The organism is Candidatus Pseudothioglobus sp. uisw_070, from assembly GCF_059512545.2.
This window is the reverse complement of record NZ_CM183456.2, coordinates 518,927-576,597: the sequence shown is the minus strand read 5'-3', so window position 1 is coordinate 576,597 and position 57,671 is coordinate 518,927. Positions and strand designations below refer to the sequence as shown.

The 57,671-nt window shown below is 36.0% G+C and carries 53 protein-coding genes and 4 tRNA genes (2 of these 57 running past the window's edge); 25 read left to right on the top strand and 32 right to left on the bottom strand.

What is annotated here, in order from left to right; all coding sequences use genetic code 11:
• The 3 genes in view from trkA to AC5YGD_RS02865 are tightly spaced (each overlapping or abutting the next) and all read right to left on the bottom strand, a layout consistent with a single transcriptional unit that may run on beyond the window.
• A protein-coding gene (gene trkA / locus AC5YGD_RS02875; RefSeq protein WP_416687919.1) for a Trk system potassium transporter TrkA crosses the window boundary here: on the bottom strand, positions 1–212 show its 5' end (the start). 1,159 nt of this gene lie to the left of the window's left edge; only the first 212 of its 1,371 coding nucleotides appear in the window; the start codon lies at positions 210–212; its stop codon lies beyond the left edge, outside the window.
• Positions 209–784, bottom strand: a complete 576-nt coding sequence (locus tag AC5YGD_RS02870; protein ID WP_496142050.1) for a response regulator — start codon at positions 782–784, stop codon at positions 209–211. The genes trkA and AC5YGD_RS02870 overlap by 4 nt, the downstream gene beginning before the upstream one ends.
• Positions 781–2,859 carry an ATP-binding protein gene (locus AC5YGD_RS02865; RefSeq protein ID WP_496142049.1) on the bottom strand — a complete coding sequence of 693 codons (2,079 nt, stop codon included), beginning with the start codon at positions 2,857–2,859 and terminating at the stop codon, positions 781–783. Before AC5YGD_RS02865 ends, AC5YGD_RS02870 begins: the two co-directional genes overlap by 4 nt.
• 104 nt (positions 2,860–2,963) lie before the next feature.
• Here AC5YGD_RS02865 and AC5YGD_RS02860 point away from each other — a divergent pair, with 104 nt between their 5' ends.
• From AC5YGD_RS02860 to AC5YGD_RS02825, 8 genes are all read left to right on the top strand, one after another.
• Positions 2,964–4,001, top strand: a complete 1,038-nt coding sequence (locus tag AC5YGD_RS02860; RefSeq protein ID WP_502319137.1) for a ribonuclease D — start codon at positions 2,964–2,966, stop codon at positions 3,999–4,001.
• A 25-nt stretch (positions 4,002–4,026) separates the two neighbouring features.
• On the top strand, positions 4,027–4,602 hold the full coding sequence (gene rsmD, locus AC5YGD_RS02855; RefSeq protein ID WP_496142342.1) for a 16S rRNA (guanine(966)-N(2))-methyltransferase RsmD: 576 nt from the start codon (positions 4,027–4,029) through the stop codon (positions 4,600–4,602).
• On the top strand, positions 4,599–5,081 hold the full coding sequence (coaD, locus tag AC5YGD_RS02850; RefSeq protein WP_496142047.1) for a pantetheine-phosphate adenylyltransferase: 483 nt from the start codon (positions 4,599–4,601) through the stop codon (positions 5,079–5,081). The genes rsmD and coaD overlap by 4 nt, the downstream gene beginning before the upstream one ends.
• Positions 5,082–5,154: 73 nt before the next feature.
• Positions 5,155–7,062, top strand: a complete 1,908-nt coding sequence (gene dnaK, locus AC5YGD_RS02845) for a molecular chaperone DnaK (RefSeq protein WP_271556589.1) — start codon at positions 5,155–5,157, stop codon at positions 7,060–7,062.
• A 75-nt stretch (positions 7,063–7,137) separates the two neighbouring features.
• Positions 7,138–8,244 (top strand): molecular chaperone DnaJ, encoded by a 1,107-nt coding sequence (gene dnaJ, locus AC5YGD_RS02840; protein ID WP_496142045.1) that lies wholly within the window; start codon positions 7,138–7,140, stop codon positions 8,242–8,244.
• 81 nt (positions 8,245–8,325) lie between these two features.
• On the top strand, positions 8,326–9,603 hold the full coding sequence (eno, locus tag AC5YGD_RS02835) for a phosphopyruvate hydratase (protein WP_496142044.1): 1,278 nt from the start codon (positions 8,326–8,328) through the stop codon (positions 9,601–9,603).
• Between the two features lie 80 nt (positions 9,604–9,683).
• Positions 9,684–10,931: a CNNM domain-containing protein gene (locus AC5YGD_RS02830; RefSeq protein ID WP_496142043.1), complete on the top strand. Its 1,248-nt coding sequence runs from the start codon at positions 9,684–9,686 to the stop codon at positions 10,929–10,931.
• Between the two features lie 50 nt (positions 10,932–10,981).
• A complete protein-coding gene (locus AC5YGD_RS02825; RefSeq protein ID WP_416696033.1) occupies positions 10,982–11,971 on the top strand; it encodes a putative transporter in 990 nt (329 codons plus the stop codon).
• On the opposite strand, the gene asd is transcribed toward AC5YGD_RS02825, so the two are convergent.
• On the bottom strand, positions 11,972–12,784 hold the full coding sequence (asd, locus tag AC5YGD_RS02820; protein ID WP_496142042.1) for an archaetidylserine decarboxylase: 813 nt from the start codon (positions 12,782–12,784) through the stop codon (positions 11,972–11,974).
• On the bottom strand, positions 12,784–14,487 hold the full coding sequence (locus tag AC5YGD_RS02815) for a proline--tRNA ligase (protein ID WP_496142041.1): 1,704 nt from the start codon (positions 14,485–14,487) through the stop codon (positions 12,784–12,786). The genes asd and AC5YGD_RS02815 overlap by 1 nt, the downstream gene beginning before the upstream one ends.
• Positions 14,488–14,529: 42 nt before the next feature.
• Here AC5YGD_RS02815 and AC5YGD_RS02810 point away from each other — a divergent pair, with 42 nt between their 5' ends.
• A complete protein-coding gene (locus tag AC5YGD_RS02810; protein WP_496142341.1) occupies positions 14,530–15,165 on the top strand; it encodes a site-2 protease family protein in 636 nt (211 codons plus the stop codon).
• Here AC5YGD_RS02810 and AC5YGD_RS02805 read toward each other — a convergent pair.
• The 13 genes from AC5YGD_RS02805 to AC5YGD_RS02745 form a co-directional block, all read right to left on the bottom strand.
• A complete protein-coding gene (locus AC5YGD_RS02805) occupies positions 15,157–16,542 on the bottom strand; it encodes a protein adenylyltransferase SelO family protein (RefSeq protein WP_496142040.1) in 1,386 nt (461 codons plus the stop codon). The genes AC5YGD_RS02810 and AC5YGD_RS02805 overlap by 9 nt on opposite strands.
• On the bottom strand, positions 16,526–17,953 hold the full coding sequence (gatB, locus tag AC5YGD_RS02800) for an Asp-tRNA(Asn)/Glu-tRNA(Gln) amidotransferase subunit GatB (RefSeq protein ID WP_496142039.1): 1,428 nt from the start codon (positions 17,951–17,953) through the stop codon (positions 16,526–16,528). The genes AC5YGD_RS02805 and gatB overlap by 17 nt, the downstream gene beginning before the upstream one ends.
• Positions 17,954–17,966: 13 nt before the next feature.
• On the bottom strand, positions 17,967–19,409 hold the full coding sequence (gene gatA, locus AC5YGD_RS02795; protein WP_496142340.1) for an Asp-tRNA(Asn)/Glu-tRNA(Gln) amidotransferase subunit GatA: 1,443 nt from the start codon (positions 19,407–19,409) through the stop codon (positions 17,967–17,969).
• A gap of 2 nt (positions 19,410–19,411) precedes the next feature.
• Positions 19,412–19,699 (bottom strand): Asp-tRNA(Asn)/Glu-tRNA(Gln) amidotransferase subunit GatC, encoded by a 288-nt coding sequence (gene gatC / locus AC5YGD_RS02790; protein ID WP_496142038.1) that lies wholly within the window; start codon positions 19,697–19,699, stop codon positions 19,412–19,414.
• A gap of 16 nt (positions 19,700–19,715) precedes the next feature.
• Positions 19,716–20,804 (bottom strand): 3-dehydroquinate synthase, encoded by a 1,089-nt coding sequence (gene aroB / locus AC5YGD_RS02785; RefSeq protein ID WP_496142036.1) that lies wholly within the window; start codon positions 20,802–20,804, stop codon positions 19,716–19,718.
• A complete protein-coding gene (gene ileS, locus AC5YGD_RS02780) occupies positions 20,804–23,572 on the bottom strand; it encodes an isoleucine--tRNA ligase (protein ID WP_496142035.1) in 2,769 nt (922 codons plus the stop codon). Before ileS ends, aroB begins: the two co-directional genes overlap by 1 nt.
• 111 nt (positions 23,573–23,683) lie before the next feature.
• Entirely contained in the window at positions 23,684–24,418 is a 735-nt protein-coding gene (locus AC5YGD_RS02775; RefSeq protein WP_271537910.1) for a pseudouridine synthase, read from the bottom strand.
• A gap of 16 nt (positions 24,419–24,434) precedes the next feature.
• Entirely contained in the window at positions 24,435–25,634 is a 1,200-nt protein-coding gene (locus tag AC5YGD_RS02770; RefSeq protein WP_496142034.1) for a tryptophan--tRNA ligase, read from the bottom strand.
• A gap of 36 nt (positions 25,635–25,670) precedes the next feature.
• Complete coding sequence (locus AC5YGD_RS02765; protein WP_496142033.1) at positions 25,671–26,363, bottom strand: type III pantothenate kinase; 693 nt, start codon at positions 26,361–26,363, stop codon at positions 25,671–25,673.
• Positions 26,350–27,729 (bottom strand): sodium:proton antiporter NhaD, encoded by a 1,380-nt coding sequence (gene nhaD, locus AC5YGD_RS02760; RefSeq protein ID WP_496142032.1) that lies wholly within the window; start codon positions 27,727–27,729, stop codon positions 26,350–26,352. Before nhaD ends, AC5YGD_RS02765 begins: the two co-directional genes overlap by 14 nt.
• Complete coding sequence (ygfZ, locus tag AC5YGD_RS02755) at positions 27,722–28,549, bottom strand: CAF17-like 4Fe-4S cluster assembly/insertion protein YgfZ (protein ID WP_496142031.1); 828 nt, start codon at positions 28,547–28,549, stop codon at positions 27,722–27,724. The genes nhaD and ygfZ overlap by 8 nt, the downstream gene beginning before the upstream one ends.
• A 141-nt stretch (positions 28,550–28,690) precedes the next feature.
• On the bottom strand, positions 28,691–29,542 hold the full coding sequence (locus tag AC5YGD_RS02750) for a hypothetical protein (RefSeq protein WP_496142029.1): 852 nt from the start codon (positions 29,540–29,542) through the stop codon (positions 28,691–28,693).
• 365 nt (positions 29,543–29,907) lie between these two features.
• The gene (locus AC5YGD_RS02745) at positions 29,908–30,498 is read right to left on the bottom strand and encodes a urate hydroxylase PuuD (RefSeq protein WP_416687877.1); all 591 of its coding nucleotides are present in this window, start codon (positions 30,496–30,498) and stop codon (positions 29,908–29,910) included.
• A gap of 123 nt (positions 30,499–30,621) precedes the next feature.
• Between AC5YGD_RS02745 and AC5YGD_RS02740 the strand changes: the two genes are divergently transcribed.
• Genes AC5YGD_RS02740 through AC5YGD_RS02725 form a run of 4 tightly spaced genes read left to right on the top strand, consistent with a single transcriptional unit; the run spans position 30,622 to position 32,589 of the window.
• The gene (locus AC5YGD_RS02740; RefSeq protein ID WP_496142028.1) at positions 30,622–31,182 is read left to right on the top strand and encodes a chalcone isomerase family protein; all 561 of its coding nucleotides are present in this window, start codon (positions 30,622–30,624) and stop codon (positions 31,180–31,182) included.
• Positions 31,183–31,187: 5 nt separating this feature from the next.
• Positions 31,188–31,376: a hypothetical protein gene (locus AC5YGD_RS02735; protein ID WP_496142027.1), complete on the top strand. Its 189-nt coding sequence runs from the start codon at positions 31,188–31,190 to the stop codon at positions 31,374–31,376.
• Between the two features lie 5 nt (positions 31,377–31,381).
• Complete coding sequence (gene mutM / locus AC5YGD_RS02730) at positions 31,382–32,194, top strand: bifunctional DNA-formamidopyrimidine glycosylase/DNA-(apurinic or apyrimidinic site) lyase (protein WP_496142025.1); 813 nt, start codon at positions 31,382–31,384, stop codon at positions 32,192–32,194.
• Entirely contained in the window at positions 32,182–32,589 is a 408-nt protein-coding gene (locus AC5YGD_RS02725; protein WP_496142024.1) for a S24 family peptidase, read from the top strand. The genes mutM and AC5YGD_RS02725 overlap by 13 nt, the downstream gene beginning before the upstream one ends.
• Here AC5YGD_RS02725 and pgeF read toward each other — a convergent pair.
• Entirely contained in the window at positions 32,586–33,308 is a 723-nt protein-coding gene (gene pgeF / locus AC5YGD_RS02720; RefSeq protein WP_496142023.1) for a peptidoglycan editing factor PgeF, read from the bottom strand. The two genes, AC5YGD_RS02725 and pgeF, sit on opposite strands and share 4 nt — an antisense overlap.
• 22 nt (positions 33,309–33,330) lie before the next feature.
• On the bottom strand, positions 33,331–34,272 hold the full coding sequence (gene rluD / locus AC5YGD_RS02715; protein ID WP_496142022.1) for a 23S rRNA pseudouridine(1911/1915/1917) synthase RluD: 942 nt from the start codon (positions 34,270–34,272) through the stop codon (positions 33,331–33,333).
• 200 nt (positions 34,273–34,472) lie between these two features.
• Between rluD and AC5YGD_RS02710 the strand changes: the two genes are divergently transcribed.
• The 5 genes from AC5YGD_RS02710 to AC5YGD_RS02690 all read left to right on the top strand — a co-directional run bounded on the left by AC5YGD_RS02710 (position 34,473) and on the right by AC5YGD_RS02690 (position 42,525).
• Positions 34,473–35,153 (top strand): tetratricopeptide repeat protein, encoded by a 681-nt coding sequence (locus tag AC5YGD_RS02710; protein ID WP_496142021.1) that lies wholly within the window; start codon positions 34,473–34,475, stop codon positions 35,151–35,153.
• Positions 35,154–35,165: 12 nt separating this feature from the next.
• A complete protein-coding gene (locus AC5YGD_RS02705; protein WP_496142020.1) occupies positions 35,166–37,229 on the top strand; it encodes a tetratricopeptide repeat protein in 2,064 nt (687 codons plus the stop codon).
• Positions 37,229–39,829, top strand: coding sequence for a tetratricopeptide repeat protein (locus AC5YGD_RS02700; RefSeq protein ID WP_496142019.1), 2,601 nt, complete (start codon positions 37,229–37,231; stop codon positions 39,827–39,829). Before AC5YGD_RS02705 ends, AC5YGD_RS02700 begins: the two co-directional genes overlap by 1 nt.
• The gene (locus AC5YGD_RS02695) at positions 39,826–40,554 is read left to right on the top strand and encodes a sugar phosphate nucleotidyltransferase (protein WP_496142018.1); all 729 of its coding nucleotides are present in this window, start codon (positions 39,826–39,828) and stop codon (positions 40,552–40,554) included. The genes AC5YGD_RS02700 and AC5YGD_RS02695 overlap by 4 nt, the downstream gene beginning before the upstream one ends.
• A 147-nt stretch (positions 40,555–40,701) precedes the next feature.
• Positions 40,702–42,525, top strand: a complete 1,824-nt coding sequence (locus tag AC5YGD_RS02690; protein ID WP_496142017.1) for a sulfotransferase — start codon at positions 40,702–40,704, stop codon at positions 42,523–42,525.
• A gap of 9 nt (positions 42,526–42,534) precedes the next feature.
• On the opposite strand, the gene cysC is transcribed toward AC5YGD_RS02690, so the two are convergent.
• From cysC to AC5YGD_RS02660, 6 genes are all read right to left on the bottom strand, one after another.
• Positions 42,535–43,134 (bottom strand): adenylyl-sulfate kinase, encoded by a 600-nt coding sequence (gene cysC / locus AC5YGD_RS02685; protein WP_496142016.1) that lies wholly within the window; start codon positions 43,132–43,134, stop codon positions 42,535–42,537.
• 74 nt (positions 43,135–43,208) lie between these two features.
• Entirely contained in the window at positions 43,209–44,096 is an 888-nt protein-coding gene (gene sucD, locus AC5YGD_RS02680; protein WP_496142015.1) for a succinate--CoA ligase subunit alpha, read from the bottom strand.
• A 2-nt stretch (positions 44,097–44,098) separates the two neighbouring features.
• A complete protein-coding gene (locus tag AC5YGD_RS02675; RefSeq protein ID WP_496142014.1) occupies positions 44,099–45,280 on the bottom strand; it encodes a malate--CoA ligase subunit beta in 1,182 nt (393 codons plus the stop codon).
• 2 nt (positions 45,281–45,282) lie between these two features.
• On the bottom strand, positions 45,283–46,236 hold the full coding sequence (locus AC5YGD_RS02670; RefSeq protein ID WP_496142013.1) for an aldolase/citrate lyase family protein: 954 nt from the start codon (positions 46,234–46,236) through the stop codon (positions 45,283–45,285).
• 217 nt (positions 46,237–46,453) lie between these two features.
• Positions 46,454–46,530, bottom strand: a tRNA-Glu gene (locus AC5YGD_RS02665).
• Positions 46,531–46,595: 65 nt separating this feature from the next.
• Positions 46,596–46,670: transfer RNA gene (locus tag AC5YGD_RS02660), tRNA-Glu, on the bottom strand.
• Positions 46,671–47,140: 470 nt separating this feature from the next.
• On the opposite strand from AC5YGD_RS02660, the gene AC5YGD_RS02655 reads away from it, so the two are divergent.
• The gene (locus AC5YGD_RS02655; protein ID WP_496142012.1) at positions 47,141–48,409 is read left to right on the top strand and encodes a Wzz/FepE/Etk N-terminal domain-containing protein; all 1,269 of its coding nucleotides are present in this window, start codon (positions 47,141–47,143) and stop codon (positions 48,407–48,409) included.
• 127 nt (positions 48,410–48,536) lie between these two features.
• On the opposite strand, the gene AC5YGD_RS02650 is transcribed toward AC5YGD_RS02655, so the two are convergent.
• The 4 genes from AC5YGD_RS02650 to AC5YGD_RS02635 all read right to left on the bottom strand — a co-directional run bounded on the left by AC5YGD_RS02650 (position 48,537) and on the right by AC5YGD_RS02635 (position 51,676).
• Positions 48,537–50,072 (bottom strand): hypothetical protein, encoded by a 1,536-nt coding sequence (locus tag AC5YGD_RS02650; RefSeq protein WP_496142010.1) that lies wholly within the window; start codon positions 50,070–50,072, stop codon positions 48,537–48,539.
• Positions 50,073–50,168: 96 nt separating this feature from the next.
• Positions 50,169–51,422: a DUF6538 domain-containing protein gene (locus AC5YGD_RS02645; RefSeq protein ID WP_496142009.1), complete on the bottom strand. Its 1,254-nt coding sequence runs from the start codon at positions 51,420–51,422 to the stop codon at positions 50,169–50,171.
• Positions 51,423–51,508: 86 nt separating this feature from the next.
• Positions 51,509–51,583, bottom strand: a tRNA-Glu gene (locus AC5YGD_RS02640).
• A gap of 17 nt (positions 51,584–51,600) precedes the next feature.
• Positions 51,601–51,676: transfer RNA gene (locus AC5YGD_RS02635), tRNA-Ala, on the bottom strand.
• 83 nt (positions 51,677–51,759) lie between these two features.
• On the opposite strand from AC5YGD_RS02635, the gene AC5YGD_RS02630 reads away from it, so the two are divergent.
• The 4 genes from AC5YGD_RS02630 to rlmH are packed head-to-tail and all read left to right on the top strand — an operon-like array spanning position 51,760 to position 53,869.
• Positions 51,760–52,482 carry an MBL fold metallo-hydrolase gene (locus AC5YGD_RS02630; protein ID WP_496142007.1) on the top strand — a complete coding sequence of 241 codons (723 nt, stop codon included), beginning with the start codon at positions 51,760–51,762 and terminating at the stop codon, positions 52,480–52,482.
• Positions 52,479–53,087 (top strand): nicotinate (nicotinamide) nucleotide adenylyltransferase, encoded by a 609-nt coding sequence (nadD, locus tag AC5YGD_RS02625; RefSeq protein WP_496142005.1) that lies wholly within the window; start codon positions 52,479–52,481, stop codon positions 53,085–53,087. Before AC5YGD_RS02630 ends, nadD begins: the two co-directional genes overlap by 4 nt.
• Positions 53,077–53,412: a ribosome silencing factor gene (gene rsfS / locus AC5YGD_RS02620; RefSeq protein ID WP_496142004.1), complete on the top strand. Its 336-nt coding sequence runs from the start codon at positions 53,077–53,079 to the stop codon at positions 53,410–53,412. Before nadD ends, rsfS begins: the two co-directional genes overlap by 11 nt.
• Positions 53,413–53,434: 22 nt before the next feature.
• Positions 53,435–53,869, top strand: coding sequence for a 23S rRNA (pseudouridine(1915)-N(3))-methyltransferase RlmH (gene rlmH, locus AC5YGD_RS02615; RefSeq protein ID WP_496142003.1), 435 nt, complete (start codon positions 53,435–53,437; stop codon positions 53,867–53,869).
• Positions 53,870–53,871: 2 nt separating this feature from the next.
• Here rlmH and arsC read toward each other — a convergent pair whose 3' ends face one another.
• Entirely contained in the window at positions 53,872–54,219 is a 348-nt protein-coding gene (arsC, locus tag AC5YGD_RS02610) for an arsenate reductase (glutaredoxin) (protein WP_416652885.1), read from the bottom strand.
• Between the two features lie 11 nt (positions 54,220–54,230).
• On the opposite strand from arsC, the gene AC5YGD_RS02605 reads away from it, so the two are divergent.
• Positions 54,231–54,758, top strand: a complete 528-nt coding sequence (locus tag AC5YGD_RS02605) for a redoxin domain-containing protein (protein WP_496142002.1) — start codon at positions 54,231–54,233, stop codon at positions 54,756–54,758.
• Here the strand turns inward: AC5YGD_RS02605 and AC5YGD_RS02600 are convergent.
• The gene (locus AC5YGD_RS02600; RefSeq protein ID WP_496142001.1) at positions 54,739–55,680 is read right to left on the bottom strand and encodes a KamA family radical SAM protein; all 942 of its coding nucleotides are present in this window, start codon (positions 55,678–55,680) and stop codon (positions 54,739–54,741) included. The two genes, AC5YGD_RS02605 and AC5YGD_RS02600, sit on opposite strands and share 20 nt — an antisense overlap.
• A 157-nt stretch (positions 55,681–55,837) precedes the next feature.
• Between AC5YGD_RS02600 and AC5YGD_RS02595 the strand changes: the two genes are divergently transcribed.
• Positions 55,838–57,671 carry the 5' portion of a UvrD-helicase domain-containing protein gene (locus AC5YGD_RS02595; RefSeq protein ID WP_496142000.1) on the top strand. It continues 335 nt past the right edge of the window, so 1,834 of the gene's 2,169 nt are visible here — the first part of the coding sequence; its start codon is at positions 55,838–55,840; its stop codon lies beyond the right edge, outside the window.

The following is a 57,671-nucleotide window of genomic DNA, read 5'->3' as shown; positions in this document are numbered from 1 at the left end:
ATAACTACGTCCATGGATTTAATGCCAGCTTTTTCTAACACACTTGGATATGCACCATAGCCAATAACAGTTTTTATATCTAAATGCCTCTGTAATGGGGTCAACATTTCTTCTTTTTGATCAACAATTGTAATATCGTTATCGTCATCTGAACAAAGGTACTTTGCAAGAGTTGACCCAACTTGACCAGCGCCTAGAATTAATATTTTCATTTCTTGTCAATCCCTAAATCTTTAAGTTTTCTATATAACGTTGTTCTTTCTAGGCCTGCAATCTCTGCAACAACTGCAATATTATTATCATTAACTGAAAGATGATGGAGTAAATATTGACTTTCAAAAATATTTCTAGCTTCTTTAAGCTTAAGAGAATAGTCAATACCACTAACTTGCTGACTTGATTTTTCTGGCTCTTTACGTGTCATAATATTTCGCAATATTGGTAAAAAATCATGAAGGGGTTTTTTTAAAAAATCTACAGCACCAAGCTTCATCGCTTTAACAATATCACTTGGCTCAGCATGCCCTGACATCATTACTACAGGAGTTGATAGGCCCTCAGAGTACCATTCTGATAAAAGTGAAATACCATCTTGACCAGGCATCCAAACGTCCATTAGTATTAAATCAAAAGAGTTGGCAGTTAGTATTGCTTTTGCCTCATTAGCACTTCTAGCAAGCATGGTCGTATAACTTACATCTTCAAGAATATCTTTAATAATTTCAGTATTATCTTTCTCATCATCGATAATCAATATTTTACCAAATATAGAATCTTGTGTCATTTCATCTCCTTTAGGGCATTAATTATACTGAATTCAATTGTTATTCTAGCCCCATGCGGTTTTACATTGCTTGCAAATATCTGACCATCATGCTGCTCTATAATATTTTGAACTATGGCAAGCCCAAGCCCTCCACTTTTTTCTTTTGTTGTAATATAAGGCTCAAATACTTTATCAATAATATCTTCAGGAAATCCATTACCATTGTCAATAATTGTTATTCGGACGATTCCCTCTTTTTTCATAACTCTTGACTTAATTTTAATGTTAAGCTGATCTTTTTCTTTCTTCGCTTCAGTTGCATTTTTAATTAAGTTAATTAATACTCTTGAAATAGCATCTTTATCAAGCTGAAGTTTAGGTAAATCTCCACTCAAATCTAAGTCAACCCTTATGCCACTGTGATTATCATATAGCGAGGCCGACTTATTTATTAGAGAATTTAGTGACGAAAGAGTCTTTTGAATTTCAGGAGTATTTGCATAATTTGCAAAAGCACTAACCATAGAATCCATAGATGCAACCTGATCCATGATGGTTTGAGTTGTTTTATTTATAATTGCTGAGTCCTTCTTATCTAGCTTTTCTAAAAATAAATTCCTAAGCCTTTGTGCAGAAAGTAATATAGGGGTAAGTGGATTCTTAATTTCATGCGCCATACGAACTGCAACCTCTCCCCATGCCGCCTTCTTTTGTGCTCTATTTAGCTTGGAGATATCATTGATTATAATTACGTAACCAAGTGTTTTGCCTTCCACCTCCAAGACTGCACCTTGACAATAAATAAGCCGACTCCTGTCATCAAGTGTTAATTCAATTTCATTACTCCACTCTAACGACTCGTTATCAATCTCCCCTTGAATAAATGAAAAAAGTGGGCTTAGATTCTCATAATTTTTAACAACATTATCATATGACTGCCCAATAAATTTCATCTCATCTTCAATTTGAAGTATCTTACCAATAACTGGATTAATAATTTGTATCTTCTTATCTTGGTTAAGAGCAATAACGCCAAAAGAGTACTTTAGAATTGTTTCTAAATAAAGATTATGTGTATCAAGACCCTCTCTAGATTGCTTGATTCTACTGCTCATTTCATTAAAATGTCCTATTAAATCTTGCATATCCTTATTTTTTGGATCTAGCTTAATTTCTACGTCATAGTTTCCAGAAGAAATTTCTCTTGTAGCAACTGACAAGTTTTGCATTGGCCTCATCAACTGATCAATCATACGAAAAACAATAAGCAAAGCGCTTAAGACTGATAATAAAATTGTTGAGGTAAAGTCGGTCAGAAAACGAGTTTTAATAATAGAAGAGTTAAGTGTCAACTCAGCATCTTTTGCAGCATTTCTAAAACGCATCATTTTTGAAGTTAAGTTACTAATACTCATGTCAGAAGCATAGTAGGCGGTAAGAGTGAAGTCATCTGTTGAAGCAGTATATCCATAGTCCGCTAAACACGCTTCTTCACTTTTACTTTGTGCCACAATATTACTTAAGGCATCAAAAAGCTGTAATTCACATGCCCAATCATCTTGGACTAGCAAGTTTAATACTACTTGCATTTTTTCATTTGTTGCTGTGGGTGCATCAAAATAATTGACAAGTTTTCCTATATTACGAGTTCTATCTTCATAATACTTAATCGCAACATTATTGGTATTTTGATAGAGTTCGTCAACCTCACCTCCCACCTTTAAGTTAAATTCATCAAATTGCATTTCAGCAATTTGAAGATTATCTCTGATTGATCCAAAAGAAAATAAATAAAATGATAAAACTGGAAGTAAAACCAAAACTGGAACAATTTTTATAAAAGACCACGTAAATTTTGATCCGATTACTCCTTGCTCGGTATTTAGCTTTAACTTTCTCATGGAAAGCACAATATAATATATTGCAATCAAGCTCATTAGAATATTAAATCCAACTAAAACTAGGTACCACTTTTCAATTAACTCAGGATTTAAACCAAGATAAAACATTCCAGAAAATGAAATTACAAAGACACCAATCCAAAACAAGGCACGAGGAGCTTCTTTTATAGAAAAAGCTTGATTTAGCAACATAAATTTTGTTGGTAAAATATTAAAGTGTTTTGATTATCTCATAAATGAATTATTACTAGCATGAGTTGTTGATAAAATACAACAATCTATCTGAGATAATTCCTTTGATTTCAAGCGAGCTACAACTTAACAAATATCTGCAAAGTATTCAAAATGACTTTCTTCTTGCAATTGATACTGAGTTTAGAAGAATTGATTCATATTTCCCAGAACTTTGCTTAATTCAAATTGCAGCTGGTAACTATTTAGAGTGCATAGATGTTCTTGCAATTAAAAATTTAGAACCTCTTTTTGAAAAACTATACGATAGTAAAACTATTTGGGTTATTCATTCTGCTAGACAAGATATTGAGGCTCTTTATTACTTATCTGAAAGAATACCTCATACAATTTTTGATACTCAAATTGCGGCCTCACTATTAAATTACCCTCTTCAAGTATCATATCAAGCATTAACTGAAACATTACAAAATATTTATTTAGAAAAAAAGCATACACGATTCGACTGGAAAACAAGACCCCTTCCAGAGGATGTATTGCAGTATGCACTTGATGATGTGAAATACTTACTTCCTCATTATAAAATGCTTAAAACTGAGTTAATTGAAAGTAAAAAACTTCAGTGGCTTAGTGAAGAAGTTGGCTTCCTGTTAGAGCAAAGTCTTTATGAGCCAAATTTTAATCAAATTATTAAAAAAACTAGTGGGATTTCAAAAATAGATTCTAAGTCACAAAAACAGGCAATAAATTTAGTAATATGGCGAGAAGATACTGCAAGGAAAGAAAATAAACCTCGTAAATGGATAATGTCTGATGAGCGCTTAATAGATTATGCTACAGGAAAAAATAAGTTATCTTCAAGCTCTCAAGAGCTTTTTGAAAAATTTCTAAACACTAACCAAACTGAAAAAAAACTTCAAGCCCCTCTTTTATCTCAAAAACCATTATCTGCAGATGAAAAGCTGAAAAAAAATCATGCACAGGATTATATTAAAAAAATATCGATTGAATATGATATTGCTCCTGAACTTATTTGCTCATCAAAAAATCTTGTTAAATTCATTAGAGGTGATAAAGAGGTTTCTATTAACAGGGGATGGAGATCAAAAATATTTAAACTAAAATCATATTTAGAAACTTAACTTATCATTTAATTACTTTAGCTCTATCAAAGATAATACTTTTAAAATAATTGCAGGAAATCTTAAAGGAAGGAAATTTAACTTTCCTGATGCTGAAGGGCTTCGTCCAACTCCTGCAAAAATAAGGGAAACCCTTTTTAATTGGCTCCAATTTAATATTGCTGATAAGACCATTATTGATCCTTTTGCTGGAAGTGGCGCTCTTAGCCTTGAGGCAATATCTAGAGGAGCCAAAAAAGTCTGTTTAATTGAAAAAAATAGAATAGTTTTTAAAAGTCTTGAATCTAATTTTAAGCTCCTTGATAACTTTCAATATCAACTGAATAATAGTGATTCAATTATCCTTCTTAATAAGCAAAACAATAATCCTTTCGATTTAGTTTTTTTAGACCCTCCATTTAACCAAAATTTAATACCAATCACTCTTGAGCTGTTATCTCAAAAAAATTACCTACATAATAAAAGCCAGGTTTATATTGAGTCTGAGTACGAAATAACACCTACACTCCTAGAAAATCACCTTGAGTATGATTGTAGAATCAGAAAACAGAAAAAAACAGGCAATGTTCACTATTGTCTGATAAGCTTAGAGGCAATATGAAAAAAATTGCAATATATCCCGGCTCTTTTGATCCGATTACTAACGGTCACGTCGATCTAATAAAGCGTGCATCAAAAATTTTTGATGAAGTAATTATTGCAATTACTCAAAATGCTAATAAATCTGGTTTTTTATCTATTAATCAGAGGGTTGGGGCAGTTGAAAGCTCAATAGAATCTCTAAGTAACACAAGAGTATTAAGTTTTAATTCTCTTCTAGTTGACTTTGCAAGAGATCATGATGCTCAAATAATTATTAGAGGCCTCAGAGCTGTATCAGATTTTGAATATGAGTTTCAACTTAGCGGAATGAATAAGCGCCTTAACTCTGAAATTGAAACTTTGTTTATGACCCCCTCTGAAGAATTTGCTAATATTTCATCGTCCTTGGTTCGCGAAATTCTATCTCTTGGTGGTGATATTAGCCCATTTGTTCCAGCCCAAGTCAAAACAATACTCCTTGACACACTTCAAAAATAATTTCATTAATACCTTGAAATAATATTTTAAACCCCTAAATAGGGTTTATATAAAAATACAAGGAGTATATGGAATGTCAAAAATAATTGGAATTGATTTAGGAACAACAAACTCATGTGTCTCTGTGATGGATGGTGGAGTTGCTAAGATAATTGAAAACTCAGAAGGAAACCGAACAACACCTTCTATTATTGCTTACCCTAAAGACTCAGATGAGATCTTAGTAGGCCAGCCTGCTAAAAGACAAGCTGTTACAAATCCAGAAAATACGCTATATGCTATCAAAAGGTTAATTGGGCGTCGCTTTGATGAAGAAGCGGTTCAAAAAGATATTGATCTTGTTCCTTATAAAATCATCAAAGCTAAAAATGGTGATGCCTGGGTTGAAGTCAAAGGTAAAAAAATGGCAGCTCCAGAAATATCTGCTCGTGTAATTCAAAAAATGAAACAAACGGCTGAAGATTATTTAGGATCAGAAGTTACCGAAGCAGTAATTACTGTCCCAGCCTACTTTAATGACTCTCAGCGTCAGGCAACAAAAGATGCTGGAAAAATCGCAGGACTAACTGTTAAAAGAATTATAAATGAGCCTACTGCTGCTGCATTGGCATATGGTGTTGATAAATCTACAGGTGACAAAAAAGTTGCAGTTTATGATTTAGGTGGTGGAACATTTGATGTCTCTATCATTGAGATGGAAGATATTGATGGTGAAAAACACTTTGAAGTTCTTTCAACTAATGGTGATACATTTTTAGGTGGTGAAGATTTTGATCATAGAATCATTAACTATTTAGTAGAAGAATTTAAAAAAGAGCAGGGTTTAGATCTTTCTAAAGACGCGATGGCCCTTCAAAGACTTAAAGAAGCTGCAGAGAAAGCAAAAATTGAACTATCTTCATCAGAGCAAACTGAAGTAAGCTTGCCATACATAACTGCGGACGCCTCTGGTCCAAAACATCTTAATATCAAAATGACAAGGTCAAAGCTAGAATCTCTAGTTGCTGATTTATTAAAGCGATCAATTGATCCCTGCAAAATAGCACTTAAAGATGCTGGACTATCAAGTGGTGACGTAGATGAAGTTATCCTTGTCGGTGGGCAAACTAGAATGCCTAAAGTTCAAGCAATGGTAAAAGATTTTTTTGGAAAAGAGCCTAAGAAAGATTTAAATCCTGATGAAGCTGTTGCAATGGGTGCAGCCATTCAAGCGGGTGTTTTAGGTGGAGATGTTAAAGATGTGCTACTTCTTGATGTAACCCCTCTATCGCTAGGTATTGAAACTATGGGCGGGGTAATGACTAAATTGATTGAGAAGAATACAACAATTCCAACCAACCAATCTCAAGTCTTTTCAACTGCTGCAGATAATCAATCAGCAGTAACAGTTCATGTTCTTCAGGGCGAAAGAGAGGTTGCTAGTGCAAACAAATCACTCGGTCAGTTTAATCTTGAAGGTATCCCAAATGCACCTAAAGGCCAGCCACAGATTGAAGTTTCACTTGATCTTGACTCTGATGGTATCTTGAATGTATCTGCCAAAGATAAAAATACTGGTAAAGAACAATCTATAACAATCAAATCTTCAAGTGGTCTTTCTGATGATGAGGTTGAGAAAATGATTAAGGATGCTGAAGCGCACGCTGAAGAAGATCAAAAATTCCATGAACTAGTAACATCAAGGAATATGGCTGATTCTTTGGTGCATTCTACAAAACAATCTTTAGAAGAGCTAAAAGATGAAATTTCTGACGATGAAAAAAGTGCAATCGAAACTGCGCTTAGTGAGCTTGAAGAAAGTATCAAAGGCGATGATAAAGAAGCAATCGATACTCAGGTTCAAAATCTAAGTGAAAAAGCGCAAGTTCTAGCCCAAAAAGCTCAAGAAAAAGCAACAGCAGAAGGTGGTGAAGATGACAAATCAGAAGGAAATGATGATGTTGTAGATGCTGACTTTGAAGAGGTTAATGAAGAAAAATAAGCAACATAAGAAATTAACACATAAATAAAACCTCCCTTGTCTGGTGCATGGGAGGTTTAATAATATAAGGGACCCATGGCAGAAAGAGATTATTACGAAATTTTAGGCGTTGATAAAGGTGCAGACGAGGCCAAAATTAAAAAAGCCTATAAGCGTCTTGCAATGAAATATCATCCTGATAGAAATGCTGATGATAAAGCTGGTTCCGAGAAAAAATTTAAAGAAGTCCGTAAAGCATATGATGTAATCTCAGATCCTCAAAAAAGATCAGCCTACGACCAATTCGGTCATGCAGGAGTTGAGCAAGGCGGTAATGGCTTTGGTGGTGGAAATCCATTTGGTGGATCTGGTGGTGGTTTTGGTGATATTTTTGGTGATATTTTTGGTGGAGGCAACTCAAAGCCCGATAACAGAGGCTCTGACCTTCGCTATGACCTAGAAATAGATTTAAAGCAAGCCGCAGAAAGTGATACTGTAAAAATTCGAGTTCCCAAAAATGATACCTGTGAGCCTTGCTCTGGAAGTGGCGCCAAACCTGGTACCTCTGTAAAAACTTGTATAAATTGTCGCGGAACAGGGCAAACAACTATGCAGCAAGGTTTTTTTGCTGTCCAAAGGCCTTGTAATCAATGCAATGGTTCAGGTGAAAAAATTGAATCTCCGTGCGGTACATGTCGTGGACAGGGTGTTGTAAGAAGTCAAAAAACTCTTTCAGTTAAGATTCCTGCAGGCGTAGATACTGGAAATAGAATTCGATTGAGTGGTGAAGGTGAAGCTGGATTACGCGGTGGACCGCATGGTGATCTTTATGTCCAAATTCATATCAAAGAGCATTCAATTTTTGAGCGTGATGGTAATGACTTATATTGTGAAGTCCCTATTGATTTTGCAACATCCGCGCTTGGTGGCTCAATAGAAGTTCCAACATTACAAGGGAAGCTCAAAATTAAAGTCCCTGCAGGAACGCAATCTTCGAAATTATTTAGACTGCGAGGTAAAGGTATGCCTGCTATGAGGCATAATGGATCTGGTGATTTGCTATGCCAGGTTAAAATCGAAACGCCTGTAAACTTAAACTCCAAACAGAAAAAAATATTAAAAGAGTTTTCAGACTCATGCGAAGCAAAGCATCACCCAGAGTCAAATTCATTTTTTGGAAAGATGAAGTCATTCTTTGAGTAAACTTGAAACAATTTGTAACATAGTATTAATTACTCAAGTATAAAATTACTCTTTTCTCTAACTTAAAAACCTTTTTTAAAGATGATTAAAAAAATTATTGCACGTGAAGTACTGGATTCAAGGGGTAACCCTACCGTTGAAGCTGATGTTATTTTAACTAATGGTATTCTTGGAAGGGCTATTGTTCCATCAGGAGCATCTACGGGACAAAGAGAGGCTTTAGAGCTTAGAGATGGTGATAAAAGCCGCTATCTGGGCAAAGGTGTTTTAAAAGCTGTTAATTTTATTAATACTGAGATTAGTGACTCCCTTAAAAGTATGGATGTATCTAATCAAAAAGCCATTGATCATAAAATGATTGATATGGATGGCACTGATACAAAATCTAGATTAGGTGCAAACTCAATATTAGCTGTTTCTTTAGCCTGCGCTCATGCAAATGCGCAAAATAAAAACCAATCATTATTTCGTTCATTTGACTTTTCAGAAACTTTTCAAATGCCTGTCCCTATGATGAATATTATTAATGGTGGTGAGCACGCTAATAATAGTGTTGATATTCAAGAGTTTATGATAATTCCTGCAGGTGCTCCTAGTTTTAAAGAAGCATTACGCTATGGTACTGAAGTATTTCATCATTTAAAAGCAGTACTTGAACAAAAAGCATTAAATACTGCAGTTGGTGATGAAGGTGGATTTGCTCCAGATCTAAAATCAAATGAAGAAGCGCTAGAAGTTATTATTGAAGCGATTAATAATGCCGGCTATACCCCTGGAAAAGATATATTTATTGGGATAGACGCAGCAAGCTCAGAATTCTATAAGAATGGAACTTATAATTTGGCCTCAGAAGGCTTAAAACTTACTAACTCTGAATTTACAGATTACCTTGCATCATGGGTTGAGAAGTACCCAATTATTTCGATCGAAGATGGTATGGACGAGAATGATTGGGAGGGCTGGGAGATGCTTACTCAAAAATTATCCAATTCTGTTCAACTTGTTGGTGATGATTTATTTGTAACAAATAGTAAGATCCTTGCGAAAGGTATTAAAAATAATATAGCAAACTCTATTCTAATAAAAGTTAACCAGATTGGTACTCTGACTGAAACCTTTGATGCAATGAAAATGGCTCTAGATGCTGGCTATACATGTGTTATGTCTCATAGAAGCGGCGAAACAGAAGACACCACCATTGCAGACCTTGCAGTTGCAACAAATTGTGGTCAAATTAAAACAGGATCTTTGTCTAGATCTGACAGATTAGCTAAATATAACCGGCTCCTTCGAATTGAAGAAGAGCTTGGTGATGAAGCTAAATATCCTGGTCTAGCTGCGTTTAAAAACCAGTCATAAATCTCTCAAACAAGTTGTTCAGAGACTTTTGACTAATTTAAGGTTAAAATAAACTTTGATTGATTATTTTGGGTGACTAATTGGAATCACTTTCCACTTTTTGGCTTAGTGTTTTACTGTTTGTACTAATTCTAGCTTCGGCTTTCTTTTCCGCATCTGAAACTTCGATGATGGCGTTGAATCGCTATCGCCTAAAAACCTTGAGCTCAAAAAATAACCTTCAGGCACAAAGAGTAGAAAGGCTTCTAAAAAATATTGATTATTTAATTGGTGGAATTCTTCTAGGAAATAACTTTGTTAATATACTTGCGGCAAGTATAGCAACCCTTCTTGCTCTGAAGATTTGGGGCGAGGGATCAGTAATTATTGCCTCTTTAGCTTTAACATTAGTTATTTTAATTTTTGCTGAAAACACCCCAAAAACATTTGCAGCAAAAAACCCTGAAAAAATTGCTTTGCCTGCCTCCTGGCTTCTTGATCTTCTAATTAAAATTTTTAAGCCACTAATATATCTAATATCTTTGATATCAAAATCTATTCTAAATTTTCTTGGATTGAAGAACATTAGTAAAGATATTCTCAATTCTGAAGAACTTAGAATGGCTGTTGTTGATTCAAAATCAGTATTATCCAAGAGTTACCAAAATATGTTACTTAATATTATTGATCTTGAAAAAGTTAAAGTTGATGACATTATGATTCCTCATCATGAACTCGTAAGTGCAGATATTAATAATGAAGAAGAGTTATTTGAGCAATTAAAAAGAATTCAACACACACGCCTGTTAATTTTTGATGGCTCTGAAAATAATATTATAGGAACTATTCATATGAGGGATGTTGTGAATATATACGCCAGAGATGAAATCAATATGGCCAAAATTAAAGAGATAATAAGAGAGCCTTATTTTATTCCTGAAGGTACTCCTTTATCTCAACAACTTGAACACTTTAAAACTCAAAAACGAAGACTTGGTATTGTTGTTGATGAATATGGAGAGGTTCAAGGCATGGTTGTTTTAGATGATATTTTGGAGGAAATAGTTGGCCAGTTCACCTCTTCTCAAAGTGAAAGTATTGATGAAATCAATATCCAATCTGATGGAAGTTACCTTGTAGACCCTAGGATTAGTATTCGCGAGTTGAATGTAAAGCTTAAAGTCAGCCTTCCTTTTGACAATGCAAAAACACTTAATGGTCTTATCCTCGAGCAACTTCAAAGCTTCCCTCAACACAATGTTTCTTTTAAAGTGGACTCACTAATTATTGAAATCGTTCAGGTAAATAAGCAAGGTGTAAAACTTGTTAAAATCACCAAAGTTAATTAGGTATTATCATTACCAACAAATAACTATCTCCAAATCAAAAAGGAAAAATAATGTTTAAATTTTTTACTGAAAAAAAATGGTTTCTTTGGGCCTATCTTGGCTCTGCAATTATTCTCAGCTCATTATGGATAACAGTTCAAATTGATGTGATGATAAATGAATGGTTTGGTGAATTTTATGACATGATTCAAAAAGCACTTGGGGCTCCAAATGCAATTACGATGGATGAATATACTGGTGGATTATGGAGCTTTGCAAAACTTGCTGCAATAGCTATTGCTTTAGGCCTTGCAACCTCATTCCTTACTGCTCACTTCTTATTTAGATGGAGAGCATCAATGGTTGAGTTCTATCATAGTGTTTATGACAAAGCGCGAACTATTGAAGGTGCCTCTCAGCGAGTTCAAGAAGACACTGTTAGATTTTCTAGAATCATGGAAAGTCTTGGAACAGCTTTAATTGAATCTATCATGGTTTTAGTAGAGTACTTTCCGTTATTAATGGGATTAGCAGTCGGTATTCCAATTATGTGGTTTGGTGACTGGGAATATGGCCTAGTAACTGGCGCCCTTATTTGGGCTGTAGGGGGAACGGTTCTAATGATTGGAGCTTCATGGATCTTAGGTCTTGTAGGTATAGAATATGACCTTCAAAAAAGAGAAGCTTCCTATCGAAAAATACTTGTTATTGCGGAGGATGATGGCACCGTTAGGCCAAAAGATATTGATGAGCTTTTTGAAGGCGTTCGAAAGATTAATTATAAAAACTACTTGTACTACTTATACTTTAATATTGTTAGGCTTGCCTATCTTCAAGCAAATGTATTAGTTGCCTATGTTATTTTAGCCCCTGCTATAGTAGCTGGAGTTATGACATTAGGAGTAATGCAGCAAATAATTAGGGCGTTTGGAAGAGTAGAAGGCTCCCTCCAATACCTTTTTAAAGCATGGCCTACTATTATTGAGCTCGCAAGTGTCTATAAGCGTTTAATGGAGTTTGAGGCGCAAATTGAGTCTATGGATAAGTTAGAAACTGTATAGTTAACCTATAACTGATTGGCCCATTTTAAGGGCCTGTCCAACCTCAAGATTAAGCTCAGAGGAGCCCTCTGGCATCAACATTATAACTGTAGAGCCCATGTTAAAACGGCCCAATTCATCGCCTTTTAATAGCTTAATCTGATGATCTTTATAATCATAGTTTTTAACTGCTTTAGAATAAGGCGGGGTGATTAAACCCTCCCATGAAGTTTGCATCGATCCTACAAAAATTGCGCCAACTAATACAAAAACCATAACGCCAAAATCAGTTTCGAATAAACAAACTAAACGTTCATTTCGAGCAAAAACCCCATCAATATTATCTATGGTATTCTGGTTAACTGAAAAAAGGTCACCAGGTATATATTTCATCGAAATCAAAGCACCATCGCATGGCATATGAATGCGATGATAATCTTTAGGCGATAAATATATTGTTGCAAAACTTCCATTTTGTATTTCTTTAGACGGCATATCATCAATTAATGCTGAAATGCTATATTTATGACCTTTGGCTTGGACAATTTGGGAATTATAAACTTTACCAGACTGAGAAACAACACCATCAACAGGGGAGATAATATCCGATTCTGATATTGGTCTCAAACCTGGCTTAATTGCACGAGTAAAAAAATCATTAAAGGAAATAAAATCCTCGATATTTTCGATTTCAGCTTCTGAGAGATTGACTTGATATTGTTTAATAAACCAGCGAGTAAAATTATTTTTAACCCAAGAATTTTCTATTCTGGCAAATCGGAACATCAGCCTTGATAAAAAATGCTGAGGAAGAAGATATTGAAAAAATGCCATCAATCAAGCTTATCAAGAATATAGCTTACTACTTCATTAAAATCCACTTCAACTTTATCGGGCATTTTTCTTGATTTATATTCAATTTTCCCATTATCAGCATGGGTGTCACTAATGACCAGTCGATGTGGTATACCAATAAGCTCAGAATCTGCAAACATTATTCCAGGACGCTCTTTTCGATCATCAAGCAATACTTCAATATTTTGCTCTATACAGTCCATATAAAGCTGATCTGCCAAAGCCTTAACTCGTGATGACTTACTATAATTAATTGGAACAATAACAAGCTGGAATGGAGCAATAGCCTCTGGAAAAATAATCCCCCTATCATCATGGTTCTGTTCAATACTTGCTGCAATAATTCTTGTAACACCAATACCATAACAGCCCATATTCATATTAACTGATCGACCATCTTCTCCAATAACGTTGGCATTCATTGAATCTGAATACTTGGTACCTAATTGAAAAATATGCCCTACTTCAATGCCTCTTTTAATTTCAAGATTACCCTTTCCATCAGGAGAAGGATCACCTGAGACAACAATACGTAAATCACTTGCAATAATTTTTTTAGTGTCTCTCCCCCAGTTGACCCCGATAAAGTGCTTATCATCCTCATTAGCGCCGCAAATAAAATCTGACAAAGCTGCAGCCGCAAAGTCAACAATAACTGGAATTTCAAGATTAACAACACCAATTGAACCGAAAGAGCAACCTAATTGCTTCTTAACCACTACTTCTTCTGCCATTTGAAGAGGTTGTTTAATGCCATCAATCTTTGAAGCCTTAACTTCATTTAACTCATGATCACCTCGTAAAACCAGTGCAACTAGATTATTATCATTTCCTTGAACAATTAATGTTTTAATAGAATTAATTGGCTCAACTTTTAGCAAATTACAAACATCAGCAATAGTTTTAACACCTGGTGTCTCAACAAGTTCTAAAGCTTTTTCAGCTGATTTTGGCTCTCCTTGAGGCAGAGTCTCTACTCGCTCAATATTAGCAGCATAATCAGAGCCATCAGAAAAACAAATCGCATCTTCTCCAGATTCTGCAAGTACATGAAATTCATGAGAGCTGTCTCCTCCAATAGTTCCTGAATCTGCTAAAACAGGCCTATAGTCAAAACCAATTCTATCAAAAATATTACAGTAAGTCTGGTGCATTAATTGATAAGTCTCATTTAGTGATTGCTCATCAATATGAAACGAATAAGCGTCCTTCATAATAAACTCTCTAGAGCGCATTACCCCAAAACGAGGACGAATTTCATCTCTAAACTTAGTCTGTATTTGATACAAATTTATTGGAAGTTGCTTATAGCTTCTAAGGTACTGTTTAGCAATTTTAGTAATAACCTCTTCATGAGTTGGACCCAAGCAGAAATCTCTATCATGCCTATCTTTAAATCGAAGCAACTCAGGGCCATACTCTTCCCATCTTTTTGATTCTTTCCATATTTCTGCAGGCTGTGCAACTGGCATTAATACTTCCAATGCTTTAGATTTATTCATCTCCTCACGTATTATTTTTTCTACCTTTTGGATTATTCTTAAACCCATTGGGAGATACGAATACAGTCCCGACGCTAACTTAGAAATCAAACCAGCTCTTATCATTAATTGATGAGATATGATTTGAGCATCATTAGGCGCTTCTTTGACTGTTGAGATTAAAAAATCACTGCTTTTCATATAAAATGGTTTTCATATCAATAAATAATGCAATTTTACCTAATGCCTGATTTTCAAACTTTATTAATTTATATTATTCCTCTTCTTTTTGCAATAACCCTTCATGAGGCAGCTCATGGCTGGGTAGCAAGTAAATTAGGTGATCATACTGCAAGAATGATGGGGAGAGTTACCCTTAATCCAGTAAAACATATCGATCCAGTAGGCACAATCGCCATTCCGTTGCTTTTATTAATATCTTCATCTGGATTTATCTTTGGCTGGGCTAAGCCAGTTCCCATTAATTTTAATGCCTTGCGCTCTGGAAAATCTGGAATGATCTGGGTTGCTTTAGCGGGCCCAGGAGCAAATTTATTTATGGCTGTGTGTTGGCTGTTTATTATGATTCTCGCAATTAATATGAACATTCCTGTTTTAATAGAAATGGGCCGCATCGGAATAATGGTAAATTGTGTTTTAGCTGTTTTTAATCTTCTACCAATACCTCCACTTGATGGATCTAGAGTAATCAGTGCCCTTCTTCCAAATCGTCTTGCCTATCAATATAATCAGCTTGAGCAATATGGATTATTTATATTACTTGGGCTTATGTTTATTGGTGGCTTTAATTACTTAGTTCTTCCAGTCGTGGGACTACTCTTAAGATGGTTTCAATTCGCTTTGGTATTACTAGGATGAGCAACTAAGCTCTAAGTTTTGAGCCCATTCAGGAGGCTCACTATCATAAGACTCATATCCTTCATGGTTATCAAATGGTTTTTTGAGTAATTGAAAAAGAGTTTCAATTTCATCGTATTCATTTAAATCTTCTGCTTTTCGAATTGCAACTTCAGCTAAATAATTTCTTAAAACATATTTAGGATTAACCTTATGCATCATAGTTACCCTTTGATTCATCTTTGAAGTCTCTTTCTCAAGCCTAGCCTTATAACGAACAAACCAAGAATCAAAATTATTCCCCAATGTATGCTCACTCTTACTTGAAAGTTGTCTCATAGATCGGTGATAATCTTTTTTATTAGTATAAAGCAACTCTAAAAACTCATTAATTAATGAGTTATCTTCATTATTAACCTCTAATAATCCAAACTTTTTTCTCATTAATGAAGAGTACTCTTTAACTAATGACGGCTCATATTCTGTAATAGCTTCTTTCAACTGATTTTCATCAACAAGCGACTTAAAAGCATCAGCCAAGCGATGTAAGTTCCATAATGCAACTGATGGCTGCTTTTCAAAAGAATACCTACCCTGCGTATCAGAATGATTACAGATAAGCTCAGGATTATAAGTCTCCATGAAGCTGAATGGTCCATAATCAATAGTCAGTCCTAGGATCGACATATTATCTGTATTCATTACGCCATGTGCAAATCCTTGGGCCTGCCATCGAGCAATCATTAATGCAGTTGACCTAACTACCTCCTTAAATAATTCTAAATAATTATCTTTATCAACTTCAGGTAAATGATGCTCAATAACAAAATCAGCTAATTCTTTTACGTTTTCTGTTTGACCTCTAGCTGCAAAAAATTCAAAGTGGCCAAAACGAATATGGCTTTCTGCAACACGAGTTACAATTGATGCATTTTCTAGGTGCTCACGGTAAACACCGGTATCACTTGCAACAAGAGCTAGAGCCTTCGTGGTTGGTATATCTAAAGCCTCCATGGCTATAGAACATAAATACTCTCGAATACTTGACCTAAGAACAGCACGTCCATCAGCACCTCGAGAAAAGGGGGAAGTTCCAGCTCCTTTTAAAGAAACCTCATAGTTGCTAATTTCACCAATAAGGCATGAGCGGCCATCCCCAAGCTGTGGCACAAAGTAGCCAAACTGATGGCCTGCATAAACTGTAGAAATAGGATTTACATCACCCAATTTTTTTTCACCTGAGCAAATACTTAAAAGATTTTCATCACTCATGTCTAAGTTAAGATCTTTTTTAAGGCTTTGATTTACATGAACTAATTTACTATTTTCAAGCTTTTTAGTCTCAACTTGAGCAAAGTAATCATCGCCTAAACTTAAGTATTTAAGAGAGCCTATCATTTAAAATTTGATTAACTTGTTTTGGATTTGCTTTCCCCTGAGTAGCTTTCATGACTTGGCCAACAAAAAAACCTAAAAGCTTAGTATTTCCATTTTTAAATTGCTCGACTTGATTAAGATTTTTTGCAATGATTTGATCAATGACTAACTCTAAAGCGCCAACATCTGTCATTTGCTCTAAGTCCTGGTCTTTAATTATCTCATCTACACTTCTTTTTTCATCCCACATTAGTCTAAAGACATCTTTAGCTATTTTTCCTGAAATAGTATTATCAGTAATTCTTGAAATTAGATTATAAAGCTCAGAGGCTGATATTGGTGAATCCTGAATATCAATTTGATTTTTATTTAGGGAGGCTGAAAGCTCGCCCATAACCCAGTTTGCTGAAAGCTTAACATCAGCGCCCTTATCAATAATAATTTCATAGTAATCAGCCATTGCTTTTTGCGAGGTTAGATTTTCAGCATCATATTCGCTCAACCCAAGCTTATCTATAAACCTAGCCTTCTTCTCAGAAGGAAGTTCAGGCAGTCTATCTTTAATTGCTTTAAGAAGCTCATCATCAATCACAACAGGCAGCAAGTCAGGATCAGGAAAATATCTGTAATCATTGGCTTCTTCTTTTGAACGCATAGACCGTGTTTCATTTTTAATTGAATCATAAAGTCTAGTTTCTTGAGCTACAGAGCCTCCATCTTCTAAAATATCTATTTGCCTTTCAACCTCGAGATTAATAGCTTTTTCTAAAAACTTAAATGAGTTAATGTTTTTTATTTCAGCTCTAATACCTAAATCCTCGCCCACTCTTCTAACAGAAACATTAGCGTCACACCTAAACGATCCTTCCTGCATATTTCCATCACAAATATCAATATACTGGACCAACGCATGAATTTTTTTAGCATATGCAACTGCTTCTTTAGCATTACTCATATCAGGATCAGATACTATTTCTAATAATGGTGTTCCTGCTCGATTCAGGTCAATTGCTGTGTAATCATCATATAAATCATGGATTGATTTACCAGCATCTTCTTCTAAATGTGCCCGGGTAATTCCTACCATCTTCTTTTCACCATTATCTAGTGGGATATCAATTGTCCCATTTCCAACAATTGGAATTTCAAACTGTGAAATTTGGTAGCCTTTTGGGAGGTCTGGATAAAAATAATTTTTTCGCGCAAAAATAGAGTGCTTATTAATAGTCGCATTAACTGCCAAGCCAAATCTAAGCGCCATTCGAACTGCCTCTTTATTTAAAACAGGCAAAACACCAGGGAAGCCTAGATCAACAGCGCATGCCTGAGTATTTGCTTTTGCACCAAACTCAGTAGATGCACCAGAAAATATTTTTGATTTTGTTTTTAATTGCGTATGTATTTCCAGTCCAATTACAGTTTCCCAGGTCATAATATACTCTCCCCTATAACTCAATTGGTGAGGAAGTATGCCAATCAGTTTTTAATTGAAACTGATGAGCAGTATTAAGCAAAAGCTCTTCAGACCAGTGATTGCCTATCAACTGAAGACCTACTGGCAGTTCTTTTGAGAAGCCTGCAGGAATGCTCATTCCAGGGAGCCCTGCTAAGTTTACTGAGATAGTATAAATGTCCGCTAAATACATCGAGACAGGATCCTTAACAGAGCCTAAGTCAAAAGCAGGTGTTGGGGAAACTGGCCCCATTATGACATCAACACTTTGAAAAGCTTTTTTAAAGTCCTCACTAATTAGTTGTCTAACTTTTTGAGCTTTTAGATAATATGCATCATAATAACCAGCAGAGAGTGCATAAGCACCAATCATAATTCGTCTTTTAACTTCCTTACCAAACCCTTCTGAGCGAGACCTTAAATATAAGTCATCTAAATCTTTAGGATCTTCACATCGATACCCATACCTTACTCCATCAAATCTAGATAGATTAGAAGAGCATTCGCAAGGCGCCACAATATAGTAAGTTGGAATTGCATGCATTGAATTAGGAAGTGATACCTCTTGAATCTTAGCGCCCATCGACTCATACTCTTTAATTGCATCCATAACAACTTTTTCCACTCCCTCGTCTAGGCCACTGGAAAAAAATTCTTTAGGAAGTCCAATCTTTAATCCATCCAAAGAGTTTGTTAATTGATTAGTGTAATCAGGAGTTTCTTTAGTAGCACTGGTAGAATCTTTACTATCGAAGCCCGCCATAGCATTTAAAACGATTGCTGCATCTTCAGCAGTCTGAGTCATTGGGCCAGCTTGATCAAGACTCGAAGCATAAGCAATCATCCCATATCTAGAAACTCTTCCATACGTTGGCTTGAGTCCGGTAATGCCGCACAAACTCGCAGGCTGACGAATACTACCTCCAGTATCAGTTCCAGTTGCAAATGGAGCAATACGAGATGCAACAGCAGCAGCAGAACCTCCAGAAGAGCCTCCTGGGATTTTCTTTAAGTTCCAAGGGTTTTTTACTGGTCCATAATAGGAATTTTCATTTGATGATCCCATAGCAAACTCATCCATATTTGTCTTTCCAAGCATTACCATATTTTCTGAATTAAATTTATGACTCAGTGTTGCATCATATGGAGAAATAAATGAATCTAGCATCTTAGAACCTGCAGAGGTTTTTACCCCCTTAGTGCAAAAAATATCTTTATGTGCATATGGAATTCCGGTCAAAGGAGTATTGTCTCCTTTGGCTATTTTCAAGTCTGCTTCATTTGCCTGTGCAAGCGCAAGATTTTCAGTCACTGAGATAAATGCATTGAGCTTAGATTTATTAATTCGATTTAGATAATGTTGGGTCAACTCTACAGATGAAAAATCTTTATTTTTGAGTCCCTTGATTAGAGCGGCAACAGATAGATTATGCATCATCATTCAATTACCGTTGGGACAAGAAAGTGACTCTTGCCTATTTTGGGGGCAATTGCTTGAAATTCTTCAGCTAAGTTTTCTTCAGTCACTTCATCATCTCTTAAGCGCTGAGACATATGCAGTGGATGCGCCATAGGCTCAACATCGCCAGTATCTATTTCATTAAGATCATTCATCAAGCTAAGTATATTATTTAATTCTGACGTACTTTGCTCTAACTCTACATCTTCAATACTTAGTCTAGCTAAATAGGCAATCTCTTTAATTTGTTTTTTATCTAATGACATGTTTAATTAATATTTATTAACAAAAATTTGATATAACTTTTTGAAAGTTTTCTTTTGAATACGATCCAGTAACACAAGAGCTTCCTACACTATTTAAAAGCACAAGACGCAAACTACCATCAACTGCCTTTTTATCGACTGACATTGCCTGAATTAAGCTTTCACTCTTAACTCCCTTGCTTATGCTAATTGGTAAATTAGCCTTACTAAGAATACTCTGAATTCGCTCAAAGTCAGTTTGGGACAATGCTCCTTCGAACTGCGATAGCATTGAAGCCATACACATACCAATAGAAACAGCCTCCCCATGCAAGTAGACCCCATACCCAAAAGTATTCTCTATAGCATGCCCAAAAGTATGCCCAAAATTTAATAGCGCCCTCTTCCCATGCTCAAATTCATCCTGAGAAACGATGATCGACTTATCTTTACACGAACGATAAATTAAATCAATAATCAAACTATTATCTCGCTTCATAATTGAATCAATATTGGCTTCAAGATGGGATAAAAAATCAATATTACCCAGTAATCCATATTTTATAACCTCAGCCATTCCTGCTGAGTATTCACGATCATTCAATGTACTTAGGGTGTCAACATCAATGATAACTGCTTGCGGCTGATAGAATGCACCAATCATATTTTTGCCTAACTCATGATTAACACCCGTTTTACCGCCTACACTAGAATCTACTTGAGACAGAAGAGTCGTTGGAACCTGGATAAAATTAATACCACGCTGGTATGACGCTGCAGCAAAACCGGTTATATCACCAACCACACCGCCACCAAGAGCAATCAAAGTCGCACTCCGATCAAACTTTTCTTGAAGAAGTGCATCAAATATAAGATTTGTAGTTTCAAGTGTTTTATATTGCTCGCCATCAGGCAATATAACGACCTTCACTGTAAAGCTATCTAATAACTTAGTCACTCTATCTAAATACAATGGGGCAACCGTTGTGTTAGAGACGACCATAACTTGCTGACCACTTATATGGTCTTCAAAAAAAGATTTTTGAGACAATAAGTCACATCCAATATAGATTGGATATGACTTATCACCAAGCTCTACATTTAGAATTGTTTGATCATTCGTCATTAAGCAAATATCCTAGTTTCTCCATCACCTGTAACATTTTCTATGCAGCGACTACATAGCTCTTTATGCAATTTATTTTGACCTATTTCAGGCCTATGATGCCAACATCGAACGCATTTTTCATACTCACTTTTTCTAACTAAGATTGCCAGTGAATTATCAATATTAATAACATTTACTGGCTTATCCTTCAGCTGATGAACTTTTGCATCTGAAGTAATAAACAAAAACCTTAATTCATCTTTTAGTTCCAACAGAGCCTGATAATTTTCATCTTCACAGTAAATATCAACCTCAGCATCTAGTGATGAACCAATAGTTTTAGCACGCCTCATCTCTTCAAGTTCCTTCCTTAGATGAGCATTGATGTCTCTAGAAACATCAATTGAATGATTATTGAATTTAGCTTCCAGCCCTTCATACCAGGTCTGTAAAAAAATACTTTCTTTTGAAGCACCTGGTAAAAATTGCCATATCTCTTCGGCGGTAAACGTCAAGATAGGAGCCAACCAACGAACCATGGCATGGGAAATATGAAATAGTGCACTCTGAGCAGAGCGTCTCGCTAAAGAATCAGATTGAGTAGTATATTGTCTATCTTTAATAATATCTAAATAAAAACCACCCAGATCATTTGTACAAAAATTTAATATTGACTTCATTGCAAAGTGAAAATTGTACTCATCATATTCACTAATAACATTTTTTTGTAATTCAGCAGTCTTAGAGACAATCCACTTATCTAAAACGAGCATATGATCTATCTCTACAAGATCTTTACTTGGATCAAAGCCTTCCATGTTTGCCAACATAAAGCGCATTGTATTTCGAATCCTGCGATAACTATCAGCACTTCTATTAAGAATCTCATCAGACACCGTCATTTCACCAGAATAATCAGTACTTCCAATCCAGAGTCTTAAAATATCTGCGCCAAGAGAGTTAACAACTTTTTGAGGGGGAACTACATTGCCAACCGATTTACTCATTTTATGACCATTTTGATCGACAGTAAAGCCATGAGTAAGAACTTGCTTATAAGGCGCCCTGCCATTAATTGCACATGAAGTTAACAGAGATGATTGAAACCATCCTCGATGCTGATCAGAGCCCTCTAGATACATATCAGCGACATCACTTAAATGATCACTTGCCTTCAATACTGCATAATGACTTACGCCAGAGTCAAACCAAACATCCAATGTATCGGTAGTTTTTTCGTAATCAGGCGCTTCATCACCCAAAATATCTTCAACTTTAAGTTTAAACCAGGCCTCTATACCCTCAAGTTCAATTTTTTTAGCAACAATTTCAAATAGTGATTCTGTCTCAGGATGCAACTCTCCAGAATTTTTATTAACAAATAAAGTAATTGGAGTTCCCCAATACCTTTGGCGTGAAATGCACCAGTCAGGTCTATTTCCAACCATTAATTCAATGCGTTTCTGACCCCAATCAGGGATCCATTTAACATTTAGAATCTCTTCATTGACTTTGTCTCTTAATTTCTTTTGAGTCATTGAGACAAACCACTGAGGTGTCGCACGGAATATTACAGGAGTCTTATGTCTCCAGCAATGAGGGTAAGAGTGCGTAATGGGTTCGTGTTTGACTAAAGTGCCTTTATTTTGAAGTAGGGTAATAATAGTGCTGTTAGCTTTAAAGATAAACTCTCCAGCAACACCATTAGTTGTCTCTATGAAAACGCCCCTTCCATCAACAGGACACTCTACTGGTAAGTTATATTTAAGGCCAACTACGTAATCATCTTGGCCGTGCGCAGGGGCCGTATGGACTGCACCAGTTCCAGCTTCAGTTGTTACATGCTCACCTAAGATAATTGGCACCTGCTTATCATAGAATGGGTGTTGAAGCATTATGCCTTCAAGGTCAGAACCTTTATAAACTTTATCTATCTTATTCTTTGACTTTAGGTCAAACCTTTCAAGTGCAGACTCAAGTAAATCTTCAGCAAGAATAAAGTATTGCTCCCCTACATCAACTAAAACATAGTTCAACTCAGGATTAAGGGCAACCGCTTCATTTGCAGGTAACGTCCAGGGTGTTGTTGTCCAAATAACAACAGAAATAGGCTTATCTAGATCAAAAAAATTACCAATAATCTTAAAAGCCACATCTACCGTATCAGAACCTTTGTCTTTATACTCAACCTCAGCCTCTGCAAGGGCCGAAGAGCATTCTGTGCACCAATGTACTGGTTTAAAACCCTTAGCAATGTGTCCATTTTTAACAATTTTCCCAAGTGAGCGGACAATATCAGCTTCATACTTAAAGTTCTTAGTTAGATATGGGTTGTCCCAGTCTCCAAGAATCCCTAAACGCTTAAAATCAATCTTTTGTTTTTCGATCTGTTGATCTGCGTAAACCCTACAAGCAGCTCGAAACTCATCAGCATTAATTTTATGGCCAACCTTCCCTTTCTTTTTTTCCACCATATGCTCAATAGGAAGCCCATGACAATCCCAACCTGGTACGTACGGAGCGTCAAAGCCTGATAAGGTTTTACTTTTGACAATAACATCTTTTAGCACTTTATTTACTGCATGACCAATATGAATATCTCCATTCGCATAGGGAGGCCCATCATGAAGCACAAATAATGGCTTACCTTTAAACTTACGACGAATTTGTTGATATAAATCTTGATCCTGCCATGTTTTTAGGAAACCGCCTTCGCGATTTGCTAAATTAGCTTTCATTGGAAAATCAGTTGCAGGTAAATTTAAGGTGTTTTTATAGTCAGACATTAAGGCGTTAATTTTTTCTATATAAAAACGCCATTATACTTGACACATATGGTTTAACAAGATTGATAATGCTTTTGAAAAGTAAATTAAAGCGTATAAAAGAAGATTAAATTAACCTTTTAATTTAACTGCATTAAGTAACGCTTGAACTTGTTTAGGTTTAAGAAGTTCAGATTGATTTGCACGTAAGTTATCTGGCATCCGAATGTCACTAAATCTTGTTCTAATAAGTCTTGAAACTTTAAAATCTAGAGCTTCCCAAAGTCTCCTAACTTCTCTTTTTCTGCCTTCCCTTACAACAACGTGATACCATCGATTTGCACCATCGCCGCCGCCAAGGGTTACTTTATGAAATTTAGCAAACCCATCATCAAGCTCTATTCCGCTAATTAATTGTTTTATATCCTCGTCACTAACCCTTCCTAAGACGCGCACTGCATATTCTCTATCTATTTCAGAGCTCGGATGCATTAGCTTGTTTGCTAGATCTCCATTGTTAGTAAATAGCAATAACCCAGATGTGTTAAGGTCTAGTCGACCCACCATAACCCAACGCGTATTTTCGGGCAGGAAGTCAAATACACTTTTACGGCCCTCTTCATCTTTGTTTGAGCAAATAACGCCTGCTTGCTTGTTGAGCATCAAAACCTTAGTCTCTTCTTCTGAGTAACGCTTTAGGTCTATCAACCTTCCATCAATTGTTACCTTATCGGCGATTGTTGCCTTATCGCCAAGCGTCGCTTCTTTGTTATTGACAGAAATTCTACCCTGCTCAATAAGCCTTTCCGCCCATCGTCTTGATCCATAGCCAGCATTGGCAATAAGTTTTTGTAGTCTTTCTGACATTTAGTGTTATCTCTTTTTAGTAGGTTATACCCATCGCATCTCGAACCTCTTCCATTGTGCTTCGCGCAACTGCCCTTGCACTCTCTGAGCCCTCAAAGATGATTTCTTGTATAAGGTTTGGATTCGATTGATATTTCGCTATATTCTCTTGGATGGGCTCCAACTCAGTATTAATTGCTTCTACAACAGGCTTCTTACATTCAATACAGCCTATTTTAGCTTTTGTGCATCCTTCATTTACCCACTTGAGAGTATCTTCCGATGAATATATTTGATGTAACTGCCATACTGGGCATTTTTTTGGATCACCCGGGTCAGTTAATTTAACACGAGCAGGATCTGTCGGCATTCTATTAATTTTTTGCTTGACGGATTCAGGCTCCTCTCTCAAGGAAATCATATTATTATAAGATTTTGACATTTTCTGTCCATCCAGGCCAGGCATTTTAGATGCTTTGGTTAAAAGGGCCTCAGGCTCAGTTAAAATTATCTTCCCTAAGCCTTCTGCATATCCTAATAGCCTTTCTCTATCGCCAAGAGTAATATTTTGCTGCTCACCAAGTAAAGCTTTTGCCTTAACCAAAGACTCATCATCACCCGTCTCTTGATAAGACTTTCTTAATACTCTATAGAGTTTTGATTGTTTTTTACCCATCTTAGTCACAGCGGCCTCGGCTTTCTCTTCAAAATCAGCTTCGCGACCATAAATAAAATTAAAGCGTCTTGCAACTTCTCGGGTAAATTCAACGTGCGCGACCTGGTCTTCACCAACCGGAACCAGACCAGCTTTATAAATTAATATGTCGGCACTTTGTAAAAGAGGATAGCCCAAAAAACCATAGGTCGACAGATCCTTAGTCTTAAGTTTTTCTTGCTGATCTTTATAAGATGGCACTCTTTCTAACCAGCTAAGAGGGGTTGTCATTGAGAGCAATAAATGAAGTTCTGCATGCTCGGGGACTTTAGATTGAACAAAAATTGTAGAAGTATTAGGGTTAAGACCAGTTGCCAGCCAGTCAACAACCATATCTGAAACATTTTCTTCTAAATTAATTCTGTCAGAATAGTGTGTTGTAAAGGCGTGCCAATCAGCAACAAAATAATAAGAGTCATACTCATTTTGAAGTTTAATCCAATTTTTTAGGACCCCATGATAGTGGCCAAGGTGTAATTGGCCTGTGGGCCGCATTCCAGATAATACTCGATGATCTTTCATAGTGCTTAATAGAAGGCTTAAATGTTAATATCTCAATTATCCCATAGATTGGCTATAGCTTTCCAGGCCATCTAAAACCAAATTATCAAAGGATTTAATCGATACAGGAAGCTCTTTAATTATCTCTTTTACAATGCCACCACAGATAGTTATAACGCCGTCTGGGTATTTTAATTCAAAATTATGTATTTGAGAATTAACTGCTGACACAAGCATTGCATGAGTTCCACTTTGCCACGCCCCCTCAGTACTATTTTTCAGCTCAGAAGTGTTTATCGATAAATCATTTGTTGAAAACTTAGCAAAGCTTTCTCTTAGGGCACGAATACCAGGCATTATTAGTCCGCCTTGGTGCATTCCTTTAGCGTCAATAACGTCAAAGGTAACTGCGCTTCCAGCGTCAATTACTAGTAAAGGTGGATTTGGGAAGCGCTCAAGAGTCCCTAGCATTGCAAGAAACCGATCCACGCCAAACTTAGATGGATCGTCATAGGACAGAGTTAATTTTCCATACTGCTTTAACGGCTCTACTAAGTTAACGTTAGAAAATTGAGTCTTTATGGCTTGCACGATATTTGGATGTGCAACAGCACTCATCCAAACCAAATCAGCTTTGGGCAATAATTTTGATGAAAAAAGATCTACACCCTCAGTAAAGACTTCAGAGTCATCCGAGCGCCACTTGACTGCTGAATTTCCTATATCAATAAAGAGGCTAGATTGGGACATCAAAGAGGGCTGCGTTGATCCATAAGTGCATGAAAATACTTGCCACATAGCCTAGAGCAATGGCCCATATCCATTTAAGGTGTGAGACGAACGTATAGTGTCCTTGTGATTGCCCCATCAACGCAACACCTGCTGCCGATCCGATAGAAAGCATACTTCCTCCAACACCTGCAGTGAGTGTTACCAAGAGCCACTGGCCCAGAGACATGTCGGGCGTCATGGTCAATACTGCAAACATTACTGGAATGTTATCAACGATGGCAGAAAGGATGCCTACTAAAACATTTGCATAGGTAGCGCCCAACTGAACATACATCGCCTCAGAAACTAATGCTAGGTAACCCATAAAGCCTAAACCACCAACACTTACAATAACACCAAAAAAGAACAGTAGCGTATCCCACTCTGCCCTAGAGACCTTTCTAAATACATCAAACCTCTCTGAAATTGGGTCATTCGAGTTATGCCTAACTTTAACAAAATAGCCCACTACCATAAGGTATCCAAGTCCTGTCATCATTCCCATTGCTGGCGGAAGGTGCAGGAAATTATGAAAACTTACTGCTGTTGCAATCGTCAACAAAAACATAAAGGTTATTACAATGCCGCCATTCTTAATATCAACCACTTCATCTACAACCTCTGGCTTCTCATTTTTAATTGCAAAGTGCATAATCCCAGCAGGTATAAGGAAATTAACCAGTGATGGAAAGAATAAAACAAAGAACTGCTGGAAGTCAACCAGACCTTTCTGCCAGACCATGAGTGTAGTAATATCTCCAAACGGACTAAACGCGCCGCCAGCATTAGCAGCAACAACGATATTCACAAACGCAACCGAAATAAACTTTGCATTTCCAGCACCGACTGCCAAGACCACTGCGCCCATTACAAGAGCTGTAGTAAGATTATCAGCAATAGGCGACATAAAGAACGCTATAAATCCTGTTAGCCAGAATAGCTGTCTATAACTGAATCCTTTTGATATAAGATATACCTTCAATTTCTCGAAAACGAGGCGTTCACGCATAGCCTCAATATAAGTCATTGCTACTAATAGAAAAAGGAATAGTTCAGCATATTCTAAAAAATTGTGCCTTAGAGCTGCCTCTGCAGCATGTGGAATTCCTTTTGAGGCATAAACCCAACCTATAATTCCCCATATTAATCCAGCAACCAAAATAACTGGTTTTGACTTACGAAAATGTGTGAACTCTTCAAGCATCACAAAAGCATATGCAATAACAAATAAAGTTATGGCAAGATAACCAGCCCAGTGACTCGTTAAGTCAAGATTTACAGCATCCGATGAAGCAAAAGTTAAGTTTGGCATTAAACCAAGTATTATTAGTAAGATTTTATTCATTATTTATTTTTTTTAGTAGTGGACCTTGTTCATTGTTAAGGGTTATTCTTTCATCTTTAATCTCAACATCAAGGGTAGCCAAGCAATAAAAATGCGAATTATATTTTAACTTAAATACTACCATTCCGCTAGATTTATATCGAGCACCTCGAGCTTTTGCAGATTTTGAAGAAGCGCAGTAAAGAGAATCACCAACATTTATATCTGAGTCTAGCTCAAAGGCAAAAAGACGACGTTTTGCTGAGCCCAAGTAATGAAGCCGCGCAACAACTTCCTGCCCAGGATAACAACCTTTAGAAAAGTTAACGCCAAATTCATCAATATCTAAATTGAGCATCTGAGGCACCAGCTTTTCACTTGTAATAGAGAAAATTTCAGGCAAAAAGGAATCAATACAGGCCATTTCCCAGTGCTCTATTGACTCCATATTAAATTTGCTAATATCTTTTTTGTCAGTAATTATTAGTGATAATTTATCATTAATAACTAATGACTTTTGATGGGTTTCATTTATAGAGCCAACTTGAATATGTTCTTTTGTTATATCCTCAATCACAACATCGGACATTATGATAAACATCTGAAGCCTAGGCTTTATAGCCTCAAGTAAATCTAATGGAAATGACAGAAAAAAACTATCTTCATTTTTTGTTACCCAGAGTAGTGCTAGAATTTTTCCCTGATGCTGACAATAGGCATTCAGCTGAACGCTAAACGCATCAAGCTTATTAATATCATTACTAAGCTGCCCCTGAAGAAAAATTTCAGCATCTGAGCCTGAAACCTTTAGAAGCGCGCGATTTTTAAGATGAACAAACATAAGCTATATAACTATTTTAATTGGTACATTTTATCTATTTTTACTCAGCTTATTTTCAATTAGACATAAAAAACCCAGAGCAAGCTCTGGGTTTTTCGAATATTAACTTATTCCTAAGTCAACCGTTCCATCTAAACGAATTTAGAATGCAACTGAAGCCTTAAGTGTAAGTGAATCATCAAGCGTGCTATAAGTAGCAGCTAATGTTGCACCTGAAGTCAATGCACGAGAGATAGCAACCGATGAGAATGCTGCTTGAGCAGTTACCGCGCGCGTACCACGATCAGCTGCTGTAGCTGCAGCTACTGACGCTGCTGAAGCTCTCTTAGGTGTAGAAGTAACAACCATCGTGTTACCAGCTAGACCAAATGTAGCAGTAACTTTCTGGCTGCTAGCTAATGTCAAAGCAACACCACTTACTGTTGTGCCTAATGACCATGTAGTATCACCAGCTTTGTTAGTTACACTAATGTCCATACCAGCAATTGCTGCTGATGCAGTCGTAGTGTCACCTGCTGATTTTGATGTGTGGCTAAGAGTAACGCCAGACCATGTACCTGAAACAGTTACAGCACCATCGTTATCAATTCCAAGAGTCGCGTCACCAATTGGAGCATCAATACTGATAGTTACGCCTGTATCTTCTGCAGCTGTACCTTCACGTAAGTTACCACCAGAAGAAGTTCCGATAGAAGCTTCGTTAAACATGTCAGCAGTAACTGTTACTGGACCAATTGTAGTTGCCATAGTAGCACCTGTAATAGCTGGGCTACCACCTGAAACTGCGTCACTTTGATCAACGTCCATACCAACTGTTACAGTAGTACCACCTGAAGTACCTACGATGCTTAAGTCAGCGTCATAAGTAGTTGCAGAAGCACCAGATCCGTTATCATCATATGATACAGAAGCTGTTCCACTGATTGCAACAGCAGCCATAGCTGAAGTAGAAGCTACTGCAGATACTGCGAATAATGCGATTAGTTTTTTCATTTTATTCTCCATTTAGAATATATTAATTGCTAAGGTCATTCCTTAGCAGCCTTTTGCTACTCATACCGAATAACAATGCAACAATAATAACCACTTCCTATGCCAATGTCAACAACTATTTGTAAAAATAATACATTTAGTTGTTTTTTTTCAACAATTCATACTTATTTTAGCTTTAACGTCTTTAAATTAGGCCTTACAACCATTCTTAACTGATAAATATTAAGACATTAATCATCAGATTACTACCCATTAATTTCATTTAGCTAATTTTTTGTTATTTTTTTACAGTCTTGTTGTTTTTTTACTCATACAATAAAAAAACCGAGCGAACCCGGTTTTAAACTTAAGCTGATCTTAGAATTTTAAAACAAGTATCCACCATGTCCAGCACCAATCATGCAAAGCAGCATTGGAACCGACAGGACTACGTTGGTTCGTGAGGCCATTGCTGCAGTGAACTTTGCTTTGGCGATTTCTTCTGCACTCGCCTCCACCATACCAAGAATTTTTTTCTGGTTTGGCCAGATAAGAACCCACACGTTAAAAAGCATGATCGTTCCTAGCCACGAGCCTAGTCCAATCATCTCAGCGCCAGGCTTTAAAAGGAATGCGTTAGTGAAACCGTAGCCCAATGAAAGAGCCCATGCACCTGTTAGCCACGTTACAGCAGCAGACATACGGAACCATAATAAAGCTTTAGGCGCAATATACTTACCAATTGCAGCCGGACCTGGTCCGCCTTCATCAGCAAGCGCATCTGCCATTGCCGGCACTTGAACAAAATTAAAGTAATAGAGCAGCCCAACCCATGTAACGCCTGCAAGGGCATGAAGCCAAACGCTAAGGTTACGCTGAATCAAAGATGAGCCTTCAGGTGACAAATAAAATGCAACAAGGATTGCTAAAACAAAGCCTGAAACGATGGTGCCTTTAACAGAGGTTAATGGGTTCATAGTATTTTTTAATTTAGTTATAAAGCCACTATTATAAATAGTTCATTAATAGGTAAATGTTTTTTTATAATTTATATCTATAATACGATATACTCAACTTTAAATGAAATTTAGGAATAACTCATGATAATTAATTCAAAAATACTACTGCCATTATTAATCTTAATTAGCACATTTATATTATCGCCAATTAATGCTGCAGAAGCTCCTAACTCTATGGAGTACCAGGGGACAAAGCTAATGCTTAATGGTCAGGGTACCCGTGTAAAGTTTTTCATGAAAGTTTATGATACAAGTCTTTATCTAGGTTCTCAGAGTAGTAATGCCGAAGAAATACTTAGCAGCAATGAGGCAATGGCTATTCGTCTTGATGTGACGTCCACTATGGTTACTACAGATGCTATGAAAGATGCATTGAACTCAGGATTAGTTAAATCAACAGGAAACAATACCGGCCCTCTTACTGCAGAAATTAATCAGCTAATCGCTACCTTTAATAGTGATGTCAGTGATAGTGATTTTTTTGAATTTATTTATATGCCAGACTCAGGAATAAATGTGCTTAAAAATTCAACATACATCGATACAGTTCCTGGAATTGAATTCAAAAAAGCTTTCTTTGGAATCTGGCTATCTAAAAACCCAATTCAGAAAAATTTGAAAAAGGCGATGCTTGGAGGTTAGTCATTATGTCGAATCCCCCCAGTTCTTTTGCAGAGTGGCATGATTATCCTCTAACGCTTGATCCTATAGCTAAAAGTAATCGACTGCATCACCCTGCCAAAGTATTGCTCGTAGAAGAGATTCCAAAGTTAGGAAGTGGAAAAAAAGATTTTGGTGCAATTAAAAAAATCGCTTCAGTTAATTACCAAGCATAAAACTCATGCCTGAACTCCCAGAGGTTGAAACTACTAAAAGAGGTCTTGAACCTCTAATAGTTGATAGAAAAATTATATCTGTTCATATCTACAAAAAAAAGCTTCGTTGGGAAATCCCCAAACATCTTATAGCTACCTTAAAAAATCAAACCATCTGGAAAATATCGAGGCGTGCAAAATATTTACTAATTGACTTTACTGATGGACAGCTGGTTATGCATCTTGGAATGACTGGGTCAATAAGCGTTGTCCCTGTTATTGAGCCGCTAAAAAAACATCATCATTTTGAGCTTAAATTAGATAATAATTCAAGCATGCGTTTTCATGATCCTCGTCGATTTGGCTCAATCCTTTGGCAAAAAAATGATGAGCAGCTTACGCTCCTTGAAAAATTAGGTCCAGAACCATTAAGTTATGAGTTTGATGAAAACTCTCTCTTCAATTCTTCAATTGGCAAGACAAAAAACATAAAAACCTTCATTATGGATAGTAGTGTCGTTGTAGGAGTAGGAAATATTTATGCATCAGAAAGTCTATTTCTAGCTGGAATATCCCCTAAAAGAGAAGCAGGGAAAACGTCGAAGAAGCGCTATAAGATTCTTGTAAAGTGTATCAAAGAGGTTTTATCAGAATCAATTAATAATGGCGGCACTACCTTAAATGACTTTTCTAATGTTGACGGTGAGGCTGGTTATTTTTATCAAATCTTATCTGTCTATGACCGTAAGGATATGCCATGCAACAGATGCAGTGGTAAAATTAAAAAAATTGTACAAAATCAACGAGCCACTTATTACTGCCCTAAATGTCAACATTAGATAACCCAAAGGCTTTATTTCAAAGCACTTGCTCAACCAATTCAGAGCCATATGCGCTTCAAAATATTGGCGATATGATGTCACCTGGATTTAGTGAAAATTGCATTATCATTGTTGACCCTGGAATGCCTATTCATAATAAAGCTTTCGTCATTATTGATTTTAATGATGAGCTTTACTTTCGACAGTATGTTATCGAAAATAACAAACAGCTATTAAGATGCCTTAACTCTTTATACGACGATATTCAGCTTAATAATGATTTTGAAGTTCGTGGTTGTGTCACTCAGCAAAAACAGCGCAAACAGAAATCACTTCACTATTACTTACTGGATAAAGAGAGTGGAGAAATGAAGTTTAGTGAAAAAGGCAAAGAGAAAGAAATAGCCTCTTAGCCGCTCTCCATCCAAATTAGATGGGCCATCCTACCTGAACACTTACCATCTCTTCGATATGAAAAATATTTATCTGACTCTTTATAGGTGCACCTATCTCCCCCACTAATTGAACTAACTCCTAAGCTTTTAAGAACTATCCTTGCTGCATCATATAAATCAAGATAATATTTATTATTTAAGTAAGTAAAACAATTTTCAAAATTTTTATTTTTTAAAAGATATTGAGACCTAACCTCTCTGCCAACTTCAAAAGATAATTGAGAAATTGCTGGCCCTAAGTGAGCTATTAGTCGCTCTCCCTTAGAATCAAAAGATTCAATTAAAGATTCAATTACTCCATCAACTAGGCCCCTCCAGCCAGCATGGGCAATTCCAATAGCGGTGCCTTCCTTATTACTAACAAAAATTGGTAAACAGTCAGCAGTAAGAACCCCACAAACTGTCCCAGGTTTTTTACTATAACTTGCGTCAGCATCAACTATTGATGATATTGAATCTGCATCAACACTCATTTTTGAGTGCGTTTGATTAATCCACACTGGAGCGGAGGGTAAATCATAGTGCCTCAATAATAATTCACGATTCGCAAATACTGCGCTTTGTTTATCATCAACATGAAGTGCTAAGTTAAAGTTATCAAAGTTGCCCGTGCTACTGCCACCCTCTAAAATCCTAGTTGTTGAAATTAATCTAACATTATTGGGAAATAAAGTCATTAATTTGAAAAATCCAAAAATATCATGAATCGAATTTTTTTAAGACTTCTAATAAATCTTTCATGTCTTTTGGTAATGCCGCCTTCCATGACATTATCTCTCCTGAAATAGGATGAGTTAGAGATAACTTTTTTGAGTGGAGGGCCTGTCTTTTGAAATTAAGTAGAGCCCCTTTCAATTCTTCACTTGCTTTTTTTGGAAAACGTACACGGCCGCCATACATTGGATCCCCAATCAAAGAATGTCCAACATGGGAAAGATGGACACGTATTTGGTGAGTTCTGCCAGTTTCTAAAATTGCTTTTACATGGGTGTGACTTTTAAACCGGTCAATTGCTCTGTAGTGTGTTATCGCGTCTTTTCCACTCATTGAAACAGCCTGCTTAACTCTATCTTTAGAGTCTCGGCCTATTGGTTCATCAACAGTTCCTCCAGCAATCATATGTCCATATACTATGGCAGAATATTCCCTATCAACAGAGTGATTTTGGAGCTGCTCAACTAAAAGTTTTTGGGACTTTTCATTTCTAGCAATAACCATTAAACCTGAAGTATTTTTATCTAAACGATGAACAATACCAGCCCTATCAAGAGTTGATAAAGCTGGATCATAGTAAAGAAGAGCATTTGCCAATGTTCCACTCCAATTTCCCGCGCCAGGATGGGTAACAATTCCAAACTGCTTATTTATTACAATAATATCTTCATCTTCATAAACAACATTTAAGGGAATGTTCTCAGCAGTCCAATCATTTCTTTGCTTTTGATTTAAAGTTAGACAAACAACTTCAGCACCAGTCGACTTATCTTTTGGTTTAAAGGTTTTTTGATTGATTAATGCATCTCCAGATTTAATCCACGCAGTTATTTTTGAGCGGGAATAATCAGGAAGCATTTCAGCTAATGAAGCATCAAGCCTACTTCCTGTCATCCTCTCTGGAATAATAATATTTAGTATCTTCATGCAATCATTTTAATTGATATCAATAATAATCTTTACCTCGTTAGTAATTTATGAAGTAAAAGTTTAATATAGCCTAAGGAAACTTAAAACTGGCCTCTATAAGATAAATAAGCGTCAAGAATCGAGATAATATGTAAAATAATAAAAGAACAAATGTTTACTAAACATAAATCCATTAATTCTAAGCAAAAAACTAAAAAATGAAAAAAGAAAATACTCCACTTTCTCTTCCCAAGAAACAAGTCGATTTAGTTATGAGTCTATATTCTAGTGGCAAGATAGATGAGGCAATTAATATGATTAGAGCCTTAAATGAAGAATATCCTAATGTGCCATTACTTTTTAATTTACTAGGTGCTTGCTATAATAAATTAGGACAATTTGACCCTGCTGCGCAGTTTTTTGAGACAGCAATATCAATAAAACCTGACTATGCCGAAGCATTCTTGAATCATGGAATTGTTATGAGAGAGGTAGGTAAACTTGATCATGCAGCTAAAAGCTTTAAAAGAGCCGTAGAAATTTTACCAAATTACTTTGAAGCCCATAATAAACTTGGGATTACGCTTATAGATTTAAATCAACTTGAGGATGCTATTGAACATTTAGAGTGGGCAGTGGCCTATAAATATGATTTTTATGAGGCTCATAATAATCTTGGCGTTGCTAATAGAAAACTTGGCAAAAGTAGCGAAGCAGCAAAAAATTTTGAAAAAGCTATAGAAACTAACCCAAACTATATTTTGGCAATTTTAAATCTTGGGCTTACTCATAAAGATCTTGGACAATATGAAGAGTCTTCATTTTGTTTTGAAAGGGTCTTAGCTATCGACCCTAATAACGACCAAGCAAAGGTAAATTTAGAAGAGCTCAAATCTTAGCAAAGTTTTACTATGAACTTAGACCTTCTCCTAAATAATAAAATTAATTCTATTATTGAATTATTCTCCAATGGCCAACTAACAGAAGCACTCAAAACAGTTGAAGCCCTAATAATTCAATATCCTAACGAATCAATACCTCATAATATTAGTGGAGTATGCTATCGAGAAACTGGTCAATTAGAGATGGCAGTTCAATCATTTGAAAGAGCTGTTGCAATCAAACCAGACTTTGCTGATGCTCATTTCAACCTCGGACTTTCATTGCAAGAACTAAATCAGTTGGATGCTGCAATTAAGAGTTATGAAGACACATTAGCCATAGAGACTGAATATGTCAAAGCATACAACAATCTTGGCATCATATATTTAGAGCTTGGGCATGAAGATGATGCAATTAAGGCTTATGCACAAGTGATAACCATTGAACCAAATAATGCAGAAGCACATCACAATCTTGGTAATGCTTTCAATGAACTAGGAAGGCTGGATGAAGCAATTAAATCTTATGAGCAGGCATTAAGTATTGAGCCAAACTATTATGAAGTCCACAACAATCTTGGAAGCATTCTTAATGAAATTGGCGAAACTGATGAAGCACTTAATTCTTATAAAGATGCGCTTTCCATTAATCCAGACTTCGCTGATGCACATAATAATATAGGTGTTATCCTCCAATCACTTGATCAATTTGATGAGGCAGCTGAGTCCTATGAGAAAGCAATTGCTATTGATCCTGAGCATGCTAAAGCACATAATAATCTTGGCAACATTTTTAATGAATGTGGTCAATTTGCCGAGGCGGTTAATTTTTATCGACAGGCTCTTAGTATCAACCCAAACTTCGAGGATGTATATTTCAATCTTGGTGGCGCTCTTTATGCATTAGGGCAAAATGATGATGCTATTAATTCTTATAACAATCTGCTATCTATTAATCCAGATTATGCTGATGCACATAATAATTTAGGCCTTATTCTACAAGAACTAGGTCAACCTGATGAAGCATTTATTGCCTATGTAAATGCACTAGTTATAGAGCCTGACAATGCTCAATTTCACCAAAATTTATCCACATTAAAAAAATATAAAGAAGGTGATACACAGTTTACTCACATGGAATCACTTCTGTCCAGACGCAACCTTAGCCAAAAAGAGTGTATAAGTTTAAGTTTTGCATTATCAAAAGCATATGAAGACTTAGGCAGGGTAAGTGAATTGTTTAAGGTCTTAAATGAAGGCAATCTCCTTCGTAAAGAAGAATTAAATTATTCAATTGAGAGTGATCTCAATAAACATTCAATTTACAGAAAGCTCTTTAAGTCGGCCATTACAAAATCATCGCCATATGATTCGCAGACTATTAGCCCAATTTTTATTGTTGGTATGCCTCGTTCTGGCACTTCTTTAGTAGAACAAATTATCTCCAGTCATCACAAAGTTCATGGTGCAGGTGAATTACCTACCTTAGATAAGCTTATTACGCCAATACTTAATGAGTGTTTATCCCATAATAATGCTCTTTCTAAAAAAAACTTCTTGTCAATACGCCAAGGATATTTACAACACCTATCTACCCTTAATATCTCTGAAAGAATTATTACTAACAAAATGCCTACAAATTTTGAAAATATAGGATTTATATTAAAGGCATTTCCAGAAGCAAAAATTATTCACCTCAAAAGAGATTCTATGGCTGTTTGTTGGTCAATTTATCAGCGCTACTTTCCCAGTAAAAATTTAGGATTTCCATATAATATGGAAGATTTAGCACTTTTCTATAACTCTTATAAGGCGCTAATGAAGTTCTGGCATGAATTGTTTCCTAATCAGATATATGATATTAGCTATGAAGACTTAACTGTCAATCAAGAAGAAGAAACTAGAAAATTATTGGAGTATTGTGGGTTAGATTGGGATGAGAATTGCTTAAACTTTTATACTAATAAAAGCGCTGTGAAAACAGCCAGCTCATTACAAGTCAAAGAACCAATGTACCAAGGAAGTTCTGAGAAATGGAAAAAATACCAAGCTGAATTAAAGCCACTTATTAATACCCTTGGTTATCCATCATAATGGAAAAAGATGTTCTGCCTCAGGAGAAAGTTGATGCGGTTATTTCAGCTCTTTCAATGGGTGAGTTTCAAGATGCATTAGAAAAAACTGCTACCTTAAGCCAAAAATATCCGGGCGAATCTCTACTATTCAATATAAGTGGGGCTTGCTATCAAGGTCTTGGACAATTTGAAACTGCTGCTACGTATTATAAAAAAGCAATAGCTATTAATCCTGATTATTACAAAGCACATTTCAATCTTGGAGGCCTACTTCAAGAGCAGGGAAAACTTCAGAACTCTATTGAAAGTTTTGAGAAAGCTCTTTTCTTAAAGCCTGACTATGCTGAGGCATATAACAACATTGGAAGTGTTTTCAAAGAGCTTAATCAATCTGATAATGCAATTAGGAGCTTTGAGAAAGCGATAGAAATAAAACCTGATTATTTTGAAGCTCACTATAATCTAGGCCAAACATTTCAAGATCTAAATAACATAGAAGCAGCAATTAAAAGTTATGAGGAAGTATTAATAATTAAGCCAGATTTTGCAGAACTGCATAATAATTTAGGAATAATATATCATGGTATTGATGAAATAGATTCTGCTCGTCGACATCTGGAGGATGCAGTTAGAATAATGCCAGAATTTGTTGAAGCATTTAATAATCTTGGTAATATCTATAAAGAACTAAAGCTGCTCGATAGAGCAATAGATTGTTATAAAAATGCAGTGGCAATTAATCCTGAGTTTGATGATGGATATTTTAATATTGGTTTGGTTCTTCAAGATCAAAAACAATTTGACTTAGCAATTAATAACTTTGAAATGGCAATATCTATTAATCCTAACTATTCTGATGCACATTTTAATATAGCTAATATCTTACAAGATTTAGGTCAATTAGATGGTGCAGTTCAAAGCTATCAAAAGACAATCAAAATTAAACAAGACAATACTGAGGCGCACTACGAACTTGGTTTGACATTTATGCAGCTTGGAAAGGTAGATGCGTCAATTAAAAGTTATGAAAAGGCACTCTCTATAAATCCAAACTACAGTGATGTTCATAATAGCCTTGGAAATATATTTAATCAAATTGGCCAATTAGAGAAAGCACTTTTAAGCTATGAAAATGCACTTTCTATTTCGCCAGAGCATGCAGAAGTTTACTTCAATCTTGGGAACCTTATGCTTGATCTCAATCAATTAGATAATGCCATTGTAAATTATGAGTATGCACTTAAACTTAAGCCTGGGATAGATTGTAACTTTGGGAATTTAGTTCATACAAAAATGCACTTATGTAACTGGGATTATTTTTCTGATAATCTTGAAGAATTATTAGAAAAAATTAATCACAATGAAAAAACCATCTCCCCATTCTCTTTGTCTGCTCTGATTGATGATGCAAAGATTCAGCTAAAAAATGCCAAAATCTTTGCTAAGCAAAAGCACCCAAAGAACAGTGCTTTATCAAAAAATTATAATTATTCAACCCATAAAAAGATTCGAATAGGTTATTTTTCTGCAGATTTTAGAGAGCATCCTGTGTCCTATTTGTCAGCCGAACTTTACGAGCTTCACAATAGAAGCCAATTTGAAATCTATGCATTTTCTTTTGGACCTGACACTCAAGATGTTATGAATCTTCGAATTAAAGCGGGTGTTGATAATTTTTATGATGTACGCGATATGTCATATAAAGATATTGCATTACTATCAAGATCCTTGGAGATTGATATTGCTATTGATTTGGGTGGATTTAGTGCTAATAACAGACTAGAGATTTTTGCTATTACTGCAGCACCCATTCAGATAAACTATTTAGCATATCCTGGAACTATGGGAGCTGACTTCTACGACTATATAGTGGCTGATGAAACTTTAATTCCAGAAGCTCAAAAGAGTAATTATGCTGAAAACATTATTTATCTGCCAAGTTGTTACATGCCCCAAGATAACTCCAGGCACATTTCTGACAAACCCTTAAAGCGTCAGGACTTTAATTTGCCAGAAGATGGTTTCGTTTTTTGTTGTTTTAATAACAGCTATAAAATAACTCCAAAGGAATTTGATATTTGGATGCGGCTACTTAGCAAGGTTGATAAAAGCGTATTGTGGCTCTTAAAAGCCAATAAGTCATCTATAGAGAATTTGAAATCTGAAGCTGAAAAGCGAGGCGTTAAAGCTGATCGATTAATTTTTGCCGATAAATTAACAATTGAGGAGCATTTAGCGAGACAAAGGCTTGCTGACTTATTTTTGGACACCTTTAATTTCAATGCTCACACAACAGCAAGTGATGCCTTATGGGTTGGCTTGCCAATTGTAACAAAAATAGGTAAAGGGTTTGCAGCGAGAGTCGCTGCAAGCTTACTGACTTCAATAGAAGTACCCGAGCTTATTACAACTTCAGAAAAAGAATACGAAGCACTGGCATTAGATTTAGCTACGAACCCTGAAAAACTTTTATTGATTAAAAATAAATTAGCTGATAAGCGATCTACAGCACCTCTCTTTGACACTGAAATGTATACCAAGAATTTAGAAAAAGCATATATTAGGGCTCATGAGCGATATTCAAGTGGCCTTCCATCAAAGGAGTTTAAAGTATCATGAGAAAACTTACCGTAATTCTTCCTGCAGCTGGCAAAGGCTCCAGACTAAATTTACCTTATCCCAAAGAGATATTACGTGTCGATAAAGACAAAGCTTTGATTGATAACAGTTTTGATCTCTTTGAAGGTTTAGGTCGTGATGAAGTTGAATTTATCGTTGTCATCAACGAAGAAAAGACAGAAATCATCAAGTATTTGTCTAAGTACAAACATAAGTTCAATATAAGTTTTACATATCAAAATCCTAATGAGATTGAATACACTGGGGCAATTAAAAGTGCTAAACATCTTTTTGGTGAAAATAATATTGTACTTCTACCCGATACGATCTTAACACTGGCAGAAGGAGTTAATCTTGCTCATGAGGTTCATAAGCATCTAGAGGAGAGTCATTTTGCATTTTTATTCAAATCAGAAACTAATGAAAAAATGCTTAGTACAAAAGGTTGTTTGCAGCTAGATAGTAACAAAACAGTTCTTGATTATGAAGACAAACCAACTCAAGATATGAGTAGATTTAATGGCTATTGGTGTGCTTTTGCCTTCAAAAAAGATATCTTTAATGAGTGCATCAAATTCATGGAACAAAGCACCTTAAAACTTGAGAAGCCCAAAACTGTTATTGGGCAGACAAAAATATTTGGTAGCAAGGCGATTCAGGTAGAAGACTATAAGGACTTAGGCACTTGGGAAGAAATAGGAATACTTCTTTCTAAAAATCATTAAAAACTGAAGAAAATTTATCCCCTCTTTCTTAACGTAACAATTTTACTTACAAAGAGAATTAAGGCTGTTTATTCAAGTGTCTATAATACATCTAAATAATAATTAGAGCTTGATCATATTTATTTTTAGAGTTAATCTGTACTCAAAATGAAAAAACAAAACAAAATACTTAGCAATATGCAAGGCATTAAGGATAATCAACAGCCTCCTAAAGAGCAAATTCAATCAATTATTGATACCTTCTCAAGTGGTCAAAAAAAAGAGGCTATTATTAAAATAGATGCATTAATCGAGAAATATCCTTTAGCACCATTACTTCTTAATATTAGTGGTTCTTTTTACAAATCTAATAGTCAACTAGATGTTGCAGTTATAAAATTTAATCAAGCTTTAGTTCTAGAGCCAAAATATACAGAAGTTCATTACAATCTTGGGGTGACACTTCGAGAGCTTGGTCAAATTGATGAAGCTATTAAAAGCTATAAGAGTGCCCTTAGTATTAAAAACGAACATCCAAATGCACACTATAATCTTGGTAACGCACTTTTAAGTCTCAAGCATTATGATGCTGCCATTGAGCATTTTGAATCAGCAGTAATTTTTAATCCCAAATTTGCTCAAGCTCATAATAATTTAGGTCTTGCTAATAAACTGCTTGGAAATGACGAAGAAGCAGGTAATAATTTTGATAAAGCCTTAATTATTAAACCAGATTATGCTGAGGCTGCGAACCATCGTGGAGTTATATTTCAGAATGATGGAGATCTTGAAAATGCCATTAAATATTATCAAAAGTCACTAAAAATTAACCCAGAACTAGCTGATGCATATAATAATATTGGCCTTACTGAAAAAGAACTTAATAAAACTAATAATGCAATAAAGTCTTTTGAAAGTGCTTTAGCAGTCGATCCTAATTTTGCGAATGCGTACTATAATTTAAGTCAAATTAAGCAGTACACTTTTAGCAAAGAGCAAGTTGCCAAACTTCAAGCACTTCTAAGTTCTGATGGTGTCAGTCAATCTGATCTAATCGCTATAAATTATTCATTAGCTGCAGTTAATGAAGGCTTACAAAATCAAGATAGGTTTTTTAATTACCTTCATGAGGCTAATCGACTGCGCAAAAAAGAACTAAATTACTCTATTAATACATCTAAAAAAATAATTTCGAGTATTTATGAAATATTTGCTGAACAACCTCAATCCATTAATTATCCTTTAAAGAATACCACATCCACTAAACGCCCTATATTTATACTCGGTATGCCTCGATCTGGAACCAGTCTGGTTGAGCAAATTATTTCAAGTCATAAGTTAGTTTATGGTGGAGGAGAGTTAAGCACTCTAATGAAGCTTTGTTTGCCATTATTAGAGAGTAAGCTCTCTAACATCGAAGATAAAAGTGCATCTTCTGAAAAAAACCTTATACATATTCGTGAAAAGTACTTAACCTCTCTTGCTCATTTGGATACTCCTTCTAAACTCATTACAGACAAAACCCCAGCAAATTTCCAATACATAGGTCTTATTTTTTCTATATTTCCTGACGCAAAAATTATTCATCTAAAAAGAGACCCTAGAGCCATATGCTGGTCAATTTATAAATCTAAGTGGGCTGGAAATGGCTATGGATTTTCTTACGATATGGAGGATTTAGTTACATATTATGGTTTATATTCATCCTTGATGGGTTTTTGGCATAAAAATTTCCCAGGAAAAATTTATGACATTTGTTATGAAGACTTAACTAAAAATCAAGAAGAGGAAACCAAAAAATTATTAAAGTATTGTGAATTAGATTGGGATGAAAACTGCCTAAACTTTCATAAAAATGAACGCGCTGTAAAAACTGCAAGCTCATTACAAGTCAGAGAGAAGATGTACCAAGGCAGCTCTGAAGCATGGAAAAAGTATGAAACACATATTCAACCACTCATTGATGGCCTTAAACCTTATTTAAACCAGTAAGAAAATAAGCTAGTTAACTATTTCATTTGACTCTAAAAATTTAAGAATGGAAGATACTGAACCATCTAGGCTTTGATTATCTGTATCAATTGTTAACTCTGGATTTTCTGGCACTTCATATGGCGAGTCAATACCTGTATAGTTTTTAATCTCTCCAGCCCTTGCTCTTTTATAAAGACCTTTGACATCTCTAGTCTCACAAGTCTCTAAACTGGATTTACAGTAGATTTCTATAAAGTCATCATTGGAAATTAATTTTCTAGCTTCAATTCGATCTTTATTGATTGGACTAATAAAGGCAGTCATTACAATTAAACCAGATTCAACCATTAGCTTGCTAACCTCACTAATTCGACGAATATTTTCTGTTCTCCCTGCCTCACTAAAGTCAAGATTAGAGTTTAATCCGTGACGCACATTATCACCATCCAGTACAAAAGTTCTACAACCTTTTTGAAATAATTTTTCTTCTAAAGCATGTGCTAAAGTAGACTTACCAGAGCCAGAAAGACCAGTAAACCAAAGAACAATTGAACGATGGTTATTTAATTTATTACGCCTGTGACGGGTTACGGATGCTTGATGATAAATTATGTTCGAGCGCTTCATTTTAAATACTAGATAAAAAGTATTAATTTAAATAAGTTATTATATAGTTTAATCAGATAAATATATTTAGATATCTAGCAACCTTTTAAGAGCGCTTCGACTGTTGTCCCCATATCAGAAGGATTCGGTGCAACCATAATCCCAGCATCTTTCAGAATTACTACCTTCTCAGCCGCACTTTCACCACTTGAGCTAACAATAGCACCTGCATGCCCCATCGTTCGTCCAGAGGGGGCTGTTAGGCCTGCTATATAAGCCGCCATAGGTTTGTTCATATGTTTTTGAAAGTATTCAGCTACCTCAGCCTCCTGAGGCCCTCCAATTTCTCCAATAATCATAACAGCTTCGGTTTCATCATCACTCTCAAAATATTTTAAAATTTCTAAAAAAGAGCTTCCATTAATTGGGTCACCACCAATTCCAACGCCAGTGCTAATGCCTATACCTAGCTCCTTCATTTGAGATGCCGCCTCATAACCTAAAGTTCCTGACCTTCCAATCAAGCCAACGTTGCCCTGTTTATAAATATGCCCAGGCATAATACCTAATAATGATTTTCCTGGACTAATCGTGCCAGCACAATTAGGACCCGTTAAAACCATACGTTTTTCTTGGGGGGCACTATTAATATAACGCTTTACTCTTATCATGTCATGTGTTGGAATTCCGTCAGTAATACTTACACAAAACTTTATATTTGATTCGGCCGCCTCCATAATTCCATCAGCAGCATAAGCTGGAGGAACAAAAACAATACTCGCTTCTGCGCCTGTAACTAAGACAGCTTCCTCGACTGTATTAAACACAGGCTTTCCTAAATGCATTGTGCCGCCTTTACCTGGAGTAACCCCTGCTACAATGTTTGTGCCATAGTCAATCATTTCTTGAGTATGAAAAGAACCAATACGGCCAGTTATGCCTTGAACTAAAACTGGAGTTTTTTCATCTATAAAAATACTCATTTTTAACTTTTACTCCCATTTGCGTGCTTCCATACAGACACAACTTTGTGCGCTGCATCAGACAAGGTGTCAGCTGTAATAACTTTTTTACCACTATCTTTTAATATTTTCTGTCCCTTTTCTACATTAGTTCCAGATAGACGAACAACTAAAGGGATGTCAATATCTCGCTTACTTAGCAAATCTACAATACCTTGGGCAACCCAATCACATCGATTAATTCCAGCAAAAATATTAATCAAAATAGCTTCTACAGACTTATCAGACAATACTAATTCTATCGATGTTGCTACTCTCTCAGCAGATGCGCCACCACCAATATCTAAAAAATTTGCAGGCTCTCCGCCCGCATGTTGAATCATATCCATTGTCGCCATAGCAAGACCTGCTCCATTAATAAGGCAACCAATATTTCCATCTAAACCAACATAGCTTAAATCATGCTCGGCAGCATTTGTTTCACGAGGATCCTCTTGTGTTTTATCACGAAATTCTAGAATTTCTGGCCTACGATAAAGTGCATTTTCATCAAATGTCATCTTCGCATCAATGGCCATAATTTTATTGTCAGTTGTCAATATTAACGGATTAATTTCCAATAAATTAGCGTCAGTATCACGAAATGCACGGTAACATTTCATAACTGCTCGACTAGCAGCGCCAACAACTTCATTAGGCAAATCTAATGTAAAAGCTAACTGACGAGCCTGAAAAGGCTGCATTCCAACAGCAGGGTCAATCATAATTTTTGAAATTTTTTCTGGTGTTTCTTCTGCAACTTTTTCAATATCCACTCCGCCTTCAGTAGAGGCAACTAAAGTGACTTTTTGAGTCGCTCTATCAAGAACAATGCTAAAGTAAAGCTCTTTAGCAATATCACTCGCTTCTTCAACATAGATGCTTGAAACCATCTTTCCTTCTGGACCAGTCTGGAGAGTTACAAGCTTATTACCAAGAAGGTTATGACAAAAATCAGCAATTTCTTGATGACTATTACATAACTTTACGCCGCCAGCTTTTCCGCGTGAACCTGAATGAAGTTGAGCTTTAACAATCCATTTACTCCCACCCAGTTCGCTGGCTTGGTAAATTGCCTCAGTCGCAGAATGAGCAACACCACCCCTTGGAATTGGGACCCCATATTTACCCAATAGCTTCTTAGCTTGATACTCATGAATATTCATAATTACGCGATAACTTTCCCATTTATTGCATTATCTGTATTGACAATATTTTCAGCCATCTTTGCAGAAGCAGCATCAATCATTCGTCCGTTTAATTGGGCCGCACCTCGACCTTCTTTAGCTGCCTCATCTAATGCAATAAGAATTTGTTTTGCATGGGAGACTTCAGATTCTGGGGGCGTATAAATCTCATTAGCCAACTCAATTTGTGAAGGGTGAATTGCCCACTTTCCCTCAAAGCCAAGAGCAGCACCTCTTCTTGCAGCATCTTTATAAGACTCAGGATCATTAAAATCCCCAAAAGGCCCATCAATTGGTCTTATTCCATAGGCCCTACAGGCCACTAACATTTGAGATAGGCCAGCATGCCATTGATCACCTGGATAATCAGGATTTAAACCACCTATAACAGTTGTGCGCGCTCGACAACTTGCGGCATAGTCTGCAACACCAAAGTGCATCGCCTCAAGTCGCTCTTCGCGACCACATTTAGCAATATCCATAACATTAGCCATACCTAAAGTAGTTTCAATAAGCACTTCAATTCCAATTTGATGTTTGATGCCCTTAGAAGTCTCAATTTGATTAAGCATTGCTGACAACATATAAACATCTGAAGCTGTGCCTACCTTAGGAAGTAAAATAGTATCAAGATGCTGGCCTGCTTGCTCAACCACCTCAACCACATCACGATACATATAGTGGGTATCGATACTGTTGATCCGAACAGAAATAGTCTTGCCATTACCTTGCCAATCTAGATCTTGAAGTGCACCAATAACATTTTTACGTGCCGTCATTTTGTCGTCTGGCGCTACAGCATCTTCTAAATCTAAAAAAACAAAATCTGCTGCGCTTGCTAGAGCTTTTTCAAACATACTAGGACTGGATCCTGGAACTGCTAATTCGCTTCGCTGAAGTCTCTGCTTTACTGGCTCATAAATAATATGACTCATAGTATTTCCTTTTAAATAATTTTTAAAAACCCTTATAAATCAGAAATAATTTTTAAATAATTAAAAACTATTTATTTATATTTAGAGCTTTAAGCTTTTAATGAACTACTATAGCAATAAAAAAACTTAGCGAGTTGAGTAATTATCAAAGGAGATATAGGTCAAATCAACTCTCAAGTTTATTTAACTTAGAATTGTGATTTAAATTCAGTTGAAGTGGCGTCCCGTAGGAGATTTGAACTACCTGTTTCCAGGATGAAATCCTGGCGTCCTGGGCCACTAGACGAACGGGACAGAGAGTTTTAGATGATATTACACTAGAACATTAAATTAAAGTTTGCCTTTTTTAATTAAAAAAATGGCATCGCGTAGGGGAATCGAACCCCTCTTGCCAGGATGAAAACCTGGAGTCCTAACCGATAGACGAACGCGACATTAAAACTATTTTGCTTGGTGGAGCTAGGCGTTACCCTAATAACGTTTGTCGCAACTAAGCCTTGTTCATCTATACTCAAAAAAGCACCAATAAAAACTATAAAGTACTTCATTAAAAAAGACTAAATAGTGTTATTTCTGTACCTGTCTATTGTACCAAATTAGTCATCTGCTTGCAAAACAATAGATGCGAATAAAAAGTAAGTATTTATAGCAAGATAAATCTAAGATGTAAGCCCCCCTACCATACTCCTTTTAAAGAACTAGACAACCTAGCAAAGGGAGCTTGACGCGACATTTAGAAATTCTAAAAATTACTTTCAGCATTAATAAAGAAATTAAATCGCTATTTTAATAGTTCAAAATACTATCTAGCTCTGTATATAATTATTGGCACATATTCACTTAAGACTGCTTTATTGAAACAAACGAATTTACTTAATACATCAAATGCCAAGGAAACTACACAATGAATGATGACAACTCAAGACAATACTATGACGATGAAATCGACCTAAGGCAATTATTTAAGTCATTAAAAGAGCGTAGTCGATTTATATTTACATTTACTGGCGTTGTTACCTTACTTGCAATTGGGTATGTTTTATCTTTAAATACTCAGCCCATAAAATACAATATAGAAACTTCTTTTCTTAAACCTAGTCAAAGTTCAGTTATTAAGCTCAATCAATATTCTTTATTAAATGAGAGAGCTAACTCAGCTTCAACAGAATCTGTTTTTAATAAATTCTTAACGATTCTAAATTCTCAAGTATTACAAAAAGAAGTATTTATCGACGGTGGTTATAGAGAGAAACTTGCTAAAGGAGACGCTCCATCAATCTCAATTACTAAGAATAAAGAGTCAGCGTTAACGGGAGTTGAGTTGCCTCATATTCTCAGTACTCAAAGCTCAAATCCTGATATTGTTTCTGAGTTTTTAAATGAGGTTCTTACTGCAGCAAATAACAAAACAGTTAATTATTTTATGAATATTCAAATGCTAAAGACTGCAAATCGTTTAAATGAAATAACTACAGAACGTCAATTACTATTGACTAAGTCAAAACAAGACCGCCTTTCACAAATCAAAAGAATCAAAGAAGCAGATAACCAAAAACTACGAGAGATTAATAACAAGATTGATGCAGCTAGGCTCATGGCAAAAACAGAGCGAATGAACCAAATAGTAGTTCTATCTAATGCTGCTAAATTAGCATCCACTCTTGGGATAATTGAAAATAACCTTAATCAGCTTGGTAAAGGCACAAATAATACAAATTTGAATATTGCAATTCAAAGCGGAACAGATATTCCAGACTGGTACTTATATGGTGAAACAGTCCTTCTAGAAATGATTTCATTATTAAAAAATCGAGAAAGTGATGACCCTTATATTCCAGAATTAGCCATATTAGATAATCAAATAAAAGAAATTAATAACAATACTCTATTACAAACACTTGAAAAGCGTATGGATGACAGTCCCTTTAGTCCTGAAATCAGCCAACTAGATATTGAAACAATACAGCTGGAATCAATCCGCCCAGATTCTACTGGTATTAATGCAATGGAGTTGTATCAAGCTGCGACCAGTGAAATAATCCCAACTACTAGTAGGAATCTACTAATAATAGCACTGGCTTTCACTGGTAGTTTTATACTTAGTATTCTTCTCGTTTTCTTGATGAATGCCTTTAAAGAAGAAGACGTAACTAGTATTCAGAAAGGCAAGTAAACTCCTTCAGAAGCGTGAATTTTGGACTCTCAGGGGTATATATAAAGGGTTTGGCAATCATTAGTAATTTTATGTAAGTTATTGATTTTACTACAATAATAAAACTGTTTTAGTAGTGGTTATTAAGTCAATACTGCTTCTTAGAAAACTCTAAATTAAATCCTGTGCTCTCTTTAACGATTCTAGACAATTCTGCTGTTGATTTAGGCGTGTAGTAAACAATACAATCGTGAACAAGTAAAGCCACATCATTAGGCTCAGAATTAGTAATTAATACATCCAGTATGAGCCTCTCATAGCCCTGCAATATATGAGCCATCGCTTTTGCTTTTGTCTCTATTTCTCTTTCAATACCAACAGCATTCTTTATAACCTTGGTATCACCAACTAAATGCTTATGAGCTATTTTAAAGGTACTCGCTAACTTCTTAAGCCAAGGGTTGTTTATGACTCTCTCTATTAACTGTGCATCCCCTTCACAGGCTTCATATATCTTCTGTTTATTATTATTGGTGAGCTGTGCACCATAAGTTAGTGCTTGAATGATTTCTTTAACAGTATCAATAGAAGTCTTTAAATCAGTAGCGAGCTTTTCTCTTGTTCCTTGCTTGTTGGATACGTACTCTCTTACTACTTCTAACTCTGGAAAGTCAACTTGTTCTCTATTGAGTAGTTGTACTAATAAGTTCTGATGAGCTGCCTCTAAGTCATACTCATAACAGCCTCTAAGAGCCGCATATCGGACACTTCTGTGGTAGCCTTGTAAGATGGCACTCTGTGCCGTATATCGACCTGTTTTGGCTTCCTTATAGAACACCGGAATGAGTGGGTTATTTTGCTCTCTAGAGGTAGCTAACAACCTATCTATTTCATAGATTCTTTGACGATTGCTTTCTTCAGTGAAGCAATTACTGGAAAGGGTTGTAGAGGTATGTTTTACTTTTACCCCACCTAGTGCCTCCTCGTCGCCTCCTCGTCTTTTCTCATCATCCTTTGTTGTCTTAATTAGCTCCTCTTTATGCTCTATCAAAGAGTTAATATCTATCCGTATTAACTCACTTATATTAATACTATTAGAAGTACTACTGATGTCTCTAATAATAGCACCACCATAATTGCTAGCAATCTCTTGTGCCGATTCTCCATTACGGTTTATCATTCCTTTCGACTCACTAATAGCTTCTATTGGTTTCTCAAACCAGTCATCTACTAACTTCTGAATCTTAGGAGACAATTGGTAACCATTCAGTGTGCCTTTGACTGTGCCCCAACTATCAAAAGCCCTTACTGTTTTATTAATCCATTTAGTAGCAGGATAGGAAGTAGCTCCACCTGTTTGTTCCTTACACAACATATATTTAGATTCTGTTGACCCGTGTCTAGTCCTTTTGGGTCTTAGAGAGTAGCCATTATCGTTTACCTTTCTGAAGTCTCTTGGGTCGGTAAAGTTACGGGAAACTTCTTCAGTACCCATAGGGAAACTATCTGGCTTGCGATTATGTTTGTTGTGCTTAATGATGTTACTGTGTTGCCAAAAAGCATTGGTATAGCCTGTCTGTATACGTTTAGGGAGTCTTGAGAATTCTTCTCCTAATACTTGTTGAGCCTCAAGTTGGAGGGAATGAGGGAATAAGTCAGTTAAAGGCGGTTTAGGTTTGCTCAAAAGAGATTAGAAATTCCTTAATAAACTTATTGTATTCTATTCTGAAACCCAATACTACTAAGCACACTATTTATCAGTTTCTTTTATAGTCAATCCTTAATACTTAATTGACTGAATAGCCTTGTTTAACATAGATAAACCATATCCTTTGCCATACGCCCTCCCAATACTAGAGCTGGAATGCCCAGTTATTGCATCACTAACAGCCTCATCTACTCCAGAATTTCTTAGTGCATCCTTCATCAGATGGCGAAACGAATGGAACACTTTAGAGTCATCGTTTATACCTAACTTAGTAAGATGCCTGCCGAACCACTTCGACCAATTTTGAGTTAGGCGTCCATAAATATCAGCTTTAAGCAACGGAAACACTCTCGGGCACTCTAACGCCTTCACATAGGTAATAAATCCTATCTCTATCAAATCATAATGAATTGGAACTCTTCTAACGGATGATTTGTTCTTTAACTGTTTATCCTCAGAGCTATTCACATCAAAATACCATATGCTGTCTTCACACCTAACATCACCAACCAACAACTGTCCTATCTCTTCTAATCGCATCCCTGTATATAAGGCAATAATTGGAATCCAATATGCCGCTGAGCCTGCACCGCCCTTCGGTCTTAATTGATTGGAGTAAACGTCACTGGAAAATATCTTATCCAAATCACTCGCTGTGAATGGTAGCCTATCCCTTTGTGAGGACTTTCTTCGAATTGTTTTGCCTGTAACTGGGTTATGCCAATTATCGTTAAAATAGCTATTATCTGAAGCCCACTGCAATACACAAGACAGTAAAGACAAGTGCTTATTAATGGAGCTATCTGATAACGTTCTGCCATTGTATTTCCCGCTCATCTCAGTAACAATACTACGCAGTGACTTCGCTCTGAGCCGCTCAGGCAGTATAGAAGGTGTCTTTATTAGTAACTCTTTGAACTCTCTAATCATTACGCCGCTTATCGTTTCTGCAGCTCTATTGCCATAAACTCCAATAAAACGATTCACCACCTTCTGCGACTCATCTAGACGCTTTACTGATGGCTTGTTTTCTGCATTAAATTTGTCAAATAGTTCTTGTAATCTTGCTCCAACAACTAACTTGGTAGCATTCACATTAAGTTGGTTACTGTTAACATTGATGCAACCACTGCGAGCTAACTCAAATAGTTTCTCGCATTCCTGCTGCTTAATAGCGAACAATCGTCTCGCCGTATGAGGCTCTCTCGTATGAAGAGATTCTTTAATTATCGCTCTGTTTAATAAATGACGGCACGCATTAGGAACGGCACGTCTAAAGTAATATATTCCAGAGTTTGGGTGTTTGTATGGCGTAGCTATTCTCATATTCTGTACCAATGTTCTGTACCAATATAGAATTTAAGAGTGCTTTTATCTTTCTAAGCCCTAATCTGTAAGGCTTGCCTTGAGTATGGCATCGCGTAGGGGAATCGAACCCCTCTTGCCAGGATGAAAACCTGGAGTCCTAACCGATAGACGAACGCGACATTAAAACTATTTTGCTTGGTGGAGCTAGGCGGGATCGAACCGCCGACCTCTTCACTGCCAGCGAAGCGCTCTCCCAGCTGAGCTATAGCCCCAAGAAACTAGGATGTTTAGCAAAAGCGTAAATTATAATCTGTATCTCATTTCAGTCAAGTCAAAATTGGTAAAATAATGCATTATGGAAAAAACATACAACAGCAATCAATACTCAATCGACGTGCTTTATCATATTGGCGCCTATGAAAATTCAATTCATTTTATTTTTGATGAAGCAACCAAAACATGTGCAATCGTAGACCCTGCATGGGAGCCAGACTTATTTTTAGAGAAAATAAAGAGTAAAGGCTATACCCTTACCGATATTTGGATTACGCACTGGCATGGAGATCATACAAATGCGGTCGATGACCTAGCAAATAAAACAGGCGCAAAAATTACTGCTGGCGTTAATGAAGTTCCTTACTTAAATATTGAAAATAAAGTTCACACAGTTAAAGATGGTGAAATCATCAAGCTAGGTGAAACAAAAATAAAAATTATTGAAACCCCTGGGCATACTGCTGGTGGTATTTGCTACCTTTTAGATGAGCATCTTATTGCTGGTGACACATTATTCGTTTATGGCGTTGGTATATGCAGCCTTGCAGGCTCCAATCCAGTGACATTATTTCATTCACTTAAAAAATTATTGACTGAAGTGGGAGATGATATCCACTTATTATGTGGACATAATTATGGATCAGAGATAACAACGACAATAGCAGATCAAAAAAAAGCAAACCCTTTTTTACTTATCAAAGATCAAGATACCTTTGTTCGCTATAGAATGCATGTCCATGATTCAACTAGAACGTACCCTATGTCTCCAATGACACTAGACGAAGTAAATGCCTTACTATGATAGGAATTTATGGCGGCTCCTTTGATCCCGTTCATCTTGGACACCTTCAAACAGCTACATCAATAAAAAATGAACTCAGTATTGATCGACTATTTATGCTGCCTTGCTTCGTGCCTGTCCATAAAAATTCTCTAAATTACACCTCCAAAGAAAGACTTCAAATGCTAAATCTGGCTATTAAAGAGTTCACGAGTCTTGAAATAGATACGAGAGAAATTTTACGCGGCGGAAACTCTTTCATGATTGACACCCTACTCGACTTAAAAGAGTCATTTAAAGATGAATCAATTTGCTTAGTTATTGGAATGGATAGCTTTATCAATTTTAAAACTTGGAAAAACTGGGATGAATTTTCAAAGTTGGTTCATTTAGCTGTGCTTCCACGAATTGGCGATCAACCAATTAGTAAAACTCTAGAAACTTTTGACACAACAAAGAATGCTCATCAACTTAAAGCAAAACCAAATGGATACTTATATTTTTCCAATTCTCAAATGATAGATATTTCATCGAGTGATATTAGAGGTAAAATTGCCGCCAATCAAAATCTTGATAATTTTTTACCTACTTCCATAATTAGCTTTATAAAAAAATATGACACTTGACAAACAAACAAAAATTGTTGAAAACGTAATTGATGATTTAAAAGGTGAAAATGTTATAACCCTAAACGTTATGAAACAGTGTGATGATATAGAGGCAATTATTATAGCTACCGGCAGATCAATACAACATGTCAAAAGTATGGCTATAAATGTCAGTACGGAAGCTAAGAGAGTTGGCATGGTTGTCCTAGGAATCGAAGGCAAACAACAAAGTGAGTGGGCCTTAGTTGACCTAGGTGAGGTTGTTGTTCACTTAATGACTGAAAAAACCAGGGACTTCTATAAATTAGAAAAATTATGGTCTACCGAGGAAGATGAGGATTAATCTAATAACGATCGGCAAAAAAATGCCTAGTTGGATTAATCTTGGTATTGAGCACTATCAAAAACAACTTCCTAGTTACTATAATTTCACAATTACAAGCTTAGAATCTCAAAACCGAAAATCAAGCAGCTCAGAAAATTCAAAAAACCTTGAAGCAAAATTACTTCTAGAAGCCGCCAGCGAGGCAACACTATTGGTAGCCTTTGATGAGACTGGGACTCAAAAAACTAGTAAACAAATTTCTAAGTCAATCGAAAGCTGGCAGCTTGATGGTGAGAACGTTGCACTTTTCATTGGAGGCGCAGATGGGCTTTCTTCAGAAATAAAACAGAAATGTCATCAGGTTTGGGGGCTGTCCAATCTAACAATGACGCACTCAATGGCAAGACTGTTGGTAGTAGAACAAATCTACCGTGGATATAGCCTACTTAATAATCGCCCGTACCATAGAGAATAAAATCAGAGAATTGATTGAATGTTCTCTGGAGGTCTTCCAATAGCAACCCCCTTCTCAGTTCTGACGATTGGTCGCTCAATTAAAATTGGAAACTCATGCATTGCTTTAATTAACTCGTCTTCGCTTAAAGATTTATTAGATAGCTCCAATTCTTTGTACTTCGATTCTCCCTTTCTAAGAAGTTCTCTAGCGCTTATACCCAAATCACTCAAAATTGCTCTGAGCTCTGATTCACTGGGAGGCTCAATCAAGTAATTAACAACATCAAAGTCAACTTCATTTTGTTCTAAAATAGCAACAGTTGCTCTTGATTTGGAGCAACGAGAATTGTGATAAATCTTTGCATTCATAAAACTGACTAATGAAAAAAATTCTAATTATACTCTGGCTAATAACTCCATTTCATGCAAGCCAAGCATTAAGTTTTAACGATATAGTAAACTGGGCGAAACCTCTAATGCCATGGTATGAATCTGTTCCAAAGCTTTCATTTAGCCTAACAGATACAAAAGGTGTCATTTTTACAGAGAAAAATACTCACGGTAAATATCTTGTTATTAATTTTTGGGCAACTTGGTGTACTCCTTGCCTAAAAGAGATTCCTGCATTTGTAAAATTTTATGAAGAAAATTCTGATTATGTTGAAATCCTTGGACTTGATTTTGAGCCTGTAGATCTAGAAATAATTAATGACTATGTGGGGCGCTTTTCGATTAACTATCCTATCGTACTTTATAACGAAGATAATGACTCTGAATATTTAAATTTTGGCGAAATTATAGGCATGCCAACTACTCAAATATATAGCCCAGAGGGTGAATTACTTCATACTTTTATGGGTGAAATTACAATAGACGATTTGAGCAAATTTATAGTACCAACCTCTTAGAGCAACCGCCCTCATCACGAACCATTCTTGGAACTAAATAACCTGGTAATAAGGTTTGAAGTGTTTTATAAATCTCTTTGGCTCTTTTATCTGTAACTAAAAAACGCTCAGCTCCAGAAACCTTATCAAGAAGGTGGATATAGTATGGCAATATATTAAATTCAAAAAGCTTGTTAGACAGTTCAGATAAAACCTTAGCACTATCATTCACGTCCTTAAGTAATACTGACTGATTTAATAAAGTATGAGTCTTTAAGCTCTCAACATTTTTCATAAACTCATAAGATATTTCCCTCGCATGATTTATATGAAAAACAAAAACGACTTTTAACTTAGTTTTGTTAAGCATATCAACTAGCTCCTGAGTAATTCTTGATGGAATTACTACAGCTGTTCTAGTATGAAATCTAACTGTTTTAATATGACCAATAACCTCAATTTTATTTAGTATTTTGCTAATTTTTTTATCACTTAAAGTCAAAGGATCGCCCCCACTTAAGACAACTTCACTCACTTCTTTTTTATTCAGTAAATAATTCTCAATAGTGGGCCAGTTTTTTAAAATATCATGCGAAACATAATCAAAATTCTGTCTAAAACAGTACTGACAATGAATTGCACACACACTAGTTGCTATTAGGAGAACTCGTGAGGGGTACTTATGAATTAAACCCTTAACTGGAGAGTGTTCTTCATCTGAAACAGGTGAATCAAAAAAACCCTCAGTAACTCTGACTTCTTCTGGAAGAATTTGAAGCATTAAAGGATCCAAAGGATCAGACTTATCAATTCTTTCTGCAAATTCAAGTGGTATTTTGATGGGAAAGTGAAATTCTTTAAAAGCACTTCCTTCAAAATATTCGTTGCACTCGTTAGCGCTTTTCAATGATGAGCGCGCACTCTCATTCCAAGATTTATTCATATTAATTTAGTAGTAAGCCAGCTTAACTGTGACAAAGAAATCAGTCATCATTATAATGGCTCATAATCTGATTATAATTTATCTATACTTGCATCAAGTAATAACCTTTTTTAAATAATCAGAACAAAAAACCTCCAAATTTAATTAAATACCTAATATGAATTCTGCGCCAATAGTTGATGGACTAAATGAAAAACAACAGCAATCTGTTACCCTAAGTGAAGACACAAATGCATTAATTCTTGCAGGTGCCGGGAGCGGAAAAACGCGCGTATTAACTCAAAGAATTCATTATTTAGTAACAACAAAGAATCATCATGTTGACGACATACTTGCAGTTACTTTTACAAATAAAGCTGCTAATGAAATGAAAGAGCGATTGAGTGATCTTCTAAGACAGCCAATGGGCAGGATGTGGGTTGGCACTTTTCACTCGCTAGCTCATAGACTACTTAGGACTCATCCAGTAGAGGCGAATCTTTCGCCCACATTTCAAATTCTAGATGCACAAGATCAGTTTCGAATCGTTAAACGCTTGATGAAAGAGAATGGTATTGATGAAACAAAGTTCCCTATAAAAAAGGTGCAATGGTTTATTAACCAACAGAAAGATGAAGGCATATTGCCCCATCAAATTGATGCAGGCTATAACTTTTTTGTAAAGCAGAGCACTAAAGTTTTTGATCTTTATGAGAAGCATTGTCAGGCTAATGACTTGGTTGATTTTGCAGGCTTACTCGTTAAAAGTTACGAGCTTTTAAAGAATAATCAGTCCCTTTTAGATCACTACCAAAATAAATTTCGTCATATCTTAGTTGATGAATTTCAAGATACTAACCGAGTCCAATATCAGTTTATAAAAATACTTCATAATCAAAACAACCATGTTTTCTGTGTTGGGGATGATGATCAATCAATTTACGGCTGGAGGGGTGCAAGAATTGAAAATATTCAAAAAATAGAGAGTGACTTTAAACCAATTCAAGTTATCAAGCTTGAGCAAAATTATCGCTCAACAGGAAATATTCTTAGCGCATCAAATGCCCTAATTGCAAACAACCAGAATAGGCTTGAAAAATCACTCTGGACGGAGTCAGGAGATGGCGATCTTGTCAATGTATTTAATGCAAGAACCGAAACGGAGGAAGCTCAATATGTAATTGGTGAAATCCAGACCCAATTTAATCAAGGTAGGAACCTAGATGAATGCGCCATACTTTATCGATCAAACGCCCAATCTAGAGAATTTGAACAAGCACTTAGAGGGCAAAATCTTAACTATAAAATCTATGGGGGTTTGCCATTTTTTGTACGTGCAGAAGTAAAAGATGCAATGGGTTATGTTCGACTCATTGAAAACACTTCTGATAATATTGCTTTTGAGAGGATTGTGAACTTTCCAACTCGTGGGATTGGACTGTCAACTATTGAAAAAATCAGATCTCACGCTATTGAAAACCATACTGACCTTTTTCAGTCATCAATTGCTATTATTAATAGCCTGCCAGCAAGGGCAGCAAATGCTTTACAGTCGTTTATCCATTTAATTGAAGAAATTAGTGACAGCACTAAAAATCTAATGCTTAGTGAAAAGGTTGACTCTATTCTACTTCAATCTGGATTAATGGCACACTATGCTAATGATAAGACTGATAAGGCTGGCACTAAAAAAGCAAACCTAGGTGAACTAGTTACAGCAGCAACTAAATATACCCATGAAGAAGATAATGAACTAAATGAAACTCAGGGCTTTATTACTCTTGCAACTCTTGACTCCACTGGTGAGTCTAATAAAAGTAATCAAGGGTCTGTTCAGCTAATGACTGTCCATTCAGCCAAAGGATTAGAGTTTCCTGTAGTCTTTTTGGTAGGTCTGGAAGAAGATTTGTTTCCATCCAGACAACGCGAGGGAGAGGCTCCTAATACTGATGAAGAAAGGCGTCTTTGTTATGTAGGTATGACTAGAGCAATGAAGTCTCTTACCCTCACCT

Bases quoted from the DNA above. Each gene is read 5' to 3' on its own strand.
- AC5YGD_RS02690 (WP_496142017.1), top strand. From the start codon at position 40,702: ATGAAAAAACAAAACAAAATACTTAGCAATATGCAAGGCATTAAGGAT.
- asd (WP_496142042.1), bottom strand. From the start codon at position 12,784: ATGGCATTTTTTCAATATCTTCTTCCTCAGCATTTTTTATCAAGGCTG.
- AC5YGD_RS02770 (WP_496142034.1), bottom strand. From the start codon at position 25,634: ATGAAAGATCATCGAGTATTATCTGGAATGCGGCCCACAGGCCAATTA.
- AC5YGD_RS02700 (WP_496142019.1), top strand. From the start codon at position 37,229: ATGGAAAAAGATGTTCTGCCTCAGGAGAAAGTTGATGCGGTTATTTCA.
- AC5YGD_RS02655 (WP_496142012.1), top strand. From the start codon at position 47,141: ATGAATGATGACAACTCAAGACAATACTATGACGATGAAATCGACCTA.
- eno (WP_496142044.1), top strand. From the start codon at position 8,326: ATGATTAAAAAAATTATTGCACGTGAAGTACTGGATTCAAGGGGTAAC.
- AC5YGD_RS02600 (WP_496142001.1), bottom strand. From the start codon at position 55,680: ATGAATAAATCTTGGAATGAGAGTGCGCGCTCATCATTGAAAAGCGCT.
- arsC (WP_416652885.1), bottom strand. From the start codon at position 54,219: ATGAATGCAAAGATTTATCACAATTCTCGTTGCTCCAAATCAAGAGCA.
- gatA (WP_496142340.1), bottom strand. From the start codon at position 19,409: ATGCATAATCTATCTGTTGCCGCTCTAATCAAGGGACTCAAAAATAAA.
- rsfS (WP_496142004.1), top strand. From the start codon at position 53,077: ATGACACTTGACAAACAAACAAAAATTGTTGAAAACGTAATTGATGAT.
- rlmH (WP_496142003.1), top strand. From the start codon at position 53,435: ATGCCTAGTTGGATTAATCTTGGTATTGAGCACTATCAAAAACAACTT.
- mutM (WP_496142025.1), top strand. From the start codon at position 31,382: ATGCCTGAACTCCCAGAGGTTGAAACTACTAAAAGAGGTCTTGAACCT.
- AC5YGD_RS02775 (WP_271537910.1), bottom strand. From the start codon at position 24,418: ATGTCAGAAAGACTACAAAAACTTATTGCCAATGCTGGCTATGGATCA.
- AC5YGD_RS02865 (WP_496142049.1), bottom strand. From the start codon at position 2,859: ATGTTGCTAAATCAAGCTTTTTCTATAAAAGAAGCTCCTCGTGCCTTG.
- AC5YGD_RS02805 (WP_496142040.1), bottom strand. From the start codon at position 16,542: ATGATAGGCTCTCTTAAATACTTAAGTTTAGGCGATGATTACTTTGCT.
- AC5YGD_RS02695 (WP_496142018.1), top strand. From the start codon at position 39,826: ATGAGAAAACTTACCGTAATTCTTCCTGCAGCTGGCAAAGGCTCCAGA.
- AC5YGD_RS02825 (WP_416696033.1), top strand. From the start codon at position 10,982: ATGTTTAAATTTTTTACTGAAAAAAAATGGTTTCTTTGGGCCTATCTT.
- AC5YGD_RS02675 (WP_496142014.1), bottom strand. From the start codon at position 45,280: ATGAATATTCATGAGTATCAAGCTAAGAAGCTATTGGGTAAATATGGG.
- gatC (WP_496142038.1), bottom strand. From the start codon at position 19,699: ATGTCATTAGATAAAAAACAAATTAAAGAGATTGCCTATTTAGCTAGA.
- pgeF (WP_496142023.1), bottom strand. From the start codon at position 33,308: ATGACTTTATTTCCCAATAATGTTAGATTAATTTCAACAACTAGGATT.
- cysC (WP_496142016.1), bottom strand. From the start codon at position 43,134: ATGAAGCGCTCGAACATAATTTATCATCAAGCATCCGTAACCCGTCAC.
- sucD (WP_496142015.1), bottom strand. From the start codon at position 44,096: ATGAGTATTTTTATAGATGAAAAAACTCCAGTTTTAGTTCAAGGCATA.
- nadD (WP_496142005.1), top strand. From the start codon at position 52,479: ATGATAGGAATTTATGGCGGCTCCTTTGATCCCGTTCATCTTGGACAC.
- AC5YGD_RS02740 (WP_496142028.1), top strand. From the start codon at position 30,622: ATGATAATTAATTCAAAAATACTACTGCCATTATTAATCTTAATTAGC.
- AC5YGD_RS02605 (WP_496142002.1), top strand. From the start codon at position 54,231: ATGAAAAAAATTCTAATTATACTCTGGCTAATAACTCCATTTCATGCA.
- AC5YGD_RS02750 (WP_496142029.1), bottom strand. From the start codon at position 29,542: ATGAAAAAACTAATCGCATTATTCGCAGTATCTGCAGTAGCTTCTACT.
- AC5YGD_RS02645 (WP_496142009.1), bottom strand. From the start codon at position 51,422: ATGAGAATAGCTACGCCATACAAACACCCAAACTCTGGAATATATTAC.
- AC5YGD_RS02705 (WP_496142020.1), top strand. From the start codon at position 35,166: ATGAACTTAGACCTTCTCCTAAATAATAAAATTAATTCTATTATTGAA.
- AC5YGD_RS02735 (WP_496142027.1), top strand. From the start codon at position 31,188: ATGTCGAATCCCCCCAGTTCTTTTGCAGAGTGGCATGATTATCCTCTA.
- rluD (WP_496142022.1), bottom strand. From the start codon at position 34,272: ATGAAGATACTAAATATTATTATTCCAGAGAGGATGACAGGAAGTAGG.
- dnaJ (WP_496142045.1), top strand. From the start codon at position 7,138: ATGGCAGAAAGAGATTATTACGAAATTTTAGGCGTTGATAAAGGTGCA.
- AC5YGD_RS02765 (WP_496142033.1), bottom strand. From the start codon at position 26,363: ATGTCCCAATCTAGCCTCTTTATTGATATAGGAAATTCAGCAGTCAAG.
- gatB (WP_496142039.1), bottom strand. From the start codon at position 17,953: ATGACCTGGGAAACTGTAATTGGACTGGAAATACATACGCAATTAAAA.
- AC5YGD_RS02710 (WP_496142021.1), top strand. From the start codon at position 34,473: ATGAAAAAAGAAAATACTCCACTTTCTCTTCCCAAGAAACAAGTCGAT.
- AC5YGD_RS02745 (WP_416687877.1), bottom strand. From the start codon at position 30,498: ATGAACCCATTAACCTCTGTTAAAGGCACCATCGTTTCAGGCTTTGTT.
- AC5YGD_RS02630 (WP_496142007.1), top strand. From the start codon at position 51,760: ATGGAAAAAACATACAACAGCAATCAATACTCAATCGACGTGCTTTAT.
- AC5YGD_RS02815 (WP_496142041.1), bottom strand. From the start codon at position 14,487: ATGAAAAGCAGTGATTTTTTAATCTCAACAGTCAAAGAAGCGCCTAAT.
- AC5YGD_RS02810 (WP_496142341.1), top strand. From the start codon at position 14,530: ATGCCTGATTTTCAAACTTTATTAATTTATATTATTCCTCTTCTTTTT.
- AC5YGD_RS02670 (WP_496142013.1), bottom strand. From the start codon at position 46,236: ATGAGTCATATTATTTATGAGCCAGTAAAGCAGAGACTTCAGCGAAGC.
- AC5YGD_RS02870 (WP_496142050.1), bottom strand. From the start codon at position 784: ATGACACAAGATTCTATATTTGGTAAAATATTGATTATCGATGATGAG.
- ileS (WP_496142035.1), bottom strand. From the start codon at position 23,572: ATGTCTGACTATAAAAACACCTTAAATTTACCTGCAACTGATTTTCCA.
- ygfZ (WP_496142031.1), bottom strand. From the start codon at position 28,549: ATGTTTGTTCATCTTAAAAATCGCGCGCTTCTAAAGGTTTCAGGCTCA.
- nhaD (WP_496142032.1), bottom strand. From the start codon at position 27,729: ATGAATAAAATCTTACTAATAATACTTGGTTTAATGCCAAACTTAACT.
- dnaK (WP_271556589.1), top strand. From the start codon at position 5,155: ATGTCAAAAATAATTGGAATTGATTTAGGAACAACAAACTCATGTGTC.
- aroB (WP_496142036.1), bottom strand. From the start codon at position 20,804: ATGACGAATGATCAAACAATTCTAAATGTAGAGCTTGGTGATAAGTCA.
- coaD (WP_496142047.1), top strand. From the start codon at position 4,599: ATGAAAAAAATTGCAATATATCCCGGCTCTTTTGATCCGATTACTAAC.
- AC5YGD_RS02725 (WP_496142024.1), top strand. From the start codon at position 32,182: ATGTCAACATTAGATAACCCAAAGGCTTTATTTCAAAGCACTTGCTCA.